Origin of the sequence: Cylindrospermopsis curvispora GIHE-G1 (genome assembly GCF_014489415.1) — a bacterium.
Classification (GTDB): domain Bacteria; phylum Cyanobacteriota; class Cyanobacteriia; order Cyanobacteriales; family Nostocaceae; genus Raphidiopsis; species Raphidiopsis curvispora_A.
On sequence record NZ_CP060822.1, the window covers coordinates 2,426,542 to 2,484,212 of the forward strand.

The 57,671-nt window shown below is 39.9% G+C and carries 49 protein-coding genes and 1 tRNA gene (2 of these 50 only partly in view); 27 read left to right on the top strand and 23 right to left on the bottom strand.

What is annotated here, in order from left to right; all coding sequences use genetic code 11:
• Window positions 1-46, bottom strand: partial view of a glycerate kinase gene (locus IAR63_RS10785; protein WP_187705266.1) — the 5' portion only. Its footprint begins 1,010 nt before the window's first position; only the first 46 of its 1,056 coding nucleotides appear in the window; the start codon lies at window positions 44-46; the stop codon falls past the left edge of the window.
• Window positions 47-85: 39 nt separating this feature from the next.
• Window positions 86-418, bottom strand: a complete 333-nt coding sequence (locus tag IAR63_RS10790; protein ID WP_187705267.1) for a DUF565 domain-containing protein — start codon at window positions 416-418, stop codon at window positions 86-88.
• A gap of 81 nt (window positions 419-499) precedes the next feature.
• On the opposite strand from IAR63_RS10790, the gene IAR63_RS10795 reads away from it, so the two are divergent.
• Together IAR63_RS10795 and IAR63_RS10800 are read left to right on the top strand one after the other, a co-directional pair.
• The gene (locus IAR63_RS10795) at window positions 500-1,063 is read left to right on the top strand and encodes a hypothetical protein (RefSeq protein ID WP_187705268.1); all 564 of its coding nucleotides are present in this window, start codon (window positions 500-502) and stop codon (window positions 1,061-1,063) included.
• A 61-nt stretch (window positions 1,064-1,124) separates the two neighbouring features.
• Window positions 1,125-2,951, top strand: a complete 1,827-nt coding sequence (locus IAR63_RS10800) for an ArnT family glycosyltransferase (RefSeq protein WP_187705269.1) — start codon at window positions 1,125-1,127, stop codon at window positions 2,949-2,951.
• On the opposite strand, the gene IAR63_RS10805 is transcribed toward IAR63_RS10800, so the two are convergent.
• Window positions 2,930-6,136 (bottom strand): ATP-binding protein, encoded by a 3,207-nt coding sequence (locus IAR63_RS10805; protein WP_187705270.1) that lies wholly within the window; start codon window positions 6,134-6,136, stop codon window positions 2,930-2,932. The two genes, IAR63_RS10800 and IAR63_RS10805, sit on opposite strands and share 22 nt — an antisense overlap.
• A gap of 395 nt (window positions 6,137-6,531) precedes the next feature.
• On the opposite strand from IAR63_RS10805, the gene IAR63_RS10810 reads away from it, so the two are divergent.
• The 7 genes from IAR63_RS10810 to ptsP all read left to right on the top strand — a co-directional run bounded on the left by IAR63_RS10810 (window position 6,532) and on the right by ptsP (window position 14,895).
• Window positions 6,532-7,023 (top strand): circadian clock protein KaiA, encoded by a 492-nt coding sequence (locus tag IAR63_RS10810; RefSeq protein ID WP_235678242.1) that lies wholly within the window; start codon window positions 6,532-6,534, stop codon window positions 7,021-7,023.
• A 32-nt stretch (window positions 7,024-7,055) separates the two neighbouring features.
• Window positions 7,056-7,400: a circadian clock protein KaiB gene (gene kaiB / locus IAR63_RS10815; protein WP_187705272.1), complete on the top strand. Its 345-nt coding sequence runs from the start codon at window positions 7,056-7,058 to the stop codon at window positions 7,398-7,400.
• Window positions 7,401-7,446: 46 nt separating this feature from the next.
• Window positions 7,447-9,000: a circadian clock protein KaiC gene (gene kaiC, locus IAR63_RS10820; RefSeq protein ID WP_061545690.1), complete on the top strand. Its 1,554-nt coding sequence runs from the start codon at window positions 7,447-7,449 to the stop codon at window positions 8,998-9,000.
• 129 nt (window positions 9,001-9,129) lie between these two features.
• The gene (locus tag IAR63_RS10825; protein WP_187705273.1) at window positions 9,130-10,935 is read left to right on the top strand and encodes a TolC family protein; all 1,806 of its coding nucleotides are present in this window, start codon (window positions 9,130-9,132) and stop codon (window positions 10,933-10,935) included.
• 55 nt (window positions 10,936-10,990) lie between these two features.
• Window positions 10,991-11,491: a hypothetical protein gene (locus IAR63_RS10830; protein ID WP_187705274.1), complete on the top strand. Its 501-nt coding sequence runs from the start codon at window positions 10,991-10,993 to the stop codon at window positions 11,489-11,491.
• A gap of 38 nt (window positions 11,492-11,529) precedes the next feature.
• Window positions 11,530-12,309, top strand: coding sequence for a photosystem II electron transport protein, Sll1252 family (locus IAR63_RS10835; RefSeq protein WP_187705275.1), 780 nt, complete (start codon window positions 11,530-11,532; stop codon window positions 12,307-12,309).
• A gap of 93 nt (window positions 12,310-12,402) precedes the next feature.
• A complete protein-coding gene (gene ptsP / locus IAR63_RS10840; RefSeq protein WP_456318769.1) occupies window positions 12,403-14,895 on the top strand; it encodes a phosphoenolpyruvate--protein phosphotransferase in 2,493 nt (830 codons plus the stop codon).
• Between the two features lie 18 nt (window positions 14,896-14,913).
• Here ptsP and IAR63_RS10845 read toward each other — a convergent pair whose 3' ends face one another.
• On the bottom strand, window positions 14,914-15,549 hold the full coding sequence (locus IAR63_RS10845) for a CPP1-like family protein (RefSeq protein ID WP_187705277.1): 636 nt from the start codon (window positions 15,547-15,549) through the stop codon (window positions 14,914-14,916).
• A 599-nt stretch (window positions 15,550-16,148) separates the two neighbouring features.
• Between IAR63_RS10845 and IAR63_RS10850 the strand changes: the two genes are divergently transcribed.
• On the top strand, window positions 16,149-17,729 hold the full coding sequence (locus tag IAR63_RS10850; RefSeq protein WP_187705278.1) for a B12-binding domain-containing radical SAM protein: 1,581 nt from the start codon (window positions 16,149-16,151) through the stop codon (window positions 17,727-17,729).
• Between the two features lie 25 nt (window positions 17,730-17,754).
• Here IAR63_RS10850 and IAR63_RS10855 read toward each other — a convergent pair whose 3' ends face one another.
• A complete protein-coding gene (locus IAR63_RS10855; RefSeq protein ID WP_187705279.1) occupies window positions 17,755-19,023 on the bottom strand; it encodes a molybdopterin molybdotransferase MoeA in 1,269 nt (422 codons plus the stop codon).
• 72 nt (window positions 19,024-19,095) lie between these two features.
• Here IAR63_RS10855 and IAR63_RS10860 point away from each other — a divergent pair, with 72 nt between their 5' ends.
• From IAR63_RS10860 to IAR63_RS10870, 3 genes are all read left to right on the top strand, one after another.
• On the top strand, window positions 19,096-20,442 hold the full coding sequence (locus IAR63_RS10860) for a helix-hairpin-helix domain-containing protein (protein WP_187705280.1): 1,347 nt from the start codon (window positions 19,096-19,098) through the stop codon (window positions 20,440-20,442).
• 23 nt (window positions 20,443-20,465) lie between these two features.
• Entirely contained in the window at window positions 20,466-20,864 is a 399-nt protein-coding gene (locus IAR63_RS10865; protein ID WP_235678244.1) for a hypothetical protein, read from the top strand.
• An 80-nt stretch (window positions 20,865-20,944) separates the two neighbouring features.
• On the top strand, window positions 20,945-22,495 hold the full coding sequence (locus tag IAR63_RS10870) for an ATP-binding protein (protein ID WP_187707441.1): 1,551 nt from the start codon (window positions 20,945-20,947) through the stop codon (window positions 22,493-22,495).
• Between the two features lie 44 nt (window positions 22,496-22,539).
• On the opposite strand, the gene IAR63_RS10875 is transcribed toward IAR63_RS10870, so the two are convergent.
• The 3 genes from IAR63_RS10875 to IAR63_RS10885 all read right to left on the bottom strand — a co-directional run bounded on the left by IAR63_RS10875 (window position 22,540) and on the right by IAR63_RS10885 (window position 26,576).
• Window positions 22,540-25,383: a M16 family metallopeptidase gene (locus IAR63_RS10875; protein WP_187705281.1), complete on the bottom strand. Its 2,844-nt coding sequence runs from the start codon at window positions 25,381-25,383 to the stop codon at window positions 22,540-22,542.
• A 165-nt stretch (window positions 25,384-25,548) separates the two neighbouring features.
• Complete coding sequence (locus IAR63_RS10880) at window positions 25,549-25,974, bottom strand: VOC family protein (RefSeq protein WP_187705282.1); 426 nt, start codon at window positions 25,972-25,974, stop codon at window positions 25,549-25,551.
• 89 nt (window positions 25,975-26,063) lie between these two features.
• Window positions 26,064-26,576, bottom strand: a complete 513-nt coding sequence (locus tag IAR63_RS10885; RefSeq protein WP_006276118.1) for a TIGR02652 family protein — start codon at window positions 26,574-26,576, stop codon at window positions 26,064-26,066.
• Between the two features lie 201 nt (window positions 26,577-26,777).
• Between IAR63_RS10885 and IAR63_RS10890 the strand changes: the two genes are divergently transcribed.
• From IAR63_RS10890 to IAR63_RS10900, 3 genes are all read left to right on the top strand, one after another.
• On the top strand, window positions 26,778-27,323 hold the full coding sequence (locus tag IAR63_RS10890) for a gamma carbonic anhydrase family protein (protein ID WP_187705283.1): 546 nt from the start codon (window positions 26,778-26,780) through the stop codon (window positions 27,321-27,323).
• Window positions 27,324-27,465: 142 nt separating this feature from the next.
• A complete protein-coding gene (locus IAR63_RS10895; RefSeq protein WP_006276116.1) occupies window positions 27,466-27,591 on the top strand; it encodes a photosystem II protein Y in 126 nt (41 codons plus the stop codon).
• 70 nt (window positions 27,592-27,661) lie between these two features.
• Complete coding sequence (locus IAR63_RS10900; protein WP_187707442.1) at window positions 27,662-28,987, top strand: bifunctional folylpolyglutamate synthase/dihydrofolate synthase; 1,326 nt, start codon at window positions 27,662-27,664, stop codon at window positions 28,985-28,987.
• Window positions 28,988-29,071: 84 nt separating this feature from the next.
• Here the strand turns inward: IAR63_RS10900 and IAR63_RS10905 are convergent, their stop codons facing one another.
• Complete coding sequence (locus IAR63_RS10905; protein ID WP_187705284.1) at window positions 29,072-30,346, bottom strand: ABC transporter substrate-binding protein; 1,275 nt, start codon at window positions 30,344-30,346, stop codon at window positions 29,072-29,074.
• Window positions 30,347-30,383: 37 nt separating this feature from the next.
• Between IAR63_RS10905 and pilM the strand changes: the two genes are divergently transcribed.
• From pilM to IAR63_RS10920, 3 genes are read left to right on the top strand one after another with little or no spacing between them, the layout of a single operon-like run.
• A complete protein-coding gene (gene pilM, locus IAR63_RS10910) occupies window positions 30,384-31,466 on the top strand; it encodes a type IV pilus assembly protein PilM (RefSeq protein ID WP_187705285.1) in 1,083 nt (360 codons plus the stop codon).
• Between the two features lie 18 nt (window positions 31,467-31,484).
• Window positions 31,485-32,255, top strand: coding sequence for a PilN domain-containing protein (locus IAR63_RS10915; protein ID WP_187705286.1), 771 nt, complete (start codon window positions 31,485-31,487; stop codon window positions 32,253-32,255).
• Window positions 32,252-33,001, top strand: a complete 750-nt coding sequence (locus tag IAR63_RS10920) for a pilus assembly protein PilO (protein ID WP_187705287.1) — start codon at window positions 32,252-32,254, stop codon at window positions 32,999-33,001. The genes IAR63_RS10915 and IAR63_RS10920 overlap by 4 nt, the downstream gene beginning before the upstream one ends.
• A 30-nt stretch (window positions 33,002-33,031) precedes the next feature.
• Here IAR63_RS10920 and IAR63_RS10925 read toward each other — a convergent pair whose 3' ends face one another.
• On the bottom strand, window positions 33,032-33,745 hold the full coding sequence (locus IAR63_RS10925; RefSeq protein WP_187705288.1) for a rubrerythrin family protein: 714 nt from the start codon (window positions 33,743-33,745) through the stop codon (window positions 33,032-33,034).
• 500 nt (window positions 33,746-34,245) lie between these two features.
• Here IAR63_RS10925 and IAR63_RS10930 point away from each other — a divergent pair, with 500 nt between their 5' ends.
• Window positions 34,246-34,710 (top strand): GNAT family N-acetyltransferase, encoded by a 465-nt coding sequence (locus tag IAR63_RS10930; RefSeq protein ID WP_187705289.1) that lies wholly within the window; start codon window positions 34,246-34,248, stop codon window positions 34,708-34,710.
• Here the strand turns inward: IAR63_RS10930 and IAR63_RS10935 are convergent.
• The 4 genes from IAR63_RS10935 to IAR63_RS10950 form a co-directional block, all read right to left on the bottom strand.
• Window positions 34,667-35,626: a sensor histidine kinase gene (locus IAR63_RS10935; RefSeq protein ID WP_235678245.1), complete on the bottom strand. Its 960-nt coding sequence runs from the start codon at window positions 35,624-35,626 to the stop codon at window positions 34,667-34,669. The two genes, IAR63_RS10930 and IAR63_RS10935, sit on opposite strands and share 44 nt — an antisense overlap.
• A 67-nt stretch (window positions 35,627-35,693) precedes the next feature.
• Window positions 35,694-36,266 (bottom strand): L-threonylcarbamoyladenylate synthase, encoded by a 573-nt coding sequence (locus IAR63_RS10940; protein ID WP_187705291.1) that lies wholly within the window; start codon window positions 36,264-36,266, stop codon window positions 35,694-35,696.
• A 26-nt stretch (window positions 36,267-36,292) separates the two neighbouring features.
• Window positions 36,293-37,132: a nucleoside triphosphate pyrophosphohydrolase gene (gene mazG / locus IAR63_RS10945; RefSeq protein ID WP_187705292.1), complete on the bottom strand. Its 840-nt coding sequence runs from the start codon at window positions 37,130-37,132 to the stop codon at window positions 36,293-36,295.
• Between the two features lie 8 nt (window positions 37,133-37,140).
• Window positions 37,141-37,734: a metal-binding protein gene (locus IAR63_RS10950; protein ID WP_006276105.1), complete on the bottom strand. Its 594-nt coding sequence runs from the start codon at window positions 37,732-37,734 to the stop codon at window positions 37,141-37,143.
• A 163-nt stretch (window positions 37,735-37,897) separates the two neighbouring features.
• On the opposite strand from IAR63_RS10950, the gene IAR63_RS10955 reads away from it, so the two are divergent.
• Window positions 37,898-37,970: transfer RNA gene (locus IAR63_RS10955), tRNA-Val, on the top strand.
• Between the two features lie 67 nt (window positions 37,971-38,037).
• On the opposite strand, the gene cofG is transcribed toward IAR63_RS10955, so the two are convergent.
• Window positions 38,038-38,973 carry a 7,8-didemethyl-8-hydroxy-5-deazariboflavin synthase subunit CofG gene (cofG, locus tag IAR63_RS10960; protein WP_187705293.1) on the bottom strand — a complete coding sequence of 312 codons (936 nt, stop codon included), beginning with the start codon at window positions 38,971-38,973 and terminating at the stop codon, window positions 38,038-38,040.
• A gap of 242 nt (window positions 38,974-39,215) precedes the next feature.
• On the opposite strand from cofG, the gene recR reads away from it, so the two are divergent.
• A complete protein-coding gene (gene recR, locus IAR63_RS10965) occupies window positions 39,216-39,782 on the top strand; it encodes a recombination mediator RecR (RefSeq protein ID WP_235678397.1) in 567 nt (188 codons plus the stop codon).
• A gap of 22 nt (window positions 39,783-39,804) precedes the next feature.
• Here recR and IAR63_RS10970 read toward each other — a convergent pair whose 3' ends face one another.
• Window positions 39,805-40,353 carry a gamma-glutamylcyclotransferase family protein gene (locus IAR63_RS10970; RefSeq protein ID WP_187705294.1) on the bottom strand — a complete coding sequence of 183 codons (549 nt, stop codon included), beginning with the start codon at window positions 40,351-40,353 and terminating at the stop codon, window positions 39,805-39,807.
• A gap of 61 nt (window positions 40,354-40,414) precedes the next feature.
• Between IAR63_RS10970 and IAR63_RS10975 the strand changes: the two genes are divergently transcribed.
• Window positions 40,415-41,176 carry a lipoate--protein ligase family protein gene (locus IAR63_RS10975; protein WP_235678246.1) on the top strand — a complete coding sequence of 254 codons (762 nt, stop codon included), beginning with the start codon at window positions 40,415-40,417 and terminating at the stop codon, window positions 41,174-41,176.
• Between the two features lie 299 nt (window positions 41,177-41,475).
• Here IAR63_RS10975 and patD read toward each other — a convergent pair whose 3' ends face one another.
• Window positions 41,476-41,829 (bottom strand): heterocyst frequency control protein PatD, encoded by a 354-nt coding sequence (gene patD, locus IAR63_RS10980; protein ID WP_187705296.1) that lies wholly within the window; start codon window positions 41,827-41,829, stop codon window positions 41,476-41,478.
• Between the two features lie 320 nt (window positions 41,830-42,149).
• Between patD and IAR63_RS10985 the strand changes: the two genes are divergently transcribed.
• Window positions 42,150-44,420 carry a RelA/SpoT family protein gene (locus tag IAR63_RS10985; protein ID WP_187705297.1) on the top strand — a complete coding sequence of 757 codons (2,271 nt, stop codon included), beginning with the start codon at window positions 42,150-42,152 and terminating at the stop codon, window positions 44,418-44,420.
• Window positions 44,421-44,436: 16 nt separating this feature from the next.
• Here the strand turns inward: IAR63_RS10985 and IAR63_RS10990 are convergent, their stop codons facing one another.
• The gene (locus tag IAR63_RS10990) at window positions 44,437-45,363 is read right to left on the bottom strand and encodes a cobalamin-binding protein (RefSeq protein ID WP_096547273.1); all 927 of its coding nucleotides are present in this window, start codon (window positions 45,361-45,363) and stop codon (window positions 44,437-44,439) included.
• A gap of 158 nt (window positions 45,364-45,521) precedes the next feature.
• Between IAR63_RS10990 and IAR63_RS10995 the strand changes: the two genes are divergently transcribed.
• A complete protein-coding gene (locus IAR63_RS10995; protein WP_187705298.1) occupies window positions 45,522-46,403 on the top strand; it encodes an ROK family protein in 882 nt (293 codons plus the stop codon).
• Window positions 46,404-46,562: 159 nt separating this feature from the next.
• On the top strand, window positions 46,563-48,614 hold the full coding sequence (locus IAR63_RS11000; RefSeq protein WP_187705299.1) for a TonB-dependent receptor plug domain-containing protein: 2,052 nt from the start codon (window positions 46,563-46,565) through the stop codon (window positions 48,612-48,614).
• 172 nt (window positions 48,615-48,786) lie between these two features.
• Here IAR63_RS11000 and truB read toward each other — a convergent pair whose 3' ends face one another.
• From truB to IAR63_RS11020, 4 genes are all read right to left on the bottom strand, one after another.
• Window positions 48,787-49,662 carry a tRNA pseudouridine(55) synthase TruB gene (gene truB / locus IAR63_RS11005; protein WP_187705300.1) on the bottom strand — a complete coding sequence of 292 codons (876 nt, stop codon included), beginning with the start codon at window positions 49,660-49,662 and terminating at the stop codon, window positions 48,787-48,789.
• 76 nt (window positions 49,663-49,738) lie between these two features.
• Window positions 49,739-51,409 carry an alpha/beta hydrolase gene (locus IAR63_RS11010; RefSeq protein ID WP_328701187.1) on the bottom strand — a complete coding sequence of 557 codons (1,671 nt, stop codon included), beginning with the start codon at window positions 51,407-51,409 and terminating at the stop codon, window positions 49,739-49,741.
• Between the two features lie 338 nt (window positions 51,410-51,747).
• On the bottom strand, window positions 51,748-52,671 hold the full coding sequence (locus IAR63_RS11015) for a class I SAM-dependent methyltransferase (protein WP_187705302.1): 924 nt from the start codon (window positions 52,669-52,671) through the stop codon (window positions 51,748-51,750).
• Window positions 52,672-52,714: 43 nt separating this feature from the next.
• A complete protein-coding gene (locus tag IAR63_RS11020; RefSeq protein ID WP_187705303.1) occupies window positions 52,715-54,340 on the bottom strand; it encodes a DUF3352 domain-containing protein in 1,626 nt (541 codons plus the stop codon).
• Between the two features lie 301 nt (window positions 54,341-54,641).
• Here IAR63_RS11020 and IAR63_RS11025 point away from each other — a divergent pair, with 301 nt between their 5' ends.
• Window positions 54,642-57,233 carry a M1 family metallopeptidase gene (locus IAR63_RS11025; protein ID WP_187705304.1) on the top strand — a complete coding sequence of 864 codons (2,592 nt, stop codon included), beginning with the start codon at window positions 54,642-54,644 and terminating at the stop codon, window positions 57,231-57,233.
• A gap of 48 nt (window positions 57,234-57,281) precedes the next feature.
• Here IAR63_RS11025 and IAR63_RS11030 read toward each other — a convergent pair whose 3' ends face one another.
• Window positions 57,282-57,671: the 3' portion of an amino acid ABC transporter ATP-binding protein gene (locus IAR63_RS11030; protein WP_057177448.1), read on the bottom strand. Its footprint extends 351 nt past the window's final position; 390 of the gene's 741 nt are visible here — the last part of the coding sequence; its start codon lies beyond the right edge, outside the window; the stop codon is at window positions 57,282-57,284.

Consider the following 57,671-nt stretch of genomic DNA (forward strand, 5'->3'; position numbering starts at 1 on the left):
CAAGCAAACTTGCCAGTGAGACCTGATTGAGCCAACTGTTGCTCATAACTGATACTCACAAACTTACTCAAAACAACTTTCTACCCTAGGAACCCAATTTGAAGGCCTCTAAAAACAGACTATATATTAAACCAATCTTGAGCCAATTGAGGGATTCGACCCAAATGGCTCGCTGAGAAAAAAACCCACGACTATAGAACAATCTGCTGGCAACTTCCGTCAGTAAAACCAAAACAGCGGCGGCCCATATATCGAGTTTAGCTTGTTGTCCTGCGGTGGTGGAAACTACTGATCCCAAAAAAAAACCAAATAGCCAACTAATTAACAACAGACATAATCGTCGCCAAGGATTAATAAACCATTGTGCCACATTTGTGGCAATGGTATCTAACAAATTGTTAAGACGAGTATTCTGCATATAGATTGGGGGATGAATGAAATGGGACAAGAATTAATTATCTAATGTCTAACTGCTATTCGCAAACTATTACTGAAAACTATGATTATCAAATCCCCAGGACATCTTAAATTTACAGTTATAACTTTTACATTAGCGATGCTAGGTCTATTGGGGGGATGTTTAGGACTGACTGTGTCCTTTGATTCCCAAACCTCCGACAGTATGTCGCAAGCGCCAGAGAAATCACCACTTTTGGAAAATGATACAGCTACACCAGCTCCCCAGTTGCAGCAGGTTGAACCTAAAACAATTAGAATTAGTGAGCGGACACTGGAAAAGAACAAATTTGGCAATTTACGCATCAGTAATAAGACATATCAACCAATTCGTTTAGCCTTGTTATTACGACATTCCCCATCCTCTCCTTCAGGAAAAAAAGGCATAATTCCTGCTCATTGGGACTTTGCTCCCCAGGAAGGTAGTCAGGGAGGTTTAATCTTGTCCTTACCAGAGGGTAGTTTAAAGTTGGAAAAAGGGGATATTTTGGTAGCTTTTGCTCAAGATGGCTCACGACGTTATTGGGGACCGTATATTGTGGGGGAAACCTCAGCTCCATTATGGGATCCCAAAACTGGAGAATGGCAATTAACACTTGTCCCTTAATTAACTGTTTTGCTCTAATATCTCAATTCATTTTTAGTTTGTACTTGCGGGTCGTGACTTTATGAGGCTGAAATCAATTAATTTATCTCCCATAAGATACTGGTTTCAAAACATGGGCGATAATTCCATATTGATAACAATTTTTACCCTAATCTGGTTATTAGGAATTAATTTTATTGCGTTTATATGGAACCTGGGAAGTGTGGGACTAATAGATGAAACTGAGCCGTTATTTGCTGAAGCATCTCGACAGATGTTGATCACCGGAGATTGGATCACACCTTTTTTCGATGGTCAAACACGGTTTGATAAGCCAGCTTTAATTTATTGGTTCCAGGCGATCGCCTATAAGATTATGGGTGTCAATGAATGGGCAGTACGCATACCCTCAGCCCTAGCTGCTATTAGTGTCACAGTTATGTCTTTTTATGTAGTAAAGTGGCACTTTACCGAAAAAGACAGATTAGACCAAACAACTAACCTTCCTCGTCGTTATTTCATAGCCACCCTGACATCGGGTATGATAGCTCTCAACCCAGAAATGATTGTTTGGGGAAGGGTGGGGGTTTCAGATATGCTACTCACTGGTGGTATTGCTTGTTCTTTACTCAGTTTTTTTGTGGGTTATGCCCAGAATTCTCCCCCCTCCCGCTGGCCTAATCCATGGTATGTGACCAGTTATGTTTTGATGGGTGCAGCGGTTCTCACCAAAGGACCTGTGGGTATAGTTCTCCCCGGATTGATTCTCATTGCCTTTGCTTTATATCTAGGCAAGTTTAAACAACTATGGCAAGAATCTCAACCAGTCCTTGGCATATTCATTGTTATGATTATTAATGCCCCTTGGTATGTTTTAGTAACTTGGCGCAATGGATGGAACTTCATTAATACCTTTTTTGGCTATCACAACATAGAACGTTTCACAGAAGTGGTGAACGGTCATTCAGCTCCTTGGTATTTTTATTTCCTGGTGGTGTTATTTGGTTTTCTACCTTACTCTGTATTTCTCCCAGCAGCTTTAATCAAATTCATGGGGTGGAAATTTTGGCAGAACTCCTGGCGCTCCCATATCATATCACAAGAACGTTCTCAACACTTGGGTTTGTTTGCCTGTTTTTGGTTCCTAGGTGTATTTATCTTCTTCACCATTGCTACCACAAAACTTCCTAGTTATGTATTACCCCTTATGCCAGCTGCAGGTATTCTTATAGGTTTGTTTAGTAGTGATTTATTTACTCATAAACCAACTGATAAATCTTTTCGTCTCAGCAGTTGGGCAAATGTTGCCTTTCTATTAACCATTGCGATCGCTCTACTTCATGTTTTACAACTTTTGGGTACAGATTCAGCTGCTCCTGAATTTTATCAACAACTACAACATTCAGGTTTAACTAACCTAGGGGGGTGGATTTGGTTGACCGCAGCCATTGTAGTTGCCTGTTTAAACTTAATTCGTAGTTATAGAATAGTTCTTGCTACCAATATTCTGGCATTTGTAATATTTCTAGCACTTGTGCTTATGCCTGCATTATTTATGATGGATGAAGAACGTCAAGCTCCTTTAAGACATTTATCTGCACTTGCTGTATCTGAAATAAAACCCCATGAGGAATTAGTCATGGTAGGTTTTCAAAAACCAACCGTAAGTTTTTATTCCCGAAAAGCAGTCACCTATCTGGAGGATGCACAGGAAGCGTTGGATTACATTCGCACCCAAGTCACTACTAAAAATTCACATTCATTACTGCTTTTATTGGAACAGCAAGAATTCATGACCATGAGTTTACCAATGGAAAATTACAAACCTATTGGTAAAAAAGGTGCCTACCATCTGATTCGTGTACCTTTACCACCCATAAAAAAGAGTCATTCTCTTTCCAAGGCTTGATTAATTTCACCTAATAAATCTTCCATGGAAATAGAGCGAGGTAATAGCTGAGTAGCAACACCCTGATTAACCTTGCCTAACCCTCCCAATAAATTCACATTAATATGACTTGTCCTTTTATCAAGTACCAAAATTGGAGGTAACCTCACCTGCAAATTTGCAAGGGAATTTAATACATTTTCTATTTCCTGAGTTACTGTAGCTTCTCCAATACAGAGTAATATCAAATCAACACTCTGATGAATGATTTGTTGCACTAATTCCCGCCAACAATTACCTATTCCGGCCTTAAAACCAGCAGTTTGTAAATATTGAATCAGTGCTTGAAACCATTCTCCACCTACTTGACCCTTATTTGTAGAGTTTTGCCTTGCCACCAATTTCTGTGACTGCATCATGTCCTTTAAGGAATATTGAGGAGAGTCTGGTTTCTGAGTGTTACTTAATCTACCATGAGCGTGTTTATTGTTCACATCGGGTAAATCACTTAACATGGTTATATCCACTACTAATATGTTTGGAGGACAACCAATACCAGAGGCAATTTCCAATACGGATACTAAATGATCTAAGTTATTACTATGTATCATTTCTTTGCCCATGGGTGTTAAGCAAGGAAACACTCCCAACCCAGGTATTTGAGATGCTGCTAGGGTGGTGGCCGCATCACAGGTAACTAGAGGTATTTTGGCCAATCTAGGATATTGGGGTAACTGCTGTAAATACTTCTGCGCGTTGACATTATCAGTATCTAACAAAATCACATCAAATTGCCATACCCTGGCCAAAATTTCCGCCTGTTCTAAATCATCTACTTCTATTACCCGATGCTCTGTTAAAGAGGGATGGGGATTGGATTCTAGTTCTGCACTAACTAGTCTAAGGATTTTTAAGGTTTTTTGTTTAGGTAAGGGTTCCTCCCACTGAGAATCTATCTTCTCTGGTTTTGCTACCATACACCATCTTTCTACTATGGGAACCATAGCCGAATATTCCACTGGTAAGCTCAAAAAATCATCCGCTCTATTTAAGTAAGCCTGTTCTTTTTCTGCACCTGTAGCAGTAATAATTACGGGAATATGTCGAGTCGCACCGTCTGATTTTAGCAGAGTTAGCACGTCCCAACCAGAAAGCAGAGGTAGTAGAGGATTTAAAAATATAGTTTTCGGTTGTAATCTTCTTGCCTTTTCCAGCGCTTCAGTTCCAGAACGAGCAATTACTACCCGATATCCCAAACTTTTCAGGTGTTGGGTGATTTCCTCTATATATCTACTGACTGCTTCCACAATCAAAATTAAACGCTGGGAAGATATTAATTGGGGTGTTTCCCCATTTCCCCCGGGTGTCTCTGTAAAACTTGTTTTTGGCGGGGAGGGTGGCAATAACAAGGTGAATTGACTACCTTTGCCTTCACGAGATAAAAAACTTACATCTCCTCCATGTAACCGCGCTAATGCCCTGGTGAGGACTAATCCTAACCCAGTACCCTCAAACTGGCGATTTAGGGGGTTTTCTAACTGTTGGAATTTTTGGAAGATTAAATGTTGTTGGTGGTCAGGAATACCAATTCCCGTATCCCATACTGTAAAAGCAATCCATCCTTCCCATCTATTTACTCGCAGTCCCACTTTCCCAAAACTTTCGGTGAATTTGAAGGCATTGCCCAGTAAATGTACTAACATTTGTCTTAACCTTAGTTCATCCGCCACTATTTCTTTTAGTCCTGGCTCAATGCTCAAGCTAAATTCATGACTGGGCAATGACTCACCCTTTCTTCCTGTTTGAGTATGTACCGATCTGGCTTCTGCCAAGGCGCGATCGCACACTTCCTGAATTCGTACTGGTGATGGTGTGAGTTCCATCTGTCCAGTTTCCATGCGTGTCAAATCTAAAATATCATTCACCACACTCATCAAATGACGACCACTTTGATGAATTAGTCCTGCATACCGAGCTTGTCTTTCATTTAATTCTCCTAAATTCTTATCCACTAGAAGTCTTGACAAACCCAAAACTGCTGTTAAGGGAGTCTTTAACTCATGGCTAATACAGGCTAGGAATTCATCCTTTAACCGATTAAGTTGAATTAAATCCGCATTTTTAGCGGCTAGTTCCTTAAATAGTTGTTGTTGTTCGGTCACATCTGTTGCTAAGACTAACCATAGGTCCTTGGTTAAAAGTTGTGAATTTTCCTTTGTTAGTGTCAATTGTGATTCTGTACCCCAGATTTTCAGTTCTCGACTATCTAGGGGGATTTTAGCAAACTGCCAAATTCGTTCCTGGCCATTTTGCACCTCTACCACACAGATACAAGTACCTTGTTGAGAGTCTAGATAGCAGTAGTTGGGGGAGTCATTGGCCTTACTATAGGATTCCTCTATTGTGTTTAAATCTGGTTGATAATCTTGTATATGTTTTAAATTAAGTTTATTTGTATCTAAAGATTTTTCTATGGGGAGACTAGATTTTACATATTCACTGGCACGGGTGTGATTATGAATGGGTTGTGGAACTTGCTTTTTAACAGCAGTCAAAATGGTTTCCACCTGCATTCTAATCCCTTCAGGATCTTTCAAAACTCCCAATTGTTCCCACCAAGCAGAATTTTTAGTTAGGATCTCACCGTTTCCGGTTTGCAACATCAAGGGCCAAGGTAATCGCTCTAACAATTGAACAAAAGGATTTCTTTGCCAGGGGCGAGTTGTTTTCCTCTGGATATCATCAGTTTTCTGGGGAGGATTGTCTTTCCTAATAACCTCACTATGGCTAGTAAAAAAAGCTAATAGGCGTTTACTGTCAAGTAAACCCAAGAATTTCCCATCTGAGTCAATTAGGGCCCAGTCTAAACTTGAGTTCTTTTGATGTTTTGGATAGCGTAACAACAGACCTAGTTTATTCAAGGAATCGGATGCTACAATAGTTTCTAGTGGGGATATAAGATTAGAATGGCAGGTAGAAATAGGTTGTTCCAGATTTAAAAGTGTTTTTTCATGAGTGGTCAACAATTTACCCATTAATTTAGTGGTAGACAACAATCCCATGGGAGAATGTTGGGAATTCAGCACCACTAGACGGTCACACTGCTCCTTGACGAAAATTTCTATAACCACTGCTAGAGTAGTTGTTTCGGAGCAGGTAGGTACAGTTGCCAGAAAATCATAAAGTGGGCATTCTAGCATTAACATAAGCCTTGGGGGTCTTTTTTGCTGTAGTTAGTATCCACAGGCACTTTGACCGAGTCACTGACTGCCAACACACCAATGTCATAGAAACTGCGTCAGCAACGGTCATGGCTAAAACAATTATTACTCCAAATATTGGTTTTAGAACCTTGAGGAATTATAATGATTAATATTGAGACAATACTTCAATTTTGTTTATTTATCTTATCAGTGTGGTAATATAGTGACTATAAGCTGGCGATTTCATTTGGGAGAAAAGTGCAGCTATGGTGATTTCCATATTAAGCAAATATACAAGCAAGCCAACATAAATGATATTATTTATATTATTCCTATATCGTGCACTGGAAAAACTCCTCTATAGTCTAATTAATACTCTTATAGATCCAACACCTGTTTTGTCTATAAGCTTAAACACGAGCAATATCTATACAAGTAATATATCAGGATTAAAAATACCCAACACCTACTTATTAAGTTATATTAAAACAAAAAGATACTTAGGTTTTGATAATAAAGAAGGTTACACACTTGTTCTGGCTTGTGAAAACTCACACACACATCAACAGTTTCAAGACATGACCGATGGAGAAAGACACGAAATATTAAAAAAGCTAAAGTTGGATTACGGCAAGATTTTGCTCAACTATTTTAGTGTGGACCAGAATTTGAAAACAACAATTGATCAGTTTATCAGTACCCTGTTTTGTGCTAATATTCCTGTGCCTCAGGTTATAGAAATTCACATGGAGCTGATTGACGAATTTTCTAAACAGCTAAAATTAGAGGGGAGGAGTGATGAAACACTACTAGACTACAGACTAACACTAATTGATGTACTAGCCAATTTGTGTGAGGTTTATCGATGTTCAATTTCTAGAATAAATTAAGTGAGTTATTGTCACATCTAAGCTGTAACCTGATGAATAAAACCAAAAAGACTTATGTATTAAAGCTATATGTAGCTGGTAACACGCCCAACTCTGTGAGAGCATTAAACACATTAAAAAACATATTAGAGCAGGAATTTCAAGGAGTCTATGCTTTAAAAGTGATAGACGTTCTGAAGAATCCACAATTAGCAGAGGAAGATAAAATTCTAGCCACACCTACACTGTCAAAGATTTTACCACCGCCAGTGCGGAAGATCATTGGAGATTTGTCTGATCGGGAGAGGGTCTTAATAGGTCTCGACTTACTCTATGAAGAACTGAGCGAGGAGGAGTGGGATAACACAGATGATCACAAAATTGAGGAAATAAACTAGTCCGTATGGGACAATTAACCATCTAAGATTAAGTATACAATTGGCAATGAGCGACCAGGAGAAACAAGAACAAAAAGAACAGCAAACCCCTACCAGCGCCGGAGTAGAGAAAATTCGCACTATGATAGAGGGGTTTGATGATATTAGCCATGGTGGGTTACCAATTGGCAGAACAACTCTGTTAAGCGGTACTTCTGGAACCGGAAAGACCCTATTATCATTACAATTTCTCTATAATGGCATTACCCACTTTGATGAACCGGGAGTATTTGTTACCTTTGAGGAGTCTCCCAGTGACATTATCAAAAACGCCCACATTTTTGGCTGGAACCTGCAGAAACTGATTGAACAGGGAAAACTGTTTATTCTGGATGCTTCCCCAGATCCTGAAGGACAGGACATAGTGGGGAACTTCGACCTTTCAGCTTTGATTGAACGATTACAGTATGCAATTCGTAAATACAAAGCTAACCGTGTTTCTATAGACTCAATCACCGCCGTATTTCAACAGTATGAAGCCATAGGGGTGGTAAGAAGAGAAATATTTCGGTTAGTGGCCCGTCTAAAACAGCTGAATGTCACCACAATTATTACTACAGAAAGGGGTGAAGAATATGGACCGGTAGCTTCCTTTGGAGTGGAAGAATTTGTGTCTGATAACGTAGTGATTGTTCGTAACGTTTTGGAGGGAGAACGCCGCCGACGGACCATTGAGATTCTCAAACTGCGTGGCACAACCCACATGAAAGGTGAATATCCCTTTACAATTACCAATGCGGGGGTAAATATCTTCCCCTTGGGAGCAATGCGGTTGACACAAAGATCTTCCAACGTTCGGGTTTCTTCAGGGGTTAATACCCTAGATGAAATGTGTGGGGGAGGTTTCTTCAAAGACTCGATTATTTTAGCTACTGGGGCTACTGGTACTGGAAAAACCCTGCTGGTAAGTAAATTTATCCAGGATGGCTGTGTGAGCGGTGAAAGAGCCATACTATTTGCCTATGAAGAGTCTCGAGCCCAACTGTCGCGTAACGCTTATTCTTGGGGTATTGACTTTGAAGAGTTGGAACGCCAGGGCTTATTAAAAATAATTTGTACCTACCCCGAATCTACCGGTTTAGAGGATCACCTACAAATTATTAAATCAGAGATTGCCGACTTTAAGCCAGCTCGCATTGCTATTGACTCCCTTTCAGCTCTAGCCAGAGGTGTAAGTAATAATGCCTTCCGCCAATTTGTCATTGGTGTAACTGGCTATGCTAAACAAGAAGAAATCACCGGGTTCTTCACTAATACCAGTGACCAGTTTATGGGATCTCACTCCATTACCGATTCTCACATTTCTACTATTACCGACACAATTATTATGCTACAATATGTGGAAATACATGGGGAAATGTCCCGGGCCATCAATGTATTTAAAATGCGTGGTTCCTGGCATGACAAGGGAATTAGAGAATACAACATTACAGCAGATGGGCCCAATATTAAAGATTCCTTTAGGAATTACGAGAGAATCGTCAGTGGGGCACCTACCCGGGTTAGTATAGATGAGAAAGCAGAACTTTCTCGCATTGTTAAACGGTTTGAAGATAAATAAACTGTGAAATGCCAAAATGAAGTTATGTTTGGTATAGTAGCATGTTATTTGTTTCCCTGGTTATGATGCTATATTCTGTGGGAAGACAACTTTTTTGCTCGCAGATGGTTTTTTGTGTGAGGGGATGCGGTGAAAGGACAGCAATTATTTCATAGTTTCTTGCCCGGTGTGACAGCAGCAGTATTAACAACTCAGCCTGCTTGGGCTGGAACCTTCAAGGCTAATGATTTGAAACTGGTTTCTTCTCCTGTTGTATCGACTGCGACGAATCCTAAAGTTTCTGTTGTGGAAAACAACTGGCAGCTGACTGCAACTACGGTTGACTATGCGCCACTTTTTGACTATCAGCTTGATTTTGGTCAAGCCGTTTTACCAGAACTGCCTAGTTCTAGTCCACTCCCGTTAGTAAATGGTGCTAAGGTACCATCGTCAACCAAGCTCAAAACAGTTTTGTCCTTATCCCCGGTTAACCCCAAGGTGATATCAGGGAAAGTGTATAATCAGGTAGCTCAGATAACATCACCTAAGGACAATTCTTTGGGAATAGCACAAACCAATTCCCAATCTGTGAACCCTATATCGGATTCTCCTCAGAATATTTTGGAGCGCCTTAAACCTAACCTCGATCTTTTGGATGTGCCTCAAGATTCTCAAAGGGTTAAGGTGCAGACAACGGAGGCAATTAGCTTAGAACAGGCGTTGGAACTGGCAAAGCAGAATAACAATGATTTACAAGTGTCTATTCTGCAATTACAACGTAGTAAATCCTCTTTGAGGGAAGCTCAGGCTGCTTTGCTGCCTAGCTTAAACGTACTGGGTGGTGTAACCAGAAGTCGTAGTTCCAGTGCTACTCTCCAGGAAAGACAAACCGCTAAACGTCTCAATATACCCTCTGAAAATCCAGACGCTACCTCCGTGTTTGATTCCCAGGCAGAACTGCGGTATGACTTATACACATCAGGTAGAAGAACGGCAGCCATTAAGGAAGCAGAGGAACAAGTACGTCTTCAACAATTGGAAGTGGAAAGGCAATCAGAAGAAATTCGTCTAAATGTTGCAACGGAGTATTACAACTTGCAACAGTCAGATGAGAGTGTGAGAATTGCCCGCTCTGCTGTGGAAAATTCCCAAGCCAGCTTACGGGATGCTCAAGCATTAGAGCGAGCAGGTGTGGGAACCAAATTTGATGTGTTGCGATCGCAGGTTAACTTAGCCAATTCTCAACAAGAACTAACAGATGCTCTATCCCAGCAGGCTATTGCTCGTCGTCGTCTGGCCCTGAGATTGAACTTACCTCAGTCTGTGAGTATCACCGCTTCGGATCCGGTGCAGTTAGCTGGATTATGGAAAAGCAGTTTAGAAGATAGTATTGTCCTAGCTTATCAAAACCGTGCCGAACTGCAACAAAAATTGGCAGAGAGGAATATTAGAGAACAACAAAGAAAACAAGCCTTAGCCACACTAGGTCCGCAAATTAGCTTCATTGCCAGATATGACTTATTGGATCAATTTAACGATGGCGTGGCGATTAACGATGGTTATTCTGTGGGATTGCGAGCCAGCATGAATTTATATGATGGTGGTGCTTCCCGGGCCAGAGCAGCTAGGGCTAAAACTGAAATAGCGATTGCGGAGGCTGAATTTGCCGAAAGGCGTAACCAGGTCCGTTTTCAAGTGGAAGAAGCCTATTCCAGTCACTTAGCCAATTTAGAAAACGTGCAAACTGCTGCTACTGCTCTAGATCAAGCCAAGGAATCCCTAAGACTGGCTAGACTACGTTTTCAAGCTGGTGTAGGAACTCAAACAGATGTTATCAATGCCCAAAGTGAACTTACCCGTTCAGAAGCTAATCGCGTTCGTGCTATTTTGAATTACAATTTAGCTTTAACCAGATTACAAAGATACGTAACCTCTAGGGCGGTTCAGAAGTCTTGATCCATGGGGGTTTTAGGAAATGGGGAAAATGTTTAGGTGTTTTCATGAATTTTGTATGAATTATCTTGTTGCTGTGCTACCAGACCGCATCCAGGCCGAATCGGCCTACTTGAGTTTAGAAAAGGAGGGTATTACTAGCTCCATTTTGGGTAGGGGATATAAGACCGCTGATGAGTTTGGGTTAATAGATCCCAATGAAGAGGCTAAAAAACAAGTCAAACTCATGGCATCTTGGTTAATACCATTTGGCTTTTTTGCTGGGTTTACATTTAGTCTGATTACTGGGTTAGACACATTTATCTGGGCTGGGGAAATTGGCAATCATATAATTGGGGGTTTACTGGGCGCTGCTAGTGGTGCCATGGGTAGTATGTTTGTGGGAGGCGGTGTAGGTTTGATTTCTGGTGGTGGTGATGCTTTACCCTATCGCAACCGGTTATCCGCTGGGAAATACCTAATTGTAGTTCAGGGTTCAGAAGCTCTGACTCGCCAAGCCACACGCATTCTCCGTCAGTATGATCCAGAGAATATTCAAGGTTATGCAGATAATAGTTAGTAAAGCAGAACTAGTCCTCCCCCACTCTGAGATTAATTATGTTGCCAAGAGAAGAACTGTTAAAGGGTGTTGAAAACCGAGATGTTATTGCCCATGTAATTGACCAAGCAGAACAGGCTATAAAGACCTGGGAAGTGGTAATAACTGACTTTTTATCTCCCCCAGAGTTAGCTGAAATTGAACGAGTTTTTAGCCGGTTAACGGAGGTGCATTTAGTAGCCTGGGGTGGATATGCCCAAGCTGAGCGTCAACGAGTTGCTATTACCCGTTCTGAGATGCCTTTGGATGTATGCCAAGTGGCTGTTACTGTTTTAGACATAGCTGGAAATTTTTTGTTTGACACTGCCACCCACCGGGATTTTTTAGGGGCTATGCTAGGTACGGGGATTGTGCGAGAAAAAACAGGAGATATCATTATTTTAGGGGAGAGGGGAGCCCAAGCAATAGTAGTTCCAGAACTAGCAGAATTTTTAACCATGAATTTGCAACAGGTACGTTCTGTGCCAGTGAAAACTCAGGTCATAGATCCTAGGGAGTTAAAAATTAGGGAACCCAAAAAGAAGGAGTTAACTACGGTAGAAGCTTCTTTAAGATTGGATGCCATTGCTTCTGCTGGTTTTGGTATGTCTAGAAGTAAAATGGTTGATTTAATTGATTCCGGGGATGTGCGCGTCAATTGGAAGGAGATTACTCAAAGCAGTTACCAGTTAAAAATGGGAGACTTAATAGCAATTCGCGGTAAAGGGCGTTTGCAAGTGGGTGAAATTGCTGTCACCAAAAAGGACAGATATCGAATCCAGTTGACTAGGTATATGTAGATCTGGTTAACAACCTTAAATATAAGCTAAATAAATAGAAATTTTCTATAACTTCGATTCATAATTGAATGGGTAACTGCTAAAGGTGTGACAGTGGTTGGTATTGTTATTGTTTCCCACAGCAAACAATTAGCTCTAGGAGTACAAGAACTAGCTGCACAAATGGTGCAAGGAAAAATTTCCCTTGCTGTCGCAGCGGGTGTGGATGACCCCACAAACCCATTGGGTACGGATCCAATTCAGGTTTATCAAGCCATCTCTTCTGTATTCTCTGAGGATGGGGTTATTGTATTGATGGATTTAGGCAGCGCTCTTATGAGTGCAGAAATGGCACTAGAGTTTTTGCTACCAGCACAACGGGATAAAATCTATTTGTGTGATGCTCCCTTGGTGGAAGGTGCTATTGCTGCTACTGTTGCTGCTAGTACTGGCAAAAATATTCAGGAGGTTCTAAGGGAAGCTCAAGGTTCTTTGCTGGCTAAATCTCATCAATTAAATTTAATCGCTCATCCCTTACATAACGACTCTAATAGTATTGACGGTACTGTTCCCCCGGAGGAACTTCGCATTCAAATCAAAAACCGTCTTGGTCTACATGCTCGGCCTGCAGCTCAGTTTGTCGCTACCGCCTGCCGTTTTGAAGCGAAAATTCAGGTGCAGAATTTAACTAGAAATACGGAAGCAGTTAGAGGTGATAGTATTAACCAAGTTGCTACCCTGGGCGTACGTCAAGGACATGAATTATTAATTACTGCTAGGGGTAGGGATGCTCGGGAGGCAATTACAGCTCTACAGTCCTTAATTATCCATAATTTCGGAGAGCAAGATCCTGTGCTAGAATTGCCAACCCACCCTATCTCCCCCCTCCCTGACAATCCCGGTCAATTTACCGGAATTGCCGCTTCTCCTGGCATTGCGATCGCTCCTGTGGTTCACTATCAATTAGCTCCTGTGTCTATTACGGAATACCACATAGAGAATGTGGAAATTGAGTGGCAAAGACTACAACATGCTATCCAAAGGGCGAAACAGGAGATTACGATGTTGCTTTCCCACGCATCGGTGCAAATAGGTGATGCGGAAGCGGCAATATTTGATGCTCATCTCTTATTTCTGGCAGATCCAGTAATGTTAGATGCTGTTCGTAGGTATATTATAGAAGATAGATTGAACGCTGAAGCAGCATGGCAAGCGGTAGTGGAAGAGGTAACCAACTCCTATCGCCAACTGGAGGACGCTTATTTAAAGGAGAGGGTGGATGATGTGGTTGATGTGGGAAGAAGGGTATTGAGAATTCTGTCGGGTAATTTGCCCACGGAATTACATATATCAGAACCATCAATTGTGGTGGGCACGGATTTAACTCCCTCGGATACAGCTAAGTTGGATCCTAGCAAGGTATTGGGGATTTGTATGACTGCTGGTAGTGCTACTTCTCATAGTGCTATTATTGCCCGAACTTTGGGTATTCCTGCAGTGGTTGGTGTGGATTCCCAGGTTTTGACCGTGGAAAATGGTACTGTAATTGCTCTGGATGGTGAAGGTGGTAAGGTGTGGATAGAACCAGAGGGATCTGTATTGACTGCTCTGGAAACTAAACGTCAAATCTGGCAAACTAACCAAGCTGAAGCTAGAAATAAGGCCCATCAACCAGCGACTACCCGCGATGGTCAAAGAATTCATGTATTTGCCAATATTGGCAGTGTGGCTGATGCTAAAGCTGCTGTTGGCTATGGCGCAGAAGGTGTGGGTCTGCTACGAACAGAATTTTTATATTTGGAACAGATTAAACCACCCACGGAGGAAGAGCAGTTACAAGTTTATCAGGATATTGCCCAAATTTTAGGGGAACGTCCATTGATTATCCGCACTTTGGATGTGGGAGGAGATAAACAAATACCCTATCTGGGTTCTACTCTCAAGGAAACTAATCCCTTTTTGGGTGTGCGCGGCATTAGATTTTGTTTGGAACATCCCTATTTACTCAAAACTCAATTAAGAGCTATTTTACGAGCCAGCGCCAACCACCACATTAAAATTATGTGGCCTATGATTAGTACTTTGACCGAGTTACGTGCCGCTAAGTCAATTTTAAACCAGTCCATGGCAGAGCTTAAAAAAGATGGTGTGGAGTTTGATGCCAAACTGCCCGTAGGAGTTATGATTGAAACCCCAGCCGCTGTAGCTATTGCCGATCACCTGGCCAAAGAAGTAGACTTTTTTAGTATTGGTACAAATGATCTGAGTCAATATGTTATGGCATGCGATCGCACCAATCCTAAAGTAGCAAATTTAACTGATGCCTTACAGCCAGCCGTGCTGCGGATGATTCAACAAACGGTAGAAGCTGCCCACGCAGCCAATATTTGGGTTGGACTATGCGGTGAAATTGCGGCTGAAACCTTAGTTGCGCCTATTCTTATAGGTTTGGGAATAGACGAACTGAGTACTAATCCCCAGGCGATCGCCCCCTTAAAGCAGGTAATTTCCCAACTCACCATCACTGAATCCCAAGTTTTAGCCAGGGTGGCATTGAACCAGGATTCAGCTTCCAGAGTCAGGGAATTGGTTTATCCGATAGGTTAAGGGAAAAGAAATTGGAAGTTAACGGAGAAAGCTACTAACAAACCACATTAAAATAAATGTTAGCACAGCCGAGAACTGGTTAGGGGAAATTGACTTTCCTAAAATTGACAGGCCATCCAATGGTATTCCTCCAGCTATCAGTCCTCCCATCATTAAACCCACTACCAGAGTTACCAATGTCAACAAAACCGCCCTCAGAAATTTGTTTTCCTTGCGATTAATGAAATAAATACTTAGAACTAACCCCGCAAGTAATGTTAACTGTAATACTTGTGCTGTATTATAGTCCACGAACATACTGATAGAAATTAACCCTAAATAACAACCTGCTGGCCATAGTATATCGGAGACACTGGGCTGATCCCAAAATCTTTGTAGCCAAGATGGGGAGTAACCACTGGAGTTAACAACTTGTTTTTGCGGGGATGGCATTCGCATTTCAGGAAAACGAATTCCTTCAGGAACCTTAATTTTGCCCTCCTGACGCATTCGCAGGCGCTCCATTAGAATTGCATCATAAGCTGCTTCAACAATTTCCCGAACCCTATTATCACTACCATACTGTTCTAACAGGCGATTTCGAGCATTTTGAATCTCATCGAAACTAGCATCTTTTGACACCCCAAGATTTTCGTAGGGACTTTGATCGCTCATAGCTTTTTTTGGCTTAGGTCTTATTGATACTTTCTCCGTTCAAAGAGGATAGCACTCTTGATAGAGGGGAAAAAAATTGCCAAACGCCACATGAAGTGTTTTGAATAGACTCGACATAGCTGTTTGGAATGGCCAACCAGAATTTAGTTATCACTATTAATAAGAACTGAGGTTTAGGTTCAGTTCTAGTCATATAATATAGTACCATATTATGCGATATAATATAGAATAACAGAAAGGTAATTAGCCAGTTAATCACTTGCCAACTTTCACTGACTATTGCTATACTGTGGAAACAGAATGATCAGGTGAGAATCCCGACTTTAAGTCACCTCTATACTGATAAGTGACCTCTAAGGAGTCCAATAAAAATTATTCTGTCTAGTAAAGACGGCGAGAACCAAGCCGCAGATAAGTAAAAGTGCCCGAGGATAAATTCCTCGTGCATTGGTTGATACACCTTGGTTGGGAGAAAATCTCAAGTCATGTATTTGTTAGCATTAGTTAGCAAAAAAGTATCGGATAAAACACTGACCCTGAAAGTTAATGGTCAAACTGAGATTAAGTAACTGAAGATAAGTTTCGTGAGGGGTGATGTTATGCGTGTCCTACTGGTTTATCCAATATTTCCCAAAACCTTCTGGTCCTATGAAAAAATCCTCGACCTGGTAGATAGAAAAGTCCTGCTGCCACCTTTAGGCTTGATTACAGTGGCTGCTATTTTACCCCAGGAATGGGAGTTTAAACTAGTAGACCGTAACATTCGTCCCGCTACAGAAGAGGAATGGGCATGGGCTGATGTGGTTATTTTCTCAGCTATGATTGTCCAAAAACAAGACCTGTTGGATCAGGTACGCGAAGCCAAGCGTCGTGGTAAATTAGTGGCATTAGGCGGGCCTTACCCCACATCCACACCTCAAGAAGTACAAGAAGCGGGAGCGGATTTTCTGATTTTGGATGAGGGGGAAATTACCCTACCCATGTTTGTCACCGCCATAGAAAGTGGTCAGAAATCGGGCATTTTTCGGGCTACAGAAAAACCAGATGTCACAAGCACACCAATTCCTCGATTTGATTTGCTAGACTTTAGTGCCTATGACATGATGTCAGTGCAGTTTTCCCGAGGTTGTCCTTTTCAATGCGAGTTTTGTGACATTATTGTCCTCTATGGCAGAAAACCGAGAACTAAAACTCCAGAACAACTTTTAGCTGAGTTGGATTGTCTTTATCGGTTAGGTTGGCGACGTGGTATATTCATGGTTGATGATAACTTTATTGGCAATAAACGCAATGTTAAATTATTGCTTAAAGAGTTAAAGGTTTGGATGGCAGAACATGAGTATCCTTTCCGGTTTGACACGGAAGCATCTGTGGATTTAGCCCAAGATCCCGAATTAATGGAATTGATGGTTGAGTCTGGTTTTGCCGCAGTATTTTTGGGCATTGAAACCCCCGATGAAGATAGTTTACAACTAACCAAAAAATTTCAAAATACCCGCAGTTCCCTAGCAGAATCAGTACAAACTATTATTAAGATGGGACTGCGACCCATGGCAGGATTTATTATTGGTTTTGATGGGGAACAAAAAGGCGCAGGCGATCGCATCGTCAGATTTGCAGAGCAAGCTGCCATTCCTTCCACCACCTTTGCCATGTTACAAGCATTGCCAAACACTGCACTATGGCATCGGTTACAAAAGGAGGGAAGACTGAGGGAAAATCAGGATGGGAATATTAATCAGACAACTTTAATGAACTTTATCCCCACCCGTCCTTTGGAGGACATTGCCAAGGAATATGTTGATGCTTTCTGCGCATTATATGATCCTATTAAGTATTTAGATCGTACCTATAGGTGTTTTCTACTCATGGGTTCGCCCAAGTGGAAAGCTCCCTTCAAAATGCCTGATTGGGTAATCGTAAAAGCCCTGTTAATAGTCATTTGGAGACAGGGAATTAAAAGAGAAACCCGGTGGAAATTTTGGCATCATCTATTTAGCATTATCAAACATAATCCCCAGGTGGCAGAACATTATTTGGCAACTTGCGCCCACAACGAACATTTCTTGGAATACCGCCAAATTGTTCGAGATCAAATTGAAAGTCAATTAGCTGCTTATTTAGCCCAGGGAGCAGAAAAACCTTATGTGGTCCCACAAAAGGAAAAAGTAGGGGTTTAGGGCTATAGTTACCATCCCCCCAATTTTAAAACTCTTTTACCACCAAAGTCCAAACCTCCTCCCCTGGATGGACAATGGTTTTACCCACGGGTAGGATTGCCAAAGCGTTAGTTTGGGCTAGGTTGACCAAGTTAGCCGAGCTGTGTTTACCCTCAGCTTGGTAAAATTGATGTACACCATTACCTAGCTTCAACTCGCCCTGAATATAAGTTTCCATTTTGCCATTGGATTGTAATTCTGAAGAGGATTTTACCTTGAGTAATTTCCCCTCCCATCCCCTAGCCATTCCTGACATTTTTCTGACTGCTGGCTGCACAAACCGCCAACAAGTCACTAAAGCGGACCCAGGATTCCCAGGTAAACCAAAATATAATTTCTGTAATTTATCGGTTCCCGGATAGTTTAGTCCTTCGTCTAGGAAAGTAGCAAAGGTGAGTGGTTTTCCAGGACGCATTTTAACAGAATTAAAATGAATTGTCGCCCCTAAAGAAACTAAAGTTTTGTGTATATAATCATAGTCACCTACGGATACCCCCCCAGTGGAAATTACAATATCTGCACTGGCAATTGCATAATCTATAGTTTGTTCCAGAGCGATCGGATCATCTGGTACAATCCCTAATAATAACACTTCAGCCCCCAACTGACGCATCAAGGTAGCCAGAGCATACTGGTTAGAATCAAATATCTGTCCAGGTTTTGGCAACTCCTCCAATGTTACCAACTCATTACCTGTGGAAAAAATCGCTACTCGTATGCTGCGAAAAACACTTACTTTTTCCCTGCCAGCAGCAGCCAAAAGGGCAATTTCCGTAGCACCCAAGACAATTCCCGAAGGTAAAAGATAATTTCCCGCTTGATAAAATTCTCCTTGATGGATGACAAACTCACGGGGTTGGGGTGCGATGAACACTAAAACCCGGTTTTCCTGAAGGTGGGTTTTTTCTTGCATGATTACGGTATCAGCACCCTTTGGCATCATAGCACCAGTAAAAATTCTCACTGCTTGTCCCGATTCAAGCATTACAGAAGGTTCATCACCAGTTTTAATTTCCGCTACAACCTGCAGAATAACTGGTCTATCTGCCCTAGCATGCTGTACATCCTGATAACGCACTGCATAACCATCCATTACGGCATGGTCCCAATGGGGAAAACCCCGAGAACTAACCACGGGACTAGCTAAAATTCGTCCATTTGCCGTCAATAAGTCTATGTATTCTATATCTGTTTGGTTACCTAGTGGTTTTACTGCATTTAAAATAGTAGATTCCGCATCTCTAACTGATAGCATTGTTGGTTATTATAGATTCCCCTTATAATACCAGATAATACTACATAATAGTACAACTTTTTGGGATTGTATATGGTGAAAATAGTTTCTCGCCGATATTTAGGAAAAGCAGATGTTTATGACATTGGAGTGGCCAAAGACCACAATTTTATCATCAAAAATGGCTTGGTTGCTTCCAACTGTTTTAATAAATCTCACTCTACTGCCTATGGTTATGTCACTTACCAGACAGCATATTTAAAAGCTAATTATCCCTTGGAATATATGGCAGCACTGTTAACAGCTAACAGTGGGGATACAGATAAAGTTCAGAAATATCTCAACAATTGCAATAACATGGGGATTGAAATTGATCCACCGGATATTAATCGTTCTGGGTTAGATTTTACACCAGCAGACCAGAAAATATTATTTGGATTTTCCGCAGTGCGTAATGTGGGGCAAAATGCGATCACTGCTATCTTAGATGCTCGCCAACAAGGAGGAGAATTTAAATCTCTAGGTGACTTTTGTGATCGCATTGATTTACGGGTTGTCAATCGTCGCACCCTAGAGTCATTAATTCAATGTGGAGCATTTGATAAGATAGAGTCGAACCGTCATCAATTAGTTAAAGATTTAGAATTAGTATATGAATGGGCCCAATCCCGTGCTAAAGATAGAGCTATAGGTCAAGGAAACCTGTTTGATTTCATGGGTACTGGCATTAGCAACGTGTCAACAAGTAGCAAAAATGGATTTAAGTCCATACCTAAAGCCAACCTAGTGTCAGACTATCCCCCCCAGGAAAAACTGCGAATGGAAAAAGAATTATTAGGTTTTTATGTATCAGCCCATCCTTTAAAAAATATTAAACAATCCTCATCCTTGTTAGCGCCCATTAATCTTGTCGATTTAGGAGAGCAAAAGGATAAAAACCTGGTTTGTGTAGTAGTTATGCTGAATCACGTCAAAAAAGTGATGACCAAAAAAGGGGAGCAAATGGCAATTTTACAAATTGAGGATTTAACCACAACCTCAGAAGCAGTTGTGTTTCCCAAAACCTATGAGCGGATTAATGCAATACTAGAAATTGATGCCAGATTAATTGTGTGGGGGAAGGTAGATAAACGGGATGAACAGACCCAATTACTGGTGGAAGATGCAGAGCAGGTAGAGAAAATTCAGATGGTAGTGGTGGAATTAAATCCCGATGAAGCCAGTAGTATTGATACTCAACATCATTTGCGCTCTATTTTAAAAGAACAATCGGGGGATAAAGATAAAGCCAAAGTTCCTGTGATTGGAATAGTTCAAGCAGGAAACTACCGTCAAGTGGTTCGGTTTGGTAAGCAGTATTGGGTACAAGATGCAAGTATTACCGTCCAATCCCTCAGGAATGCTCAGTTTAGTGCCCATGGTAAACAGTTGAGCGATTAGTAATTAAGCTACATACTAAAATAATGAATCAAATGACCAAATGGTTTAATACAGCAGGTCCATGTCAGCGTGACATACACTATATGCTGCCCACAATGGAAAGACTACCACAGTTAAAGCGGTTAATTTACCAAAGAAACTACTTTGTAGTCCACGCACCGAGACAAACAGGAAAAACCACAGCCATGTTAAACCTGGCCCAGGAGTTAACTGCTAGTGGGGAATATACGACAGTGATGGTATCGGTAGAGGTAGATAGTGCTTTTAATCATCAACCAGATGTTGCTGAACAAGCAATTTTAGGTGCTTGGCAACAAGCAGCAAGATTCTGGTTACCTATTGAGATAACTTGTAAAACTACTCTCGTGGAATCAATAGGTCTTGTCAAATTTTGGATCAACTTGAATCTTATTCTATGGTAAACTAAACACTAACAGACTAGTTTAATAGTTTATAAACTAAGAGAAATCCTCTATATCAACAAACTAAAACAATGACTAAAGTGACTAAATGGTTTAACACAGCAGGTCCGTGTAAATCAGACATACATTATATGCTCCCCACAATGGAAAGACTACCACGGTTAAAGCGGCTAATTGACCAACAAAACTACTTTGTGATCCATGCACCGAGACAAACAGGAAAAACCACAGCCATGTTAAACCTAGCCCAGGAGTTAACTGCTAGTGGGGAATATACGGCAGTGATGGTATCGGTAGAGGTAGGTAGTGCTTTTAATCATCAACCACAAATTGCCGAACAATCAATTTTAGATGCTTGGGAAGATGGAATTGACTTTTGGTTACCATCGGAATTACAACCAAGTTTTCTGATGGATGCTAGTCGTCCCCAAAAAATTGGTTCTTTTCTCAAAGTTTGGGCAGAAATATCACGTCGTCCACTAGTAGTATTTATTGATGAAATTGACTCTCTCCAGGACGAAACATTGATTAGTGTGTTACGTCAATTGAGGGATGGTTTTCCCCGTCGTCCCAAAGGATTTCCCCAGTGTGTAGCCCTAATTGGTATGAGGGATGTGCGGGATTATAAAGTTACATCTGGAGGTAGTGATAGGTTAAATACTGCCAGTCCTTTTAATATTAAAGTAGAATCCCTGACCCTAAATAACTTCAGTTTGAAAGATGTAATTAACCTCTATCAACAACACACCCAAGCTACGGGACAGATCTTCACACCGGAAGCTATTCACCGTGCTTATTATTTAACACAAGGTCAACCCTGGTTAGTTAATGCTCTGGCTCGTCAAGCTACGGAATATTTAACCACGGATCCCCAGATTCCTATTACTATAGACCTGATTGATCAAGCCAAGGAAATCCTGATTCAAAGACAAGATACCCACCTAGATAGTCTAGCAGAAAGATTAAGAGAAGACCGGGTTCAAGCAATCATAGAACCTATTTTAGCAGGGGAAGAATTGCCTAATACTCCCGAAGATGACCGGCGTTATTTAATCGATTTAGGATTAGTTATCCGTAGTCAAGAAGGGGGATTAAAAATTGCCAATCCTATTTATCAAGAGGTAATTCCTCGGGTGTTATCCCAGGGAACTCAAGACAGTTTACCTATGATTCAACCCACCTGGTTAACAAGTACGGGTCGATTGAATATTCCAGCTCTGCTAGAGGCATTTTTAGACTTTTGGCGACAGCATGGAGAACCACTACACAAAAGTGCCGCCTATCCAGAAATAGCACCCCATTTAGTATTAATGGCATTTTTACATCGAGTGGTAAATGGAGGGGGAACTTTAGACAGAGAATATGCTATTGGTTCTGGAAGAATGGATATATGTTTACGTTATGGGAAAGAGGTATTAGCAATGGAATTAAAGGTGTGGAGAAAAGGTAACTCAGACCCATTAGAAAAGGGACTACAACAGTTGGATAAATATTTATCAGGATTGAATTTGCCCACGGGATGGTTGGTGATTTTTGACCGTCGTCCTAATTTACCACCTATAAGTGAAAGAACAAGAACGGAAATGGTAATTAGTCCCCAAGGGAGAAATATTACGGTAATTCGAGGTTAGGAATTGAGATAACTTGTCAGTATAGCACGATTAATTATTAAAACCTATTGCGACAAGCTTTTAATATCTCCTGTTGTAACTACTGTAAGTTGATCAGGATTGAGAATCTGACGTGCTAACTGATTGACCTGATCCCTGGTAACTTTTTGGATCTTTGATGGGAAAGTTTGTAGTCCCACCTGCTCAAATCCAAAAAATTCGTTCATTAAAATTCTGGTAGTTAATTCCTGGAGTTTAGCTAAGGAAAGATTATAACTACTAATCAAGGAGTGTTTTGCAGCTGCTATTTCCCCATTGGTGACTCCTGTTTGATATATGTCTTGCAGAATTTCACGAGTTTTCAATATGGCCTGCTGAGTATGTTGGGAACTAGTTTGCATTTCTATAATAAAAGTCCCTGAGTTCTTTCCCCCTTGGAAATTACTGTAAATACCATATGTCAAGCCTAATTCATCTCTTATTCGTGAACTTAACCTACCGGATACGGTATCCCCTGTTAAAATTTGATTTAATACTAAAGCTGAGTAAAATCTCGGATCTTGACGTTTTACACCCAGATTTCCCATATAGGTGACGGGTTGCGACTTCCCTGGTAATGGGTAATTAATCTGTAAACCTCGTTTTTTTCTTGCTACTTGTGGATATTGTACTGCTGGTGCTTTCCCACCAACTCGCCAATTGGCAAACTCCATTTCTAGTAGTGATTTAACTCTTGCAAGTTCAAAATCACCTACTATTGCTAAAATCATATTATCTGGACGATAATGGATTTGTCTAAAATTCAACGTATCTTCCCTGCTAATTTTTTGTATACTTTCTAAGGTGGGAAAGATGTGTAATGGATGATTTGACGGATAGAGTGCTTGGATAAATTTGCGATTTGCTACTTCATCAGCATCTTGTAAGTCTGACTTTAGCTCATTTATGGCCTTTTGACGACTGATTTCTAACTCTTTGGCAGGAAAATTACTATTTTTAACTACGTCAGCAATAGTATGTAACAATATGGCTAGGTCTTCCCTCAGACTTTTTCCTAGTAATTGGACTCCTTCCCTAAATGCAGTAAAGTCTAAACTCGCTCCTCTGCTGTCTAAGGTTTCTGCAATCACAGACATACTTTGCGTTGTGGTTCCATTCATCAAGCTATCTGCTACCAAGGATGCTAAACCAGCTTTTTGTGCTTGGTCAAATTCTTTGCCACCCTGAATATATCCACTTACTGTAATTGTAGGAGTGCTCCTGTCTGCTAATAATAGTACCTTTAAACCATTATTTAGCTTTAACTTTTGGGGAATTATAGCTCTCACTATGGGAATCTCACTGTTATTGCTAGATGGTAAATACTTGGTTACCTCAGCATCACTCACTTGCTCTCTACTGTTTAAGTGTTCTAATGGTACCTGTTCTAAGAATTCCTCAGTTTTCACACCCGGAGTTTGATAAGAACTATTTGAGGTGTTTTGATCAGGTACAAAAAAACCAATTACTGCACTTTTAGTTAAGTATTTTTTTGTAACATTAATAACCTGATTCGCATTTACTTGACTAACTCCTTCTAAATATTTTTCTGTATATTCGTAATCATTAGCAATTAGCTGGTCATTAGCCAATTGCATGGCTTGACTAGTTACATCTTGTCTGTTGAAAATTACTGATGCTATGATTTGTTTTTTAGCTCGTTCCATATCTTTGTTTTTAATACCTGTTTGAACAAGTTCGGTGATTGCGCTTTCAATAGTAGAGTATACGGTTTGTAAATCTTGATCCGGTCCAGGAATCACCGATAAATCATACCAACCACCTTGTCGCAAGCTCACAACACGAGCAGAAAGGTCTGTAACCAAACCAGAGGAGACCAAAGTTTGATAAAGATGGGAATTTTTTCCCCCAGTCAGAATATAGTCCATTACTCCCAAAGCGGGAATATCTGGATGATGCAAATTGGGAAGTGGATAAATTATTTGCAAAAGTTTTTTCCCCCCGGGTTCCCGCAGAATTATCGGTGAACTGGAAGGTTGGAAAACAGGAGAAGGGGGAAATGAGGGTAATTGTTGACTCGGAGGAATTTTACCAAATATTTCTTTAACAGCTTGCAAGGTTTTGCTGGTGGTAAAGTCTCCCACAATTACTAAAACAGCATGGTTGGGATGATAGTGTTTTTCATAATGTTCCCTGATTTGCTCAACAGTCAAATTTTGTACATCGCTTTTAGTACCACCCGTGGGTAACCCATAACCATGATCGGGAAATATAGACCGCATTACAGCCCTTTTGAGACGGTATTTGGGACTGTTTTCATAACCTTCTAATTCGGAAATCACTACTTGCTTTTCGCTGGCTAAATCTTGACTATCAATTAGCAGATTTGCCATTCTATCCGCTTCTAGCTCCAGTAATGCTTGTAGTTGATTTTTGTATACAGTATGATAGTATGCTGTTTGTTCATAACTGGTAAAGGCATTTGAGTTACTACCTAACCTGTTAGATATTTTAGAAAATTGTATGGGACGTTTTTTAGTACCTTTAAACATTATATGCTCTAGTTGATGAGCAATCCCATTCATTCCCAAACCATCCTGGGATGAACCCAAATTATACCAAACTTGTACCGTCACAACTGGAGCTCTGTGTACTTCTCTGGTTAATACTGTTAAACCGTTGGATAGAACTATTTTCTGGACTTTGCCAACCATTCTACGATTATTTATGTTGACATCTGAGAGTGCTTGTGGGGGTATTTTTTGTAATCTTGCTTGGTAGGTTTCCAATTTCGGTTCCATAAACGCCAGGGGAATATGTCCCAAACGCAATCCTAGGGTGAGGGAGAATGATAATATAAATAAGAGTAAGAATAAACGAGACCGGTAAAAGGCAAAAATTGCAAGCATACACTTTAAAATATATCACTAAATATACTATTCGTATTATATTTTTTAACCTTTGCTTTATACTCTTAAACTATGATCTAACCGTGTCCAGGTGCAAATCGTCTACCCAACTCTCATTTAACCGTTTCCAGAGCTACAAATTACATGGTTGAGAATCTCCCACAACTATCTACTTGGCAAAAAACGGATAAACTCTAATGGTAAATTATCCATGTCAGCAATAAAAGTTACTTCTAAAATGCGATCACCTATTTGTTGTTGAGTAGGTTCTAAAAGAACTTTCAGAGGTGATAGTTCCAAAACCAAAGACATTTTATGTTGCAATTCTAACAACCAAGTAGATAAATCTGACACCTGGGAAGTGAGATCAAAAGAAAGATGATAATAACCCACATAATTCTCATCTGTAAAAGCATCCGGTGCGGGTTTGGGTTGAGGAATTTGAATCAATTCGATGCGACTGTCTAATCCCTCCAACCAACAAGCTAAAGTATAACCTGTCGTGAAGCGAGTGGCAACTGCAAAACCTAGTTCTTGATAAAATGCGATCGCTCGATGAATATTACCCGTTCTAATAGAAACATGATGCATAGTTTGGCATGGTCTAGGGATTTGGGGACGGAATAATAGCTCAGCTCACCTAATCAGGTTAGGTGAGAGATATTGAGAGCTACAACAAGCTACTCAAACAGTCGGAAATAGGGGTAACGCACGGGAGCGCCTGGTTCCTTATCCAAATCAAAGTTAATCACATCCCAGCATGGCTCATCAAGCGGATCTGGTCCAAACTCCACTGGTAAACCATACAATCGAGCATTACCTGTTTCCGGTTGTTCTGACCGCCAAGAACTACTCCGCTCCAAGTAACCACTCATTAGCTCTTGATAACGCCGGGCAATAATCACTCTTGTAGCACGATAACCCTGAGTGTAGAGCTTATCTAGTGCTTCATGAATTTCAAAGCGTATGCCATCAGGATGAGTATGTTGTCTATACCATTCATTACCCCATCTGCGCCAGTGACGACCCGACTGGAGATGTACTAACTCCTCAGTTTTGGGATTAGCTTCAAAAGCACCGTGCCGTATGCACAAGTAAGTATCAGTCAAAGTCAGCGCCGGAATGGTCTGGCGACAGTGTGGACACTGTATTTCAGGTCCAAATATTGGGTACTGTAAGCCTGGATTCATCATGAAGTGTGTACAAGCATAGTTTTATATTTAGCAGCACCAATAGGTTGGATTTAACACCTTGGGTCAAAAGATAAGGATAAGCAATCCCCAGCAGTTATTACTGATTGTACAGGACAAATGACTGTGATATGCTAGTTATGCAACCAATTTCTAAGGTTGAAGTTTTTCCAGTATTCCTGGTTACCATATCAAAATTCTATCGTGTCTACTGTTTCCTATTGGACATCTCCGGATTTTTCTCAAGCTGCTTTTATAGCCACCAATGCCATTGTGATTGGATCGGTTAAAATTGCGGCAAGTTCGAGCATTTGGTATAGTGCGGTCGTTAGGGGAGATGTGGAACGGATTGAAATTGGGGAATACACAAACGTACAAGACGGCGCTATCCTACATGGAGATCCTGGTCTACCCACTATTTTAGAAGACCATGTTACTATAGGGCATCGCGCTGTGATACATTCCGCCCACATTGAACGAGGTAGTTTAATTGGCATTGGTGCAATAGTTTTAAATGGGGTTCGTATTGGTCATAGTAGCATCCTGGGAGCAGGTGCGGTAGTAACCAAAGACATACCTCCCTATTCTCTTGTGGTTGGAGTGCCCGGTAAAATAGTCCGTCCAGTAACAGAAACTGAAGCTGCGGAACTTTTTGAACATGCCAAAAAATATCATCAGTTAGCCCTAGTCCATGCAGGAAAGGGGAAGGACATGGGTTTTATCCCACATTCCGCTCCCTTGGAAAAATGACCAACTTGAGGTAAAAATTAAGAAGGGCTGGATACTTTATCCCCTCCCTTCAGGAACATTACTGTTCCGCTGTCACCCCATCCCTTTAGGGCTGGAAAACTTACAAAAACTTTAATTCCCATATAACAGAGGTTTTCTCGATATGAACATTGATACCCGCATAGTAATTGTCCTAGCACCCTTAGTTATTGCCGCAAGCTGGGCTGCTTTTAATATAGGTGCTGCAGCTCTCAGACAAGTACAAGCCTTTTTAAATAAAGAAGCCTAAGTTATTCAAGCGGTTGAACGCACCGCCCATTGATTATAGATGGGGTGCGTTCAATTACCTAACTGTCAACCTGCCATCTACTCCTTACTTAGTTCCCTATTATGCCGTGGATTCTTTACTTCAACCTTTCAAGCACTTTGGTGTTAACTTAGGACTTACCCGTATTGTCAAGTTGCTAGAGACCTTAAATAATCCCCATACACAGGTTCCCATAATTCATGTTGCGGGAACTAATGGTAAAGGTTCAGTTTGCGCCTACCTATCCTCCATTTTAACAGAGTCAGGTTATAAAACGGGCAGATATACTTCGCCTCATTTAGTAGACTGGAATGAGCGTATATGTATCAATGAAAAACCCATTGCAAGTGAAGAACTGACTAAATTAATCGAAAAAGTAAAAGCTGTGATTAATTTAAATGAAGAGCAGCCTACACAATTCGAGATAATTACAGCAGCATCCTGGCTATACTTTGCCCAGGAGAAAGTAGATATAGCAGTAGTAGAAGTTGGACTGGGGGGGAGATTAGACGCCACTAATGTTTGTGATAAACCACTAGTAACAGTAATCACCTCAATTGGTAGAGATCACTGGCAGCAGCTAGGTTCAAACATCAGTGATATTGCCAGAGAGAAGGCGGGGATCATCAAAGCTGGATGTCCGGTAGTGATGGGGAAATTGCCAGAGGATGCCAAGAGAGCAGTGATATGCAGGAGTGTAGAACTAGAAAGTCCAATTGTTGTCGTATCACCTGCAAGAGAAATTAGTCCTGGATGGGCAGAATATCAAACCGTAGAACCAGGGGGGCATATTAAAGCAATTAAATATCCATTACCATTGAAAGGGCAAATTCAACTCACTAATTCCGCTCTAGCATTAGCGAGTTTAGGAATGTTGCAAAGACAAGGATGGGAGATTTCCGGTCAAGCCATAATTAGGGGTATGGAGAAGACTAAATGGCCAGGAAGAATGCAATGGTTTAATTGGAAAAATCGCCAACTGTTAATTGATGGTGCGCATAATCCAGAATCGGCACAGGTTTTGAGGAATTATGTAGACAGTATAGGAGACAAAAACAAAAATATAACTTGGGTAATGGGGATGCTAACTACAAAAGACCATAAGGATATTTTCAGAGAGCTGTTAAAGACAAAAGATAGATTATACCTAGTACCAGTACCGGGGAGTGATTATGCAAACCTGGATTATTTAAAGGCTCTGGCTTTAGAAACTTGTCCGGACTTAGATTTTTGTGCAATATATGAGGATGTGTTTTTGGCATTAAATGCTGCCTTTGGCTTTTTAAAAACTAAAGATAATACAAATGGCCCGGTTGTTTTATGTGGTTCTTTGTACTTGATTGGTCACTTCTTTTCCCAGGTTAATCCTGCAAAATAGGCAAGAGATGCCAGAACGTCCCCTCAAGGTTTGAGGTAGTCTGGCAGTTATGTTTCTTTGGCTTTGGCGAATTGTGACTAATCCCTACCTACTATCCCATTGTTTAGCAGCATCAGCAACAGCTTTATCTACTGTTTTTTGTCCCAACATTGCTGCTTGAAGATTTTCGTAAATTGCCCTTTGGAGCAATTTAAAATCTTTCATTTTAGGAGTTAAAACCTGGGCCTTTTGCATTTCTTGCGCGCTGATAATACGTGCTTTTTCCACAGTAGAAGCATTAGCAGGAACTTCGCGAAAATAACTGTTAGATAATGCTCGAACAGTTGATGGTAAGACATTGGCTGCTTTTGCAAAAGCTAATTGATTGTCATCATTGGTGACAAACAAGGCAAATTTGAGTGCTGCATCCGGATTTTTACTGCTGCGAGGAATAACAACATTCATCACAGCTACATTTTTCTTACCCGTATTACCCGTAATTTGGGGAGCTATGGTAGAAGACTTAGCGATTTGTGGAGCATTGTTGGCAATAGTTTTTAAAAACTCAGCCCCCGATGCCAAAAATGCAGTTTCTCCCGACTGATATAGATCAATAGCATGACGATGACCCTGAGTTAAAGATTCCTTAGGTAATAGTCCCTGCTGATATAGATCAACCCAGTATTGAAAACCAGCCCTACCCTCGGGTGTATTAAAAGCCGCCCTTTCTTGCTTATCCACTAAATTAACACCCATTTGCACAAGAGATTCTAAAACCTCACCTGAGTCTTGAGGAACAAACGTGGTGAAAAAGGCATACTTACCCGTTTTATCATGAATTTGTTGTGCTGCTTGAGCTAGTTCCTGATAGGTTGCTGGTGGTTTAGAGATACTTGCTTGTTTGAGTAAATCAGTGTTATAAATAGTTATCCGGGTGGTCAAATACCAGGGAATGCCAAAACTCTTACCATTAAGAGTGCTGGCTTGCCATATATTTGGCAAGTAGGATGAACGAACCTCAGCTGATACCTTGGCATCCAAATCTAACCAGGCATTTCGTCCCGCTAATTGGGCAGCAAAATCTGGGTTTAAATTAACCACATCTGGTGAGGTTTTTGCGGATACAGCCGTTAAAATCTTACTCTCCATGGCAGCCCAAGGCACATCTACCCATTTAACCTTGATACCAGGGTTTTGGGATTCAAAGGTGGAAATTAAACCTTGGAAATAACTGGTGAATTCTGGTTGCAGTTGCATAGTCCAAAACTCAATAGTCGTTCCCACATTCCCTGTGGTGCAACTAACTACCCAGCTGGCTAGTAATCCTACTAGACCTAAAACAGTGAGCCGTGAAAATTTTGATGATCGGATTTTTGGCATAAATTTGTTAAAATTTCTACAAAAGTAGTGTAGATCAATGGTGAAAGACTTAGGTTTTAGTGACTTGTTTAGTTACTGGGGTAATTTCCTCGGTAAGTCTACTAGGGGTGTGGGTGTGGAACTGACAGGAGACAGGATAAATATAGCGCAATTGCACAGGGTGCGTCAGGGCTTAAGAATAGAGTCATTGATCACATTTCCGGTTCCAGAAGGGATAATGGTCAATGGTGAAATTTGTGATTGTCCCAGGATGGGAGAAATTATCTCACAAGCAATAGTAGAAAGTAAAATCAAAACCACTCAGATTAGAACTTGTATACCTGAAAAACATGCTATTGTGCGTATAATTCCTGCACCATTAGAGTTGGAAGGACAAGAGTTATATGATTCATTTATCAACCAGGAAGCTGCATTATATTTACCCTATCCACGAGATGAAGCGGATATAGACTGTCAAAAATTGGGTTATTTCATAGATCAAGATGGAATAGAAAAAGCACGGGTTCTCCTAGTTGCTACCCGTAGGGAAATTACAGACAGTTATATTCATACTTTTGCTCTAGCTGGACTGAAAATAAAGGTTTTAGAGATTAAAAGTTTTGCCATTATTAGAACTATCCAAAAGCAGTTATTAATATTGAGACCTGAAGAAGCGGTAGTGTTAGTCAACATTGAATTTGACCATACAGAAGTTGCCATGATTATCAATGGTGTGCCACAATTTTCCCGTACTATTGCCATTGGTAAGTTTCAGCTAGAAACTGCTATATTTAGTCCTATATCTAGGGAGATAAGTTTACCTGCACGGGAGGTGATGTTAATAACTACTCCTTATAGAGCAGAACCAGAATTAGACATGCTAGAGCAATTCGCTGCTGAGATAGGTCGTACTATTGATTTTTATATTAATCAAATTGAGTCTATGGAGGTATCCCAAATTTTTCTAACTGGTGCTGGAGGAGGGATGGAACAGCTAGATGAGTTTTTGACTCATAGATTGGGTTTTACAACCAATAGAATTAATCCTTGTCAAGGACTATTATTAGATATGGATAAATTCCCCTCATCACAGGATCCTAGTTTAGCAGCAGTTTTAGGTTTAGGGATGCGTCAAATATAGAATATATACTATTTTCCTATGTACAATTTAGAAATTAATTTTCTCCAGCATCGCTCAAGTAGCAAATTAAAGGTAGAGTATGGGAGTGAGATCAACTCAATAAATCACCCAATCAATCGGACGAATTTTACCCCGATATTTGTGGGATTGGGATTGGGTTTATGTTTTCCAGCTTTAGCATGGAGTAGTTTGTGGTGGTTACAAGACCAAAATAGGAGTTTAGAAGTGGAAATTGCCCAACTAAACAACCACAGTCAAAATCTGGATCAGCAATTAAATCAGATGCAAAAAATCCGGGAACAAACCACTACAATTGAACAACAAACTGAGAACTTAGTGACAGTATTCGAGCAAATGAGATCCTGGTCAGCTATTTTACAGGAACTGGGCAATAGGATTCCTGACAAAGTTCAAATTGAAAGTCTTGAGCATAAACAAATTACTACCCTATCTACCAAAACAGAGCAATTAGAAATTACGGGTTATGCTCTAAATTTTAGAGCTGTAAACCAATTCCTCTTAAATATAGGAAAATCTAAACTATTTAATGCCAAAAATAGTCGAATCACTATGGCAGAATTAGTTGATGCACCTCCGGTAACTGGTGCTATAGTAATCCAACAGTCACCCATGGAATTTAAACCACCCCAAGTTGTTAAATATAATATGACAATTAGTTTAAGTGATGTGCCAGTATCCAATCTAGTTAGGGAATTAGAAAAAAAAGGTGCCATGGGATTAGTGGAAAAAATTCGCCATTTAGAAAAAATAGGAGCTATTAGTAAATGATATTCAATGAGGATTTAAATTTTGCTGAAAAAACCAATTCTAATAATTCTTTATCTTCCTACCCAGTCGCATTTGGTATTACCTTCACACCTATGTTAACTGGGATAATAATTGGTATCTTAGGATTACTGGGGTTTGGTTATATCATACTGAATATGCTCATACCAGAGTTTGAAAAATATAATCAACTGAAAACAAAAATTATCCAAATCGAACAAGAGCATGATCAAAAAAATCAGCAAGCTCAACGAATTAATCTAACTCGGAAACGATTGGCCCTATCTCAGCAGCAAAAAAGTCAAGTCCTATCCTTAATGGGGGATGAGAAAAACCTCAATAATCTACTTCTTAGTATCAACCAAATTATAGAATTTACTAATAGTCATTCCTTGGGTAATCCATATATAAAAGCCAAATTGAAAAAATTTACTCCCCTGGGTGAGAAACCACAACTTGTTACTGATAACAGTCTGGGAGAATCACTAAAAAACCAACTAAAACGACAGATTATCCATGTAGAAATCGAAGGCAATTTCTACCAAATTCAAACCATTATGGCAAGTCTAGAAAAATTGCCACTTCTTTTATTAATTGACAAATATAAATGTCAACTCCTAGCTCCCACCATAGATCCTAAACGAATAGTCAGCACGGGTAAAATATTAACCTCCTTTGAATTAGTCATACCCATTTCCCTCACAGATAAAGAAGCATCAGAAATAGCTGCTAAAACTCCCCTGCAATAACAATTTTAGGTTATTGATCAAGTTTTAGGTTCAAGCACCAACTTTTTCTTCCAGGATCTTAAAACTCTTTTTCGTAGCACCGCAAATGGGACAAGTCCAATCATCGGGAATTTCCGCAAAAGGAGTGCCAGGTGCAATCCCCGAATCAGGATCACCACTAACTGGATCGTAAATCATACTGCATTGTCTACAAATCCATTTTTGAGTTTGGGGATCGGGTTTAGCAATTCTAGTTATAGGTTCTCCTCCATTTAATACTTCTAAAGCTTCTGAATAGCGATCTGCATGATAATTTTCAATGAACTTTAGCAACCCAAAACGGTGACCAGCATCGCGAAAGATTTTGGCGTGTTCACTGGAATCCTCTGCTTGTTTTGTAAATTCTTGTACTGCTAAATTGTCTCTATCTCTCACAGCATCAGCAGCAAAATTGGGATACATAGTGGTATATTCGTATGTCTCTCCTTCAATTGCTAAGGATAAACAATTAGACATAATAGCTCTTTTTTGGTCATCTGTTAAACTAGCTGGATCTTTTACGACTAGCTCTGGATGTAATAACTCAAAATGGGCGAAAGCATGTTCGGTTTCTTGCTCTGCTGTTTCTTTAAATAGTTTCGCCAAGTCATTAAAACCTAATTGACGTGCTACTTTAGCAAAAAATAGATATTTACGATTTGCCATGGATTCACCGCTGAAAGCAGTTTCCAGATTTTGCAGAGTTGTGAAATTTGACAAGTTCATAATTTTTGGACCTGAAGGTGGTTGATTGAATGATTTTATAAGGTCTATTATGGTTACATCATACATCTTTTTCGTCAAAAAAACAGATTTTTTTTTAAACAGTTCTCTTTATTTAAACAAACATAAAAAATAGAGTGGGAGGAGACATTACCAAGCGTCATTCACTCCCACTCTATTTAGTGCTGCTGTAGCGATTCGGGAATAGACTCATGACCCTGGTCGTTAATTAGGGGGGTAATAAAATTAAACGACTAGGGTATGGAATGAGCATTCCTATTGCAGCAATCGGTTATTTTCTTTTGTTGTGAGACAAACCCAGCAGAGTAGCTTTTGTTTCTCTAATTTAATTTAACTTGCTTCTGAATTGTCGGGTTGCCAAGTTGGCATTTTCTAGAACTCTTTTTTAGGAGCGAATTACCTGAAAATCTTTTCTGTCTTGATAATGCGCCAAAAAATATGCCATAACAGAAATGACAATACTAGCAAGTGGGTGTCTATACATGAAAAATCCTCAAATCCATTTTAGCGATCGCCTGACGGAAATTGATATATATCAACTTCAAGATTTATTTAATCATACTGCTTTTTGGGCTAAGGGGCGTAGTATAGAGGATTTGAGTACAGCTGTTGCTAATAGTAAACCGGTAATTTCTGTTTGGGAGAGAGAAAAATTAATTGGTTTTGCTAGAGCGAATTCTGATGGTATATATCGCGCTACCATTTGGGATGTGGTAATTCACCTAGATTATCAAGGAAGAGGTTTGGGAATGAGGTTAGTGAGGAGGATTTTATCCCATCCTCTAATGCAGGTAGAGCGTGTTTATTTAATGACAACTCATCAACAAAAGTTTTATGAGAAAATTGGGTTTCAACATAATAATAGCACTACCATGGTACTACATAATAATTCTAAATTAGGTTCTATTGAGCAAGAAGTGCAACTTCAGGAATTGAAGTACTTGTGATTTGGGGTAGGGTAATTTGCAATCTGGTGAAATTTGTCGTCTCATTACTAATGGGAGGAGAATCGGGTTCAACAATTTCTAGTTTCCCTCCCATCATTTCCAGTAATCTTTGATTGATTAATAATTTCATTCCTGGTGAGATATTTCTGATTTCTGAATCATGGTTATCAGTTATGTGTAAACAGGTGTCTAACCTTTCATAAGAAATTACTGTATTGCTAGGAAGATCCAGATAAATATCAAGATGACTATTTATATCAGTAGTAATATTGCCATGGGGGGATTTGATAAGAAGACAAATATATCCCGATTCCATCCTGCTAATTGTGTTATCTATCAAGCTTACAAGGATTTGCCGTAACCAGCGTTTATCTGCTAACACATAAATTTCCGATGCGGGTAAACAGATTTGCAAAGGGAAATTACGATTAGCAGCTAACATATAAGTCAGTTCTTCAACCTCTCCAAAAACCTCCCTTATGCCCACGGATTCAATTACCAACTGATTAGTTCCATGTTCTATTCTCGCAATATTTAGGATTTCATCAATTATTTTTAAAAACTGTAGCGACCTTTCGTATGCTTGATTAATAAATTCTCTCGCTTCCTGGGGATTTTCACATAAGTCATGTAAAATTAATTGGTGAAGTCCAATTAATCCATTAATAGGCGATCGCAATTCATGGCTAATCCTGGACAAAAACCCTGCATGAAATTGGCTCATTTCCCTGGCCATTTCATAAGCCAATTCTGTTTGGTGTAGCTGCTGTAAAATTTGTGTTTGTGATCTTTCCCAAGTATTTTTATCCGGATTAGTTTGATATCCAGATGAATTTGCCGGGTTGGATAATAATTTACCAATGACAATTCCTAGCAACATTCCGATGGCTAAATATAAAAAGTTAGTAAAATTCATGGGTTTTTCATAATCAAAATAAAGATATAGCACCCAACCCTCACCTTTAGCTATTAGCGCAATAACCTTAACCAACTATAATACTACCTTGACGAAGAATTTGCCAATGATTTTCTGTCCATTTGGCTACGGTAGATGGAACTCCTAAACCTTTATATTCTATCAATTCTTCAGTCAGAACATCTGGAAATTCTACAGCTATTTCAGCTTGTGTTTCCAACGGGGGTTTTCCTGATAAATTAACACTCGTGGTTGCCATAGGTCCAGTTTGTGCCAAAATTGCTCGAGCTATAGGATGATTGGGAACCCTAATACCAATAGTAGTGGGATCTTGAGGATTCATTACCCTAGGAACTTTATCGCTAGCTGGTAAAACCAGAGTCAATGCACCAGGCCAATATCTATTCACCACCTCTTGCCAAATTTCATATTCTTGATCACTACCTTTTACATATTCCCACAAACTTTCCGGTTCAGCTCCCATTAAAATTAAGGGTTTGTCTAAACTGCGCTGTTTAGCAATATATATTAATTCTGCTTTTGTGGGTATGGTAGCCATCCCAGGAACTGTATCTGTGGGGAAACTAATTATTTTCCCCTCCTTAGCACCACGAATTAGACGATCTAGAGAAATGTTCATACAGTCTTTATTTAAACCACTCCTTATCAACCATCTATTAATTTAGCTTTAGCTTGTTGCCAAAGCGCCTCTAATTCCGCCAATTTATAATCACTAATTGGACGATCCATAACCTGTTCCATAGTTCTTAAACGTTGAACAAATCGTAAACTTGTTCCTGCCAAACCTCTAGCAGGATCAAGATTATACCATCTAGCTAGTTGAATAATTGCAAATAATAAATCTCCCAATTCTGACTCTTGTCTTTCTGGTGTTTCCCCAGCTAAAGCTTGGTCAAACTCAGCTAATTCTTCGTGAAATTTATCCCAAACTTCCTTAATATCACTCCATTCAAAACCAACCTCAGCAGCTTTTTGAGAAATTTTCATAGCAGCATTTAATGGTGGAAGACTACGACGATAGCGATTTAACTTATCACTGAGTTTTTGGGTTGCCATAGTTTGCCCTTTTTCTGCTGCTTTGATTTCATCCCAATTTTGGCGCACTTGCTCTACATTTTCCACTTTCACATCACTAAACACATGGGGATGACGACGAATTAGTTTTTGGGCAATACCCTCAGCTACCTCTTTTACAGAAAAATCCCCCTTTTCGCTGGCTATCTGAGCTTGTAATATTACCTGTAATAGTAAATCTCCCAACTCCTCACATATAGCACTTTGTTCTCCTGTACTAATCGCGTCTACTACTTCGTATGCTTCTTCAATTATGTAGGGAGTTAAGCTGGTTTGGGTTTGTGCCAAATCCCATGGACATCCACCTTCAGGCGATCGCAATTTAGCAACTACATCTAGTAACTCTTGTAAAGCCACTAAATGGGAGTTATCAGCTATGTTATTTTTGATAAATTTATTCTGTGCTGTCATAATTAGTATTACTGGTTTTTATTAGCTTTAGGTTTAGAACGACGACTGTGAATCTTACGTTTTCTAATTTTGCTACTGGGTAGTAAAGCGTGAACACCTTGTTTTTGAAAACGTTTGTAGGTGGAATTTATCCAATCACTGAGGTAGTGACTCATAGCACCAAGTTCACAACCTACAAACCAGGCAAAAAACTCCCGGCCGTATGTATATATATTTTGTCTCACCTTTGCCCAAATATCACCCCAGTTCACAGATATGTTAGAAAAACTGGCGAGTATTAATAAAATTAACCCAGTAGTGGCAGCTATAAATACCATTAAATAAACCACCCGAAGAGTAGTACCAATAATTGGGCCATGGGACAAAAAAGAGCGATGACGCAAACTTTGTTGATAGGGTAACCAAATCCAACGGAACCAACCCCATCGCTGGAACTGACGAGAATAAATATCCAAGTCAGGGCCAAACATCAAACCACCAAACATAAACCCGCCCAGCACCACTAAGGTCATATTACCGCTACCAGTAGCAACTAAAGTTACACTAGCAACTACGGGAATAGACCAGATAGTAATGCGGTCATGTGTTTGTCCAGAAGGCATTGGAGAAAACTAACACCTCAAAATTCAAAACTTAACAACTAATACCTGCCCAGTATAGCGAATAACCTGCCATTAAGAAAGTCCCAAAATCAAAAAAAATTTTCTCTAAACCCCTTGCCAAATTTTGAAAGCTTGTGTTATGTTAATAGGGTGAAAAAAACAAGGGCGGTTAGCTCAGTTGGTAGAGCGCCTGCCTTACAAGCAGGATGTCATCAGTTCGAGTCTGGTACTGCCCATTTAAAAGAACATCTGGCGAGTACAACAATGCCCGGTCAAAAACTGGGCATTTTGTCGTCCTAATGATTAGGAAAAAGCCATTGCACCCAGAACAGAATGAGTTCTTTGATAAACGGGTAAGCGTGGTAGTAGAGTCCATCCAGCAGACAGCAAAACTTCCCTAAGTCTATTTACTTCCCGATGAGGATAATCAGGATTAACTTCATCCCTGGGACCAATTCCTCCCAAATCCCTAGCTCCCGCATCCAAACAAGCCAATAACCAGTTTTCCTCAGGGACTAAATTGGGGGGAATTTGAATAGTGATATCCGATGGTAAAATCTCCCGCGCTTGCGCTATGACCTGGGGTAGCTGATAAGGATCAAAAGCAACTTCATCAAAGGTTTGTTGAGATCCCGGACTATGGGGTTGTAAAATAACTTCTTGTATGTTTTGATACTTTAAATGTAAATCAGCAATAGCCATGAGGGTTTGTCGTCTATCATCTTCATTTTCACCTATTCCTAATAGTAAACCAGTAGTAAAGGGAATTTGTAACTCCCCGGCCCATTGTAAATGTTGTAAACGTAACTCTGGAATTTTACTAGGTGCATGGCGGTGAACAGTATGTAATAGTTTGGGGTTTAACTGCTCTAACATTAAACCCATAGAAGCATTGACATTTTTAAGCCTTTGCATTTCTGAAAAACTGAGAATTCCAGCATTGGTATGGGGTAGAAACCCCATGGAAAGAGCAAGGAGACATAGGTCATAAATCAGGTCCAACCATTCCTGACGTCTAGATGATAAAGGGTGAACTTCACCGCTGAGAATTAGGATTTCACAGATACCTTGACCTTTTAGGGAGAGTAAAATTTTCTCTGCTTGCTCTAAGGTCATCCAAGGATGGGAACCTATATCAGAGCGAAAGTTACAATAGGTGCACTTATTAAAACACTCATAGGTGGGAACAAGAGTGTATGCAGGGCTATAAGTGACTATCTGGTTGGGGAGTGGTAACATTATGAAAAATCACCAGAAAATGTTTACAAAGGTATAAAGTCCGTAATACTTAATATATATGGGTTTTTAGGTCTAGATATAAAAATATAAAGAAATTTTAGTAGAGTATCTTTATAAAAGGATCTCTTCTTTTTCCTAGATGCTAAGGTAGACATAAAGTATTTGACTAACAAGCGCAACTTACAGTACATATTTTATACAGGAGAAAGTCTACGGTTTATACACGCCCCTTAGCCCGATTAATTGAACAATTACAACGTCTTCCCGGAGTTGGGCCCAAGTCTGCCCAACGCCTGGCTTTATATATCCTAAAGCGTCCGGATTCAGAAATTGAGGCTCTTGCACAAATATTAATTGATGCCAAAAAACAGGTAGGTTTATGTCAAGTTTGTTATCATCTTACAGCAGAACCTGTATGTGAAATTTGCCGCAATCCCCATCGAGATGGTCAAACCATTTGTGTGGTTGCTGATTCCCGCGATGTGATTGCTCTGGAAAAAACCCGCGAGTATAGGGGTAAGTATCACGTCTTGGGCGGGGTGATTTCTCCTATAGATGGTATTGGACCTGAACAGTTGACTTTACAAGCTCTCGTCCGTCGCGTCAGTCAACAAAAACCCCAAGAGGTGATTATGGCCATTAGTCCTAGCGTAGAGGGGGAAACTACAACTCTGTATATAGCTGGGTTACTTAAACCATTTACCAGGGTAACCCGCATCGCTTTCGGTTTACCTATGGGTGGTGATTTAGAGTACGCTGATGAAATTACATTGGCTAAAGCACTAGAAGGTCGTCGGGAATTAGACTAACCATTACTTAAAATTGTTTGATTTAGAACCCTACCAGTCTAGTCTGGTGTGATTTCTGTTGTAACCCGTGCATTTTGTCAAATAAATGCCAGCAATATTCTTCTGGTAACCCACAGGTAATTGCACCTCTTAATACTACATTAAAATACCAATCATTTGGTGGTATTTCCTCCAGTAATTTATTTACCACGACGTACGTGCGAACATTTTTGTATATTTGACCTTCGTGCTGAATGTTGACCATCTCACGACGATAGAATTCCTGGCATACTCCCTCCCGCTTATCCAAATTTTCACTGAACCTCCAAGGTAGTTCATATAGCACACCTCTAACTAGGGAGGTAGTATCTTGTACCACATCTAAAACCCCGCATTTACGTAAAGAGGAGTAGCCATAAAACCTCAGTCTATATTCTTTTAGTATGCCATGTCCAATTACGTAAGGATGGACATTCTCACCAAGCGATCGCTTTAAGTCTACCGGGCACATGCAAGAACCATAGGCAAAATAGTAGAATGTTGGTTCTTTTGGTATCTTGTGGGTTGGTGCTTTTTGTTGTGATTCTTGCAATTGTTTTTTCCTTGCTCAGAATTCTAGCATGTACCATATTATAGTAATTTTGCAACTTTTTGTGGTCAAACAAATTTGGCGGTTAATTCCCTGTTTTCCAGCATCTGGTAAAATACAAATGGCAGTTGATAGGTGGTTACTGCAACACCATCAGCACCAATCTTTAAAAACATACTCTGGAATTCTCAGGTTTTATACCTGGTCTCCCCCAGCTATTTCCCTTGGCCATCATCAAAAAACATACCCAGACTTTTGGCATCACTTAATTTGGCAAGGTGAGAGGATAGATTTGGTTTCTCGTCCCAGTGGTGGTAGGGCGGTTCTACATCAAGGTGATTTAACCTACACCGTTATCACATCGGGAATAACCGGGAACCGATTGCAATCTTACACCAAGATTTGTGACTTTCTGATTCAAGGATGGGGGTCACTTGGGGTGCAATTAAGCTATGGTCAAGCAGGAAGGGGTTATATCCACAATCCTAACTGCTTTGGAACTGCAACGGGTGCAGATTTAATTCTGCCAAATGGTGCTAAACTGATTGGTAGCGCCCAACTGCGAACTGATAAGGCCATTCTCCAACATGGCTCCATGGTCTTGGAGCCAGATCAAGACCTGTTTGAGACCATATTTGGTGAAGGTTCCTTTGTTCCCATTAGCCTTCCTAAGAGTCTCACTCGGGAAGTTATTATTCCCAATTTAATTGCTGCTGCTTGTGATGTCTTTAATATGGTGCTGGAAGAGGAACCACTTTCCCCAGAAGAATGGCAAGAAATTATGGCATCTGAATCAACTTGGAACTCACCCATGGACGTGTTCTGACTAAAGCTACGCAATCAAAAAGCGCCTAGGAGTGTTGCCGTGTTTCCACCCTAAGCGCTTTTTGAACTTTGCTCCTCACACACAACTAGAATATATCACTAGTTTTGGGAAAATGGCAAGAGGTTTAATGGAAATTTTATATTAGTAAATTAAATCATTCATCCTTTGTTAATATTGCAGTCATATAGGTTAGGATTGTCGATATAGCCTAGAAATAAGTCTAGTTACTCCCATTCAGAAACCATGGCATTTAGATAAATTTATCTTATCATTCCCACTATATGGTGGTGAGTCAGTGGTTAATCCTTAACAGAAATGCTTATTTCTAATATGGCCTGACAATATCTAATTAAAGTTTCAGCTCTTTGTTGAATACTTTCTAATCGTGATTTTATAGTTAGCGTCTGTTTTGCACTTTGTAAAAACATCATATCAACTTCCAACAAACGTATCTGCTTACTTATCTCTGTTTGATAAGACTGCTGACGAGATTCCAAATCAGTAAAGACGGTAATTTCTCGTGCAAAAAACCCGCTGATCTCACCCAGAAGGGATTTCCAGGTGGGATCATAGATATGAGCTTTGTTAACATCTGATAACAATACCTCAACCAAGGTTTTCAATTCTTGATATTTTTGATATTTAAAGGACATTAGGACTTCTATTTCTTCAATCTGGACTACAATTATATCTTCTATACCTTTTTGAAATATAGTTGCAGCCTAATTGTAGCTACCGGGACTGGAGGTCAGCCAGAGCGCCAAACCAGTTCTGTCACTCATTAGCCTTATCTATAGGGTTTTGGCTAAAGCTATAAATAGGCAACTCCCCCCATAATAACCCATTCCAGCTAGAATCAGATTACTAAGTTCTGCATTGATTTGCAGCAAAAACTACCCAGTTTCAAGACTATATCCACAGTTTTGAAACCAAATACCAAAAGCATTAACCCACTAAAAAACCTACTATTCCTATGACCAGCTTTATTGACCCTTCGACAAAGATTAACCTACCTCAATGGTTAAAAAGATGCCTTCAAGAAAACACTAGCAACAGTGGTTCAGGAGAGGATGACCGAAGGCGTAATGAAAACAAGTTAATTTGCAGTGCTTTAAAGTTTGCTTATGAACTACATGAAGGACAGTACAGAAAATCAGGAGAACCCTATATAGCTCACCCAATAGCAGTAGCTGATTTGTTAAGAGATTTAGGTGGTAGTGCTACTATGATAGCAGCTGGGTTTCTACATGATGTAGTTGAGGATACAGAAGTCACAATTGAGGAGATAGAACAGAAATTTGGTCATGAAGTCAGACAATTGGTAGAGGGTGTGACTAAATTATCGAAAATTAACTTCACCAGCAAAACCGAAAGTCAAGCAGAAAATTTTCGGCGAATGTTTTTATCCATGGCCCAGGATATCCGAGTGATTGTAGTGAAGTTGGCAGACAGGTTACACAACATGCGCACTCTACAGTATATGTCGGAAACCAGTCGTCGTCGCAGTGCCCAGGAGACTAGAGATATTTTTGCCCCCCTAGCTAATCGATTGGGTATTTGGCACATTAAATGGGAATTAGAAGACTTAGCGTTTAAATATTTGGAACCGGATGCTTATCGAGAAATTCAAGAACACGTGGCGGAAAAAAGAACCGCACGGGAGGAAAAATTAAACAAAGCTAAGGAGGTATTGCGGGAGAGAATTGAACAAGCGGGAATTAAATGTTTGGATATTAGTGGCCGTCCTAAACACCTGTATAGCATTTATCAGAAAATGCAGCGTCAGCAAAAAGAATTTCATGAAATTTATGATTTGGCTGCATTAAGAATTATTGTGGAAACAAATGAGGAATGTTATCGCGCTTTGGCAGTAGTCCATGATGCTTTCTGTCCCATCCCCGGTAGATTTAAAGATTACATTGGCTTGCCCAAACCTAATCGTTATCAGTCTTTACATACAGGTGTAATTGGTTTGACTGGTCGTCCCCTAGAGGTGCAAATTCGCACAATGGAAATGCACCATGTAGCAGAATATGGTATTGCAGCTCACTGGAAGTATAAGGAAACAGGTGGATCTACAACTCAAGTTACAGGGACGGATGAAAAATTTGCCTGGTTACGGCAATTATTAGACTGGCAAAGTGATTTAAAAGATGCCCAAGAATATTTAGACAGTGTTAAAGATAATTTATTTGAAGATGATGTTTATGTTTTTACACCTAAAGGAGATGTGGTTGCTCTCAGTCCAGGCTCTACTAGTATAGACTTTGCCTATCGCATTCATACAGAAGTGGGAAATCACTGCGCAGGGGCACGGGTGAATGGGCGCATTGTACCGCTATCAACACGACTACAGAATGGGGATATTGTTGATATTATTACTCAAAAGAATAGTCATCCCAGTTTAGATTGGTTGAATTTTGTCAGGACTTCAGCAGCAAAATATCGAATTAAACAATGGTACAAACGTTCCCGAAGGGAAGAGAATATTACTAGAGGTAAGGAATTATTAGAGAAAGAATTAGGTAAAACCGGATTTGATCACCTATTAAAATCTAATCCTATGCAAACCATAGCAGAAAAGTGCAATTACCATAATGTGGAAGATTTATTAGCAGGTTTGGGGTATGGAGAAATTACCTTAAATCTAGTGTTAAATCGTTGGCGAGATATAATCAAGTCACAGCAGCCCGTAGCTGATATAAGTCCGTTTTTACCTAAAGATTTATCTCTTAAAACATCTAAGGATAACTTTCCCACCACATCCAAGTCCACTGACTCGCCAATTTTGGGAGTGGAAGGTTTGGTTTATCATGTAGCTGGATGTTGTACACCAATTCCCGGGGAAGCAATTATTGGTGTGGTAACTAGAGGAAGAGGTATATCCATTCATCGTCAATCCTGTCATAACTTAGAGCAGGTAGAATGTGAACGGTTAGTACCTGTACAGTGGAATACAGCCATGGAACATCACCATCGTCCCCAAACATATCCCGTGGCCATTCAAATCGAGACCTTGGATAGAGTGGGCATTTTAAAAGATGTTCTATCCAGACTCACTGATCAAGGTATCAACGTTCGTCACGCTGATGTAAAGACTACCTCTGGTCAACCAGCATTGATGAAGTTTGGTATTGAAGTGCGCGATCGCAATCAGTTAGAACATTTGTTTGTGCAGATCAAAAAAATGAGTGACATTCTCAATATTCGGAGGGTGGGTGAAATGGAGAGCTCACCAACATAAGGCGTATTATCTGTTGTTAATTGGCCAGTTCCCACCCAGTACCCTGATAACCATATTCAAAAATATCCGGGTGTAGGATTTCCGCCAAAATCTCTACAGAATCAACCAAGCGTGGTCCTGGTCGATTAAAATAGGCATTGCCATCTGTGACAAATACTCTTCCAGTCTTGACAGCATGGAGTTTCCCCCAGTCTGGATGTTGAGTCAATAACTTAGCCTCCTGTTGAGTCCTTTCCAAATTAAAGCCACAGGGCATAAAAATAATTACATCTGGATTAGTTGCAACTAGAGTTTCCCAGTTAATGCGGGTAGAGGGTTTACCCATAACGGTAAACAAGATTTTTCCTCCCGCCAAATCTACCAACTCAGGTATCCAATTTGCCGCAGTCATCACTGGGTCAGTCCACTCAATACAAGCAACTGTCGGCATTTCTCCCAGGGAAAGTCCACCTATTCTTCTATTGCAAATTTTTACCCTTGCTTCTAAATTTTCTAGTATTTTTATTGAATTCACTCCAAAAGTTTGACCCACTCTTTCAATATCACCCCATACATCTCCTAAGGTGGTAGGTTGTAAAGAAATAATGTCAGGTGAAAGATGGGTAAGTTCCTTCACAGCTTTTTCCACATCTGACAAAGTAACCGCACAAACATTGCATTGAGCTTGAGTAATAATATGAGTAGGTTTTAATTTTTCTAGAACATCTAATTTAATCTTATAAATGCCCAGAGCAGACTGAAGAATTTTACTTACCTCATCGTGAATAGTACTACTGTTGCCATTACCATTTAATCGGGCTTCGGTACAAATAGGTACACCAGCTATTTCTGGGGGATAGTCACACTCATGGGAGCGACCAACAATGGCATTTTGGAGTCCCAGGGTAGCTACTATTTCAGTAGCGCTGGGACTTAAAGACACAATTCTGATATCTTTTTCCATAGGTTTCACCTCCTCAAAATTAGGAGTTACAAATCAAAAACAAATTCACAATAAAAAGTAGTCCAGTATGTGCAACTTCTTCACATTTAGTATTATAATCTTATTTCTGACACATTCATGTGAATAGTACATCTATCTTAGGGGGGAGGGAGGGAATTATGGGACTGGTAATTGGTATTGATCTGGGTGGAACATCCATAAAATCAGGCGTATTTGACCGTAATGGTAAACGCTTACAAAGCATAACATTACAGACTCCTAAACCAGCGACTCCAGAAGCTGTATTATCTACAATGTTAGAGGGGATAAATTCCCTGATTAAGCAAAATGATAGAATCCTAGCCCTAGGGGTAGGAACTCCAGGCCCCGTGGATGCAGCGGGGAGAGTTGCCAAAGTGGCCATCAACCTTGAGGGGTGGGACAATGTACCCTTAGCGGAATGGTTAGAAAACCGTACGGGAATACCCACAATTCTTGCCAATGATGCCAACTGTGCAGGGTTAGGAGAAGCATGGTTGGGTGCAGGGCGTGATTTTGAAAACTTGATCTTGTTGACCTTGGGAACCGGTGTGGGTGGAGCCATTATTTTGGATGGTAAACTATTTGTTGGTCATCAAGGTGCAGCAGGGGAACTAGGACTAATTACTCTTAATCCCCATGGGCCATTATGTAATAGCGGTAATCAAGGTTCTTTAGAACAATACACCTCCATTGGTGCTATTTCTCGTCGCACAGGAAAGGACCCAGCTATACTGGGGGAATTAGCCAAACAAGGTGATATTCAGTCCTTGACTTTTTGGCAAGAATATGGTAAAGACTTGGGCATTGGTTTAACCAGTTTAATATATGTACTTACCCCCCAAGCAATTATTATTGGTGGTGGTATTAGTGCTAGTTTTGAGTATTTTTTACCAGCAATGCAACAGGAAATTGAAAACCGGGTTTTACCAAGTTCTCGTGTAGGTTTACAAATTTTAAAAGCACAATTGGGTAATAGTGCAGGTATGGCAGGTGCAGCAAAATTAGCTTGGAATAAGTAAGTTATTTTGCATTTAAAACGTTCCTTTGGTGGCTGTAATCATTGACAGGTATGGACTGTATTAGAAATTTGCACGATGAACACCCTAGTATGACAACCTGTCTGTTGACAGTTTTTTGACTGGGGGAGAGAATACCCACACCAGGTGTGAGTTAAAAATATGAAAAGTAGGTTTGTTTTATTCCCGGTTTTTTTATTGAATCTGTTGGTGGTTTTTCCTGCTTCTGTAGGTGGTAAGGCCCATGCTTTAGAAATAGATGGGAACCCGCCCGGAGCGATCGCCAGTGAATTTTCCATCACAAGTAGTAGTTTACCAACGGAGCAAGATGATTCAGATATTTCCGTAGATGTAATAGGAGAAAAAGACGTTCTACCGGAATCTACTCCCATATATATCATTGACAAAGAAGAGATTCAAAAGCAAGGTGGGACAAATGTAGCTGAGGTTTTAAAAAGAGTGCCCGGTTTTACTATTAATAATGTAGGACATGGAGCGGATATTCACACCGGTACATACTATAGAGGTGCTTCCATTGATCAATCTGTATTTTTAATTAATGGCAGACCAATTAACACTAATATTAGTACCTATCATGGAGCCACAGATTTAAATAGTATTCCCGTGGAATCTATTGAAAGAATTGAATTATATAGTGGCGGTGCTGCTTCTTTGTATGGTTCCACTGCTTTTGGTGGCGTGGTTAACATCATCACTAAAGAAGGCTCTTCCAAGCCAAAACTTACTGGTACTGTAGAATTTGGCTCTTTAAATTTTAATAATCAACAGTTGAGTTATTCCGGTTCTGGTGACAGGGTAAAATACAATTTGAGTTTTGAAAGATTCTTCATAGACAACCGTTATCCCGTACCCGAAGGAGCAGCTAATCGCAATCCTGCTGATGGTTTTTTATTCAATGCTGATACAGGGGTCAGTACCTATTTTGGTCGTGTGAGTTTAGATGTCAACCCCAAAAATTCTTTGAATTTAGATGTGAAGAGTATTGCCAGTCGTCGGGGTTTAGTTTACTTTGGATTTCCCCTGCAAAGGGATAGATTAGACCATGATGCTATAAATGTGGGATTATCCTGGAAAACTCGATTAGCTCAAAACAATGATTCTAATCTCACCACCACCGTTGGCTATAACCAGGATTATTTTAGTACCTATGGACCAACAGGTGCAGGTGGAATATTCAATCGCACAGGAATCCTAGATACTAAACAAATTACTGCTAGGGTAGATCATGAGTGGAAACTGAGTCTCAATAATCAATTACGTTGGGGGTTAGATTTAAAAAATACTGATTTAAAGGGAGATGTTATTAGTACCAACCCAGCACTTGCTGCCAAAAATGAGAAGGAAGATAGAAGTGTTCTCAACACAGCTTTATTTGCAGTCAATACTTGGAAGATTACCGATGATTTTTCAGTTGATTTGGGTTTAAGACAAAATATTGACAGCAAATTTGGCAGTTATTTAAATCCTAGTGTGGGTTTAAAGTATGCGATTAATCCCGTAGTTGCAGTGCGAGGAAGTTGGGGGGGAGCCCAACGGAATCCGGGGTTAGACCAGTTATATGTTTTTGACACAGTCCATAACTGGGATCCTAATCCTGACTTAAAACCAGAAACTGGTTCCACTTGGACCGCAGGGTTTGATTTTAATATATCTAGGAATTTCTTGGCCCAGTTAACCTATTTTGGTAGTAGTCTGGATAATCGCTTGTCTCTTGCTCCTCGTCCCGCTCCCAATCCACCTCAATGGGACAATGTGGGATTGGTAAATACCAATGGTTTAGAAGGAGTTTTACAATATAGGTTTGCTCCTAAGTGGTCTAGTTTTGTCAATTATACTTACACTGATGCCCAAATTAAAACAGGAACAGAAAAGGGAAGACAGTTAGGTTTGATTCCTTATTCTTTATTACAAAGTGGTGTGGGTTATGAAAACAAAGGTTGGGGGGCTAATTTATATTTGACTTATAATAGCGGTACTCGTCGTGCTTTGTTTACTAATAATAATGCTGGTCAGCAAGCTACAGACTTTGCTCCTAGTTTTGTTAATTTAGATTTGAGTGGTCGCATTCCCATGGGTAAAAATGTGGGACTGACTTTTTACCTAGAAAATCTCTTGGGTGAACAGTATGAAAAGGTAAATCGTATCTACAGTCCTGGTTTTACTTTTAGAGTGGGTGTCAATGCTAATATTTAAGTCGGTGAGTGGAATTAAATATAAGATGAACGTAGGTTGGGTTGAAGTATGAAACCCAACATCCTCATGGGTTAACCCATCCTACAAATAATTGTGACTCCCTACTTAGTTGGTTTACTTGGGATGGTGGAAAACCATTGTGGAGTTTCTTCCATCCTAAGAAATAGCAAGTTTATACTGGTTCAAACACCATTTGAGGTATGAGAATCTCATTTTCTATTTTACCAATTCCCAAAAAGTTGTTATGCTGTCCGTAAACCCTAACTAAATCCATTAAACTAACTTCTACTGGCACTTTTTGTCCTTGACACCATTTTTTGGCAATTGTTTCCTCCAGGTTGATAAATGACAAGTTTTCTAATGGTGTATCCGGAGCAATAGGTTTAAATGTCTGGGACTGTAATTGGTTTTCTATGTCTAAAAAACTCAAACTGTTTTCTAAATCAAAACCACTACTTTCAGTTCTAGTCAATTTAGCCAGAGTCGCGCCTGTTTTTAACACTACCCCTAAATCCCGGGCGATCGCACGAATATAAGTACCTGTACCGCAGCATATAACTAAATCCAATTCAGGAAAATCACCAGTACGCCAACCCAGAATATCTATTTTGAATACTTGTACAGTTCTCGTTGGCGCTTGGAAGATTTCTCCCTGTCGTGCCAAATCATACAATCGTTTACCATCCACTTGGATAGCGCTATAACTGGGAGGTATCTGTTGAATTAACCCGGTAAATTGCCCAATTTCCCTTTCTATGTCAGTTAAATTTAAATGGGGACAAGGTTCACAAGTAAGTACTTCCCCTTGTAAATCATCTGTGGTGGTTCTGATCCCAAAGCGGACCGTAGCTTGATATGCTTTATTGCTGGGTAAAAATTGCAACAGTCTTGTAGCCCTACCAAGAGCAATGGGTAATACTCCGGTAGCTGCTGGGTCTAGAGTTCCTGCATGTCCTACCCGTTTTAACCGCAGCAATTTTCTCACCCTAGCTACGCAGTCATGAGAGGTCCAGTTATCAGGTTTGTTTAAATTGAGAAATCCTTCCACGAAATAATTAGTAATTTCTAAGTTATGGTTTCTAAATTATACTTTATTATATTTTCTAACCTTTCCCCTACTTTGCTTACTCCTTGAATACAGGTAATAACTGGGGAGTTTTTAAAAACCGAATCAGAGTTAAACCCAAGGACTGACGAGAAATCTTTTGAGCATAAGCAGCATTGAGGTAGGGTAGATATTGTGGTCTCCCCCATACATAGCTTTGGAAGAAAGGCAAACTTAAAGTATTGATATAGGTATGGGCCTGATCCGTGTCTCCGGTTAATTCTCGTGGTAATAGTATTTGCTCACTTCCTGGTTCACTATTGCCAATGCTAGAAAAATGAGTTCCACCTACCAGCATAACCAGAAATTTATTAACCTTATTTAACCAGGAAAAAGGAAGAATTTGCTCATATAACGCTGGTGAGACAGCGTCTTGACTGCTGCTAATTAACATAACTGGAGTGGCAATTTCATTTAATCCATCCTCTCCAAATATAGAACTGATTAAAGGGTTAACCGCAATCACTGCTTTTATTCTATCATCCCGTAAATTAAGGGTTAAATTTGGTTTTAGATTAGTTTTGAGATTAGTGTTCAAGTCTCCGTACAACTTCAATTTTAACTTAACTTGTTGTTCAGTCAAGAAATTATTGGGCAATTCTAGGGCCCGACATTGAAGTAGTAAGGACATGTTCCAGGTTTCCCCTAGTACATTGGGAGTACAATCTTTTTTTAGTTGCTGAAAGTTAATTTTTGCTCCTGCTAATGCTAGGGCGGTATAACCCCCCAGAGATTGTCCAAATACTCCCACCTGTTGCAGATTTAATTTACCGTGGAATAGTGTATGGACCTGGTCAATTTTTTCTAGTTCATCTAAGATATATTTTATATCAAGGGGTCTATCAATCAGCTCCTTTGCTTCTTCTAATTTAGTGAGATTAATTTTTTTGAGCAGCACGTCAGGATGATTGGGAACAACCACAGCTAATCCATGAGAAGCTAGATGTTTGGCTAAATAGCGAAAATTACTACTATCTAAACCTAATCCATGGGAAATAATTATCACTGGAATCGACTGATGAAAATTATTACTTTCTGGAATATAAATATCTGTTAATAATTGCCGATTGCGACTAGTATCAAAAAAATTCTTGACAGATTTTTTAACTATGAAATTACCTTGATTTTGCAAATCTGGTAAAACGGATAAATTCCCTTGGGGAATATTAGCAGCTTCTTTTTTTGATTGCTCTTGTATAATGGCGATCGCCTGATTTGTTTGATTAATTAACCGCTCTAAATTCTTAGCTACATATAAACCATGGTCTAGGTCTATATTCACACTATAACCAGGATAATTTTTCACTAAGTTTAATAATGTTAAGCCTTCTGGTTGTGCTGATGCAGCAACTATAGCAGTGCGTAAATTTTCAATTTGTGATGTTGATTCCCCAGATTTATTACTAATTAGTTTTGCCAATCTATGTAATATAAACTCCCCTGGTAAGGTATGGAGAAACTGTTTAGTGGTGGCAGGATCAATACGTATTTTTATGGAGAGTATTTGTTTTAAATCTTGTAACTGCTGGAGGGAGTTTTGATAAACTGATAAATCATCATCTAGCACTCCTGTTTTGGTATATTTTTCCAAACTGAGAACCGGAATGGGAATTTCTAAAATGGAATAATTAACATATATTTTTTCTGCTGCTGTAGCGGAAGTACCAATGCTAAAAGTTGGTACTAGCATTGATAGTAGCAATAGAAGGGAATTTTTTTTGACTCTGTTGGGGAAATTGGGGAAATTACCAAATAAACTCTTCATATCTGGGGTTTTTTAGTGCGTTTAAGTAGGATTTTGATTTGGTAGTCATATAAACACCTGGTAAGTTGATACATTGATATACCCCTTTTTACCCCCATCCTCTGGATATTTCTGAGCAGTCCTTTGGAAGTGGGGAAAAGAGGGATTTAATAGGGAGATTACTTCGAATCCGGGGGTTATTTCAGGGTTCTTTGATACTTTTTTACCTGTCAATAAATCCCCCGTAATCCATATATGAGGGTTGTTGTTCACAGAGCGGGTCATTACTTGATTACTTGAGCAATAACAGTTCTGTGCCTAGGACTATTGCTAGTCATAGTTGGAGTTTCAAAACCAGCATCTATCAATGATTTTTCCATATCTAGGGTAAAGTAATCATCTAAATAGGGTTCTGTACTTTTTAGCAAGGTAAAAACATAAGTGGGCATTTTTTTGTAAATCTCTGATTGGGGATTCATGTCCATAATGGTCAAATGACCACCTGGACGTAAAACCCGTCTTGCTTCCACAAAGATCTTTTGAGTAGCAGACTGGGGTAATTCATGACACATTAGAAAAATAGAAACCAGATCATAGGAATTATCTGGCATTCCTGTAGACTCCGCTGCTGCATGAAGCCAATTAATGGAATTTTGATATTGAGGACTTTTTTGAGAACGATAATTAGCAACAGCTAAAAAATAGGGAGATAAGTCCAAACCCGTAATTTGGCTTTGGGGATAAATTGCTTGTAAAGCAAAGGTACTCATTCCCACACTGCAACCTAGGTCTAAAATATCCTTTGGTGTGTCGGGGATCAAGGTTTTCAGGATATGGTGGTAGCTTTGTCTAAGTTTGGCATCTCCGTCAGGAAGAAAATCTGGCCAAACCTTTGCATGAACTGCATAAGCAGCAGATTCTACCTCAAAAGCAGCTTGCCAACTCATATTACCCGTTTCGTATGCGTGAAATGAGGTAAGATAGTAGTCTGGATAGGTAAGTTGAGGATCTTGCACTTGGGCCAGATCATTGCTCCAGTCTCGTGCTTGCAACTTTTCCACTTCTTGATGCCAATTTACACCTATTTTTTGGGCCCGTTTAATCATCATTTCTCTTGCTTGGTGTTTAGCAAAATCAAATAAGGGCTTAATGGAAAGTACCTTGTTGACCAAGTTTGAAGTTAAATCGGGTTTGATAGCAATAGTCATGTGGATGGTTAAATGATGAGCAGTTGATCAGATTGTATGCTTCCTACCTACTGGGTTTCAATCCCAATAACATTTCCAGTTGAGTGGTGGACTTATTGGGGTTGTGAAAGGTCATCCCAAAACCGCGAATTGAAGATAAAATCGCGTTTGCATCTGGTGGTAAGGGTTGACCTGATATACTATTGATTAGGGGGATGGTTTTGTCCATATCCAGATAGAAATAACCACCGTTGGGTTTTCCTAGGGAACTAATTACAGACTTAAAATTGTTGCTTTTGTCAATGGTTTGTCCCTTATTTTCAGCCAGCTTCTCCCCCACTGGACCCCCAACGGCCATAAATACGGTATCTTGGTCTGACCAACCATGGGTAAATAAAATTCCTCCCCCCGGAACCCCCCACTCCGTAATGTTTTTATTGTTAATGTTTCTTTGTGCTACTATGAATGACTGTTTTCTGGCTAAGTCATCTAGTTTCTTTAAGGTTGTTTCCGCTGTCGGGCGATCGCTCGTATCAAAAACCATTGCTATGCCAAACCCTGTATTAGCTAATAGTCCTTGATTTGACTTGACTGCGCTCCAAGCAAACTCTCCGTCCATCCAGCTAAATATGTCTTTATTGAGATCAATATTAGCGTTGTTTTGGAATTGTTGTTTTACTTGTTGAATCCCTTGCCAAATTTGAGGATCATTTTTTGATTGGTCTAAGAAAGTTAGCCAGGTGCGATTAATGTTTTTCCCGGTGACCAAACCAATAGTGTCTCCAGGAACCAATTCCAGTATCTTGGAAGAACTGCTTTGATACTCTAACTTATTCAGTTTAGGATCTAAATTTACCACTGCTTTAAATCTTAGTCCCCAATCATCAACCCCAACCTTGGCTACTAGTGATTTTACTCGCTTAATTTGTTCTAAAACTTGTGGTTGTAATGGTCCTGCAGTCGGATTTGACGCACTTAATTCCTTAATCATCCTACTATAATCAGGTACGTATATTTGACTTAGACTATTTTGTAAGTCTACTGTTTGAGCAAGAATGCTTTTACTTCCTTCCCCATTTGCAAAGGAAGGTTCACCTTTAAAAGTATCAATGGCTTTTTCTACAGTTTCCCTTTGATCAGATAATAGTATATATGTATTATTTAACAAACAAAGATAACTAGACTTACCCTTGTTATTACTAGAAATAATTTTCTCCCCCTTGTAGTTGGACTCCTCAGTTTTGAGAGTCTTTTGCTGTCTTAATTTGTTAGCAAAATTTAGGGCACCAAACTTATCCTTAATGCCAACTACTAGTAGGTTGGGTGCTGAGGGAGATAAATTCCCATTGGAGTTTGATGGTAATACAGCAAGGGTGACACCACTAATCCAGGGTTGGATATCCTTTTCATAGGAAATATTGTTTTCAAATATACTTTGATTAACGGACTGCAACCGTTGAGTTACTATTTGTCGTGCTTGGGAAGTACCAAATTTACCCAGTTTACTCCACAGTTGTGGGTCTGTATTGAAATAGGTTACCATTAAAGAGTTGCTAGGAATTAATTTAGCACTCTCTAACGGACTGTCACTTCTAAAATAATTTAGATACATATAGGTAGCTATGCTCCCTGCAACCACTATGGTAGCGCCAACAGCGGGAATTAGGAACTTGGATTTACTCTTAGCCATTGTCATCATCCTCTCGGGTTGAAAATATCTTAAATAGTAACAAAGTCCATTACTAAGTTTCTGGGAGTTAATTAATATCTGCTTAATGATAATCTGGATATGATTTTGGAAAATTTTGTTAACGATTCCAAATTACCCAATATCAGATGATACCAATATATGAAACTTGGGTGATAGAATGGGGGGATTGCTTGTAATCATCAGATCCCAAACACCATACTGCTCAAGTTAAATTTTGAACAGGGTGCATTATCTATTCTGTTGAAGAAAATGTTCAGGATGACAAGGCTATTAATAAACAATGTTGCAATTCCATTTTGATACAGACAAAAAAAGATACAAATCTTTCGAACTACCAGGAGCTAAACCACATTATAATCCTGATAAGCCAGGACAAGTAGAGCATATTTTTCTAAATTTGAGTTTAGACATTTCCAACCAGACTTGTTTTGGTGATTGTAGTATTAGTCTATTACCAATACGAAATCACATTGATAGATTAGTATTGGATGCTGTTAATCTGAAAATAAAATCTGTCTTAATCAATGAAGTTGAGCAGAAGTTTGAACATGATGGAAAAAAGCTTTATATTTACTTGTCTGAAGCCACCCAGTGTGGTAAAAGGTTGTTACTGGCGATCGCCTACTCAGTAGAAAAGCCCCAAAGAGGAATTTACTTTATCCAACCGAACAAATACTACCCCCATAAACCAACTCAGGTATGGACTCAAGGTGAAGACGAAGATTCCCGTTACTGGTTTCCCTGTTTTGATTATCCAGGACAATTATCCACCTCAGAAATTCGTATTCGTGTGCCCAAACCTCTGATGGCAATTTCCAATGGTGAGTTAATTGATACATTAGAGGATGGAAATCATCAAATTTATCACTGGGTACAAAAACAAGTACATCCAACCTATTTAATGACCTTAGCCGTCAGTGATTTTTCGGAGATAAAGCAGGCGTGGCGAGATAAAACTATCAGTTATTACGTAGAGAAAGGGAGAGAAGCAGATGCTGAACGCAGCTTAAGCAAAACTCCTCGCATGGTAGAATTTTTAAGTCAGAGCTATGGTTATATTTACCCCTATGCCAAATATGCTCAAGTTTGCGTGGATGACTTCATTTTTGGGGGGATGGAAAACACTTCTACCACCCTGCTAACAGATCGGTGCTTGTTAGATGAAAGATCCCTCTTAGACAACCGCAATACAGAAAGTTTAGTTGTCCATGAACTGGCGCACCAATGGTTTGGTGACTTATTAGTCATTAAACACTGGTCCCATGCTTGGATTAAGGAAGGGATGGCCTCCTATTCCGAAGTGATGTGGACAGAGCATGAATACGGACTGGAGGAAGCAGCTTACTATCGCTTGTTAGAAGCACGTAGTTATTTAAATGAGGACAGTCATCGTTATCGTCGTCCCATGGTAACTCATGTTTATCGAGAAGCGATAGAACTGTATGATCGCCATATTTATGAAAAAGGTTCCTGTGTTTATCACATGATTCGCGCAGAGCTGGGGGAAGAACTATTTTGGCAAGCCATTCACACCTTTGTTAAAGATTATGCCCACCAAACCGTAGAAACCATAGATTTATTGCGGTCCATAGAAAAAGCCACAGGGAGAAATTTGAGTTTCCTATTTGACCAATACGTTTATCGTGGTGGTCATCCAGATTTTAAAATTACTTACTCTTGGGATGGAGATGCTAACCTAGCAAAACTCACAGTAACTCAAACTCAAGCTAGTGATGAAAGAGATTTATTTGATCTCAAGATTCCCATTGGTTTTGGTTATAGAGCGGAAAAATCCCTCCTGAAAACTTTTACCGTGCGGATTAATGAACGAGAACAAAGTTTTTACTTTCCTTTGGGAGAAAAACCAGATTTTATCAGTTTTGATGTAGGCAATAATTTTTTAAAAACCGTAGTTTTGGAATATCCCCTACCGGAACTAAAAGCCCAGTTAGAATGTGACCCCCATCCAGTTTCTCGTATTTATGCAGCAGAAGCACTAGCCAAAAAAGGTGGTTGGGAAGTTGTACAAGCTTTATCCAACGCCTTACAAAACGATCCCTTTTGGGGTGTGAGAGCAGAAGTTGCCAAAAACCTGGCAGAAGTTAAGCTAGATCAGGTCTTTGATAGTTTAGTTTCCGGGTTGGGAGATACCAGTCCCTTCGTGCGAGTAGCGGTGGTTGAGTCCCTATCTCAAATCAAAACCTATTCTAGTTATCAAGCTGTGAAAGAACTGGTAGAAAAAGGAGACCAAAGCTATTATGTAGAAGCTGCAGCTTGTCAAAGTTTGGGATTAATTAGTGCTACTAACCTAGATGAAAACATTGATGAAGACACTACAATTAATTTATTGGCATCTGTTTTACAATCAAGAGCAGGTTGGAATGAAATAGTTAGAAGTGGTGCAATTGCCGGATTATCACAATTTAAGACATCCGAAGCTGCCTTAAATTTAGTCTTGGAATACAGCAAACTAGGGGTTTCTCAAGCATTGCGATTATCTGCTATTAAAGCTTTGGGTAAAATTTCCCTAGGTCAAAGTCCAACCAATCTAGAACGAATTTTAGGTCAATTAGGAGAAATAGCTAAGGAGACATTCTTTTTAACCCAAATCGCTGTAATCAGCGCTTTAGGAAAAATGGAAACACCAAAAGCAATTGGTATTTTACAAAGTCTAGCTGACCAAACTTCTGATGGAAGAGTCAGACGCTACGCACAGGAAGAAATTCCTAAAGTTCAAAAGCACATTGGACCGGAAAAAAGTCTCCGTCACATGCGTGAAGAATTAGACCAGCTCAAACAACAAAATCAGGAGTTAAAAAGCCGTCTGGAGAATTTAGAAGCCAAATCCAAGACAGTTGGTAAGCAGGAATGATGCTCATCTAAAACTTGCTAGGAACCCGGGGAATTGGGTTACTGTATCCTAAAGAATTTGTGATAAAAACTTTCGCGTTCTTTCCTCTTTGGGTGCAGTAAAAAACAAATCCGGAGTTGTGTCTTCCACCAAATAACCTTCATCCATAAAAATCACCCTGTCAGCAACTTCCCTGGCAAAACCAACTTCATGGGTCACCACTACCATGGTCATTCCCTCCCGGGCAAGATTCCGCATCACATCTAAAACCTCCCGCACCATTTCTGGATCCAGGGCGGATGTCGGTTCATCAAATAACATAATTTTCGGTTGCATGGCTAACGCACGCGCTATGGCTACCCGTTGTTGTTGTCCCCCAGATAATTGTCCTGGATATTTATTAGCTTGAGCTAAAATTCCTACTCTTTCTAACAGCTGCATTGCCAATTCTTCTGCTTT

Bases quoted from the DNA above. Each gene is read 5' to 3' on its own strand.
- IAR63_RS10995 (WP_187705298.1), top strand. From the start codon at position 45,522: ATGGGACTGGTAATTGGTATTGATCTGGGTGGAACATCCATAAAATCA.
- IAR63_RS10805 (WP_187705270.1), bottom strand. From the start codon at position 6,136: ATGTTAATGCTAGAATGCCCACTTTATGATTTTCTGGCAACTGTACCT.
- IAR63_RS10790 (WP_187705267.1), bottom strand. From the start codon at position 418: ATGCAGAATACTCGTCTTAACAATTTGTTAGATACCATTGCCACAAAT.
- IAR63_RS11010 (WP_328701187.1), bottom strand. From the start codon at position 51,409: ATGCTAGTACCAACTTTTAGCATTGGTACTTCCGCTACAGCAGCAGAA.
- IAR63_RS10850 (WP_187705278.1), top strand. From the start codon at position 16,149: ATGCGTGTCCTACTGGTTTATCCAATATTTCCCAAAACCTTCTGGTCC.
- IAR63_RS10990 (WP_096547273.1), bottom strand. From the start codon at position 45,363: ATGGAAAAAGATATCAGAATTGTGTCTTTAAGTCCCAGCGCTACTGAA.
- IAR63_RS10800 (WP_187705269.1), top strand. From the start codon at position 1,125: ATGAGGCTGAAATCAATTAATTTATCTCCCATAAGATACTGGTTTCAA.
- IAR63_RS10795 (WP_187705268.1), top strand. From the start codon at position 500: ATGATTATCAAATCCCCAGGACATCTTAAATTTACAGTTATAACTTTT.
- IAR63_RS10940 (WP_187705291.1), bottom strand. From the start codon at position 36,266: ATGAACATTTCTCTAGATCGTCTAATTCGTGGTGCTAAGGAGGGGAAA.
- IAR63_RS10865 (WP_235678244.1), top strand. From the start codon at position 20,466: ATGAATCAAATGACCAAATGGTTTAATACAGCAGGTCCATGTCAGCGT.
- IAR63_RS10930 (WP_187705289.1), top strand. From the start codon at position 34,246: ATGAAAAATCCTCAAATCCATTTTAGCGATCGCCTGACGGAAATTGAT.
- mazG (WP_187705292.1), bottom strand. From the start codon at position 37,132: ATGACAGCACAGAATAAATTTATCAAAAATAACATAGCTGATAACTCC.
- IAR63_RS10935 (WP_235678245.1), bottom strand. From the start codon at position 35,626: ATGAATTTTACTAACTTTTTATATTTAGCCATCGGAATGTTGCTAGGA.
- IAR63_RS10950 (WP_006276105.1), bottom strand. From the start codon at position 37,734: ATGCCTTCTGGACAAACACATGACCGCATTACTATCTGGTCTATTCCC.
- IAR63_RS10875 (WP_187705281.1), bottom strand. From the start codon at position 25,383: ATGCTTGCAATTTTTGCCTTTTACCGGTCTCGTTTATTCTTACTCTTA.
- kaiB (WP_187705272.1), top strand. From the start codon at position 7,056: ATGAATAAAACCAAAAAGACTTATGTATTAAAGCTATATGTAGCTGGT.
- IAR63_RS10915 (WP_187705286.1), top strand. From the start codon at position 31,485: ATGTACAATTTAGAAATTAATTTTCTCCAGCATCGCTCAAGTAGCAAA.
- kaiC (WP_061545690.1), top strand. From the start codon at position 7,447: ATGAGCGACCAGGAGAAACAAGAACAAAAAGAACAGCAAACCCCTACC.
- IAR63_RS10880 (WP_187705282.1), bottom strand. From the start codon at position 25,974: ATGCATCATGTTTCTATTAGAACGGGTAATATTCATCGAGCGATCGCA.
- patD (WP_187705296.1), bottom strand. From the start codon at position 41,829: ATGTCCTTTAAATATCAAAAATATCAAGAATTGAAAACCTTGGTTGAG.
- IAR63_RS10885 (WP_006276118.1), bottom strand. From the start codon at position 26,576: ATGATGAATCCAGGCTTACAGTACCCAATATTTGGACCTGAAATACAG.
- pilM (WP_187705285.1), top strand. From the start codon at position 30,384: ATGGTGAAAGACTTAGGTTTTAGTGACTTGTTTAGTTACTGGGGTAAT.
- IAR63_RS10845 (WP_187705277.1), bottom strand. From the start codon at position 15,549: ATGAGCGATCAAAGTCCCTACGAAAATCTTGGGGTGTCAAAAGATGCT.
- IAR63_RS11015 (WP_187705302.1), bottom strand. From the start codon at position 52,671: ATGACTATTGCTATCAAACCCGATTTAACTTCAAACTTGGTCAACAAG.
- IAR63_RS10860 (WP_187705280.1), top strand. From the start codon at position 19,096: ATGGTGAAAATAGTTTCTCGCCGATATTTAGGAAAAGCAGATGTTTAT.
- IAR63_RS10925 (WP_187705288.1), bottom strand. From the start codon at position 33,745: ATGAACTTGTCAAATTTCACAACTCTGCAAAATCTGGAAACTGCTTTC.
- IAR63_RS10920 (WP_187705287.1), top strand. From the start codon at position 32,252: ATGATATTCAATGAGGATTTAAATTTTGCTGAAAAAACCAATTCTAAT.
- IAR63_RS11000 (WP_187705299.1), top strand. From the start codon at position 46,563: ATGAAAAGTAGGTTTGTTTTATTCCCGGTTTTTTTATTGAATCTGTTG.
- cofG (WP_187705293.1), bottom strand. From the start codon at position 38,973: ATGTTACCACTCCCCAACCAGATAGTCACTTATAGCCCTGCATACACT.
- IAR63_RS11020 (WP_187705303.1), bottom strand. From the start codon at position 54,340: ATGGCTAAGAGTAAATCCAAGTTCCTAATTCCCGCTGTTGGCGCTACC.
- IAR63_RS10985 (WP_187705297.1), top strand. From the start codon at position 42,150: ATGACCAGCTTTATTGACCCTTCGACAAAGATTAACCTACCTCAATGG.
- IAR63_RS11025 (WP_187705304.1), top strand. From the start codon at position 54,642: ATGTTGCAATTCCATTTTGATACAGACAAAAAAAGATACAAATCTTTC.
- IAR63_RS10835 (WP_187705275.1), top strand. From the start codon at position 11,530: ATGTTGCCAAGAGAAGAACTGTTAAAGGGTGTTGAAAACCGAGATGTT.
- IAR63_RS10855 (WP_187705279.1), bottom strand. From the start codon at position 19,023: ATGCTATCAGTTAGAGATGCGGAATCTACTATTTTAAATGCAGTAAAA.
- IAR63_RS10895 (WP_006276116.1), top strand. From the start codon at position 27,466: ATGAACATTGATACCCGCATAGTAATTGTCCTAGCACCCTTAGTTATT.
- IAR63_RS10905 (WP_187705284.1), bottom strand. From the start codon at position 30,346: ATGCCAAAAATCCGATCATCAAAATTTTCACGGCTCACTGTTTTAGGT.
- IAR63_RS10830 (WP_187705274.1), top strand. From the start codon at position 10,991: ATGAATTATCTTGTTGCTGTGCTACCAGACCGCATCCAGGCCGAATCG.